Source organism: Micromonospora sp. NPDC049900 (assembly GCF_044461025.1).
GTDB lineage: Bacteria > Actinomycetota > Actinomycetes > Mycobacteriales > Micromonosporaceae > Micromonospora.
In genome coordinates, this window is the sequence record NZ_JBITKM010000003.1 from 169,292 (window position 1) to 225,043 (window position 55,752).

Annotated in this window: 56 protein-coding genes and 1 riboswitch (2 of these 57 only partly in view); of the genes, 42 read left to right on the top strand and 14 right to left on the bottom strand. The window is 70.8% G+C overall.

All coding sequences use genetic code 11. From position 1 onward, the window contains the following. Positions 1-291, top strand: partial view of a cytochrome c biogenesis protein ResB gene (locus ACIBMZ_RS09065; RefSeq protein ID WP_396692052.1) — the 3' end only. The gene continues 1,389 nt to the left of window position 1, outside the view; the window shows 291 of its 1,680 coding nt (coding positions 1,390-1,680); its start codon lies beyond the left edge, outside the window; the stop codon is at positions 289-291. Next, entirely contained in the window at positions 291-1,310 is a 1,020-nt protein-coding gene (ccsB, locus tag ACIBMZ_RS09070) for a c-type cytochrome biogenesis protein CcsB (RefSeq protein ID WP_396692053.1), read from the top strand. Before ACIBMZ_RS09065 ends, ccsB begins: the two co-directional genes overlap by 1 nt. Before the next feature lie 34 nt (positions 1,311-1,344). Here the strand turns inward: ccsB and ACIBMZ_RS09075 are convergent, their stop codons facing one another. Continuing rightward, positions 1,345-1,545 (bottom strand): hypothetical protein, encoded by a 201-nt coding sequence (locus ACIBMZ_RS09075; RefSeq protein WP_396692054.1) that lies wholly within the window; start codon positions 1,543-1,545, stop codon positions 1,345-1,347. A 149-nt stretch (positions 1,546-1,694) separates the two neighbouring features. Further along, entirely contained in the window at positions 1,695-1,979 is a 285-nt protein-coding gene (locus ACIBMZ_RS09080; RefSeq protein WP_396692055.1) for a hypothetical protein, read from the bottom strand. Between the two features lie 353 nt (positions 1,980-2,332). Here ACIBMZ_RS09080 and ACIBMZ_RS09085 point away from each other — a divergent pair, with 353 nt between their 5' ends. Together ACIBMZ_RS09085 and ACIBMZ_RS09090 are read left to right on the top strand one after the other, a co-directional pair. Continuing rightward, entirely contained in the window at positions 2,333-3,124 is a 792-nt protein-coding gene (locus ACIBMZ_RS09085) for a helix-turn-helix transcriptional regulator (protein WP_396692056.1), read from the top strand. Next, entirely contained in the window at positions 3,112-3,303 is a 192-nt protein-coding gene (locus ACIBMZ_RS09090; RefSeq protein ID WP_396692057.1) for a DUF397 domain-containing protein, read from the top strand. The genes ACIBMZ_RS09085 and ACIBMZ_RS09090 overlap by 13 nt, the downstream gene beginning before the upstream one ends. Positions 3,304-3,347: 44 nt before the next feature. On the opposite strand, the gene ACIBMZ_RS09095 is transcribed toward ACIBMZ_RS09090, so the two are convergent. Continuing rightward, complete coding sequence (locus tag ACIBMZ_RS09095) at positions 3,348-4,220, bottom strand: alpha/beta fold hydrolase (protein WP_396692058.1); 873 nt, start codon at positions 4,218-4,220, stop codon at positions 3,348-3,350. A 190-nt stretch (positions 4,221-4,410) separates the two neighbouring features. On the opposite strand from ACIBMZ_RS09095, the gene ACIBMZ_RS09100 reads away from it, so the two are divergent. Further along, entirely contained in the window at positions 4,411-5,871 is a 1,461-nt protein-coding gene (locus ACIBMZ_RS09100) for a menaquinone biosynthesis decarboxylase (protein WP_396692059.1), read from the top strand. Continuing rightward, positions 5,871-6,785 (top strand): menaquinone biosynthesis prenyltransferase MqnP, encoded by a 915-nt coding sequence (mqnP, locus tag ACIBMZ_RS09105; RefSeq protein WP_396692060.1) that lies wholly within the window; start codon positions 5,871-5,873, stop codon positions 6,783-6,785. The genes ACIBMZ_RS09100 and mqnP overlap by 1 nt, the downstream gene beginning before the upstream one ends. An 82-nt stretch (positions 6,786-6,867) precedes the next feature. Here mqnP and ACIBMZ_RS09110 read toward each other — a convergent pair whose 3' ends face one another. Further along, a complete protein-coding gene (locus ACIBMZ_RS09110; protein WP_396692061.1) occupies positions 6,868-7,854 on the bottom strand; it encodes a terpene synthase in 987 nt (328 codons plus the stop codon). A gap of 175 nt (positions 7,855-8,029) precedes the next feature. On the opposite strand from ACIBMZ_RS09110, the gene ACIBMZ_RS09115 reads away from it, so the two are divergent. Continuing rightward, a complete protein-coding gene (locus ACIBMZ_RS09115) occupies positions 8,030-8,659 on the top strand; it encodes a UbiX family flavin prenyltransferase (protein ID WP_396692062.1) in 630 nt (209 codons plus the stop codon). Between the two features lie 29 nt (positions 8,660-8,688). Here ACIBMZ_RS09115 and ACIBMZ_RS09120 read toward each other — a convergent pair whose 3' ends face one another. Then, positions 8,689-8,955, bottom strand: a complete 267-nt coding sequence (locus ACIBMZ_RS09120; RefSeq protein WP_396692063.1) for a BldC family transcriptional regulator — start codon at positions 8,953-8,955, stop codon at positions 8,689-8,691. Between the two features lie 268 nt (positions 8,956-9,223). On the opposite strand from ACIBMZ_RS09120, the gene ACIBMZ_RS09125 reads away from it, so the two are divergent. Both ACIBMZ_RS09125 and ACIBMZ_RS09130 read left to right on the top strand, forming a co-directional pair. Beyond that, positions 9,224-9,682: an Lrp/AsnC family transcriptional regulator gene (locus ACIBMZ_RS09125; RefSeq protein ID WP_387258362.1), complete on the top strand. Its 459-nt coding sequence runs from the start codon at positions 9,224-9,226 to the stop codon at positions 9,680-9,682. A gap of 22 nt (positions 9,683-9,704) precedes the next feature. Beyond that, positions 9,705-10,796 (top strand): PLP-dependent cysteine synthase family protein, encoded by a 1,092-nt coding sequence (locus tag ACIBMZ_RS09130; protein WP_396692064.1) that lies wholly within the window; start codon positions 9,705-9,707, stop codon positions 10,794-10,796. Between the two features lie 13 nt (positions 10,797-10,809). Here ACIBMZ_RS09130 and ACIBMZ_RS09135 read toward each other — a convergent pair whose 3' ends face one another. The 3 genes from ACIBMZ_RS09135 to ACIBMZ_RS09145 all read right to left on the bottom strand — a co-directional run bounded on the left by ACIBMZ_RS09135 (position 10,810) and on the right by ACIBMZ_RS09145 (position 13,688). After that, the gene (locus ACIBMZ_RS09135) at positions 10,810-11,439 is read right to left on the bottom strand and encodes a putative glycolipid-binding domain-containing protein (RefSeq protein WP_396692065.1); all 630 of its coding nucleotides are present in this window, start codon (positions 11,437-11,439) and stop codon (positions 10,810-10,812) included. Between the two features lie 55 nt (positions 11,440-11,494). Further along, entirely contained in the window at positions 11,495-13,084 is a 1,590-nt protein-coding gene (locus tag ACIBMZ_RS09140) for a DEAD/DEAH box helicase (protein WP_396692066.1), read from the bottom strand. 211 nt (positions 13,085-13,295) lie between these two features. After that, positions 13,296-13,688 carry a hypothetical protein gene (locus ACIBMZ_RS09145; RefSeq protein WP_396692067.1) on the bottom strand — a complete coding sequence of 131 codons (393 nt, stop codon included), beginning with the start codon at positions 13,686-13,688 and terminating at the stop codon, positions 13,296-13,298. Between ACIBMZ_RS09145 and ACIBMZ_RS09150 the strand changes: the two genes are divergently transcribed. Then, positions 13,663-14,436, top strand: a complete 774-nt coding sequence (locus tag ACIBMZ_RS09150) for a hypothetical protein (protein ID WP_396692068.1) — start codon at positions 13,663-13,665, stop codon at positions 14,434-14,436. The two genes, ACIBMZ_RS09145 and ACIBMZ_RS09150, sit on opposite strands and share 26 nt — an antisense overlap. 782 nt (positions 14,437-15,218) lie before the next feature. On the opposite strand, the gene ACIBMZ_RS09155 is transcribed toward ACIBMZ_RS09150, so the two are convergent. After that, on the bottom strand, positions 15,219-16,772 hold the full coding sequence (locus tag ACIBMZ_RS09155; RefSeq protein ID WP_396692069.1) for an NlpC/P60 family protein: 1,554 nt from the start codon (positions 16,770-16,772) through the stop codon (positions 15,219-15,221). Positions 16,773-17,061: 289 nt separating this feature from the next. Here ACIBMZ_RS09155 and mqnE point away from each other — a divergent pair, with 289 nt between their 5' ends. The 7 genes from mqnE to ACIBMZ_RS09190 all read left to right on the top strand — a co-directional run bounded on the left by mqnE (position 17,062) and on the right by ACIBMZ_RS09190 (position 24,331). Next, positions 17,062-18,231: an aminofutalosine synthase MqnE gene (gene mqnE, locus ACIBMZ_RS09160; protein WP_396692070.1), complete on the top strand. Its 1,170-nt coding sequence runs from the start codon at positions 17,062-17,064 to the stop codon at positions 18,229-18,231. Between the two features lie 24 nt (positions 18,232-18,255). Beyond that, positions 18,256-18,678: a hypothetical protein gene (locus ACIBMZ_RS09165; protein ID WP_396692071.1), complete on the top strand. Its 423-nt coding sequence runs from the start codon at positions 18,256-18,258 to the stop codon at positions 18,676-18,678. A 76-nt stretch (positions 18,679-18,754) separates the two neighbouring features. Next, complete coding sequence (locus tag ACIBMZ_RS09170) at positions 18,755-19,096, top strand: DUF4229 domain-containing protein (protein ID WP_396692072.1); 342 nt, start codon at positions 18,755-18,757, stop codon at positions 19,094-19,096. Between the two features lie 142 nt (positions 19,097-19,238). Further along, positions 19,239-21,116: a M14 family zinc carboxypeptidase gene (locus ACIBMZ_RS09175; protein ID WP_396692073.1), complete on the top strand. Its 1,878-nt coding sequence runs from the start codon at positions 19,239-19,241 to the stop codon at positions 21,114-21,116. 171 nt (positions 21,117-21,287) lie between these two features. Next, positions 21,288-21,349: riboswitch (cobalamin riboswitch) on the top strand. Between the two features lie 107 nt (positions 21,350-21,456). After that, a complete protein-coding gene (locus tag ACIBMZ_RS09180; RefSeq protein ID WP_396692074.1) occupies positions 21,457-22,392 on the top strand; it encodes an ABC transporter substrate-binding protein in 936 nt (311 codons plus the stop codon). A 35-nt stretch (positions 22,393-22,427) separates the two neighbouring features. Then, positions 22,428-23,516 (top strand): FecCD family ABC transporter permease, encoded by a 1,089-nt coding sequence (locus ACIBMZ_RS09185; protein WP_396692075.1) that lies wholly within the window; start codon positions 22,428-22,430, stop codon positions 23,514-23,516. Next, a complete protein-coding gene (locus ACIBMZ_RS09190; protein ID WP_396692076.1) occupies positions 23,513-24,331 on the top strand; it encodes an ABC transporter ATP-binding protein in 819 nt (272 codons plus the stop codon). Before ACIBMZ_RS09185 ends, ACIBMZ_RS09190 begins: the two co-directional genes overlap by 4 nt. Before the next feature lie 23 nt (positions 24,332-24,354). Here ACIBMZ_RS09190 and ACIBMZ_RS09195 read toward each other — a convergent pair whose 3' ends face one another. The 3 genes from ACIBMZ_RS09195 to ACIBMZ_RS09205 all read right to left on the bottom strand — a co-directional run bounded on the left by ACIBMZ_RS09195 (position 24,355) and on the right by ACIBMZ_RS09205 (position 27,593). After that, the gene (locus ACIBMZ_RS09195) at positions 24,355-25,119 is read right to left on the bottom strand and encodes a VOC family protein (RefSeq protein ID WP_396692077.1); all 765 of its coding nucleotides are present in this window, start codon (positions 25,117-25,119) and stop codon (positions 24,355-24,357) included. A 95-nt stretch (positions 25,120-25,214) separates the two neighbouring features. Beyond that, complete coding sequence (locus ACIBMZ_RS09200; protein WP_396692078.1) at positions 25,215-25,484, bottom strand: hypothetical protein; 270 nt, start codon at positions 25,482-25,484, stop codon at positions 25,215-25,217. Positions 25,485-25,538: 54 nt separating this feature from the next. Further along, positions 25,539-27,593 (bottom strand): HelD family protein, encoded by a 2,055-nt coding sequence (locus ACIBMZ_RS09205; RefSeq protein ID WP_396692079.1) that lies wholly within the window; start codon positions 27,591-27,593, stop codon positions 25,539-25,541. Positions 27,594-27,870: 277 nt separating this feature from the next. Here ACIBMZ_RS09205 and ACIBMZ_RS09210 point away from each other — a divergent pair, with 277 nt between their 5' ends. Next, complete coding sequence (locus ACIBMZ_RS09210) at positions 27,871-28,722, top strand: menaquinone biosynthetic enzyme MqnA/MqnD family protein (RefSeq protein WP_396692080.1); 852 nt, start codon at positions 27,871-27,873, stop codon at positions 28,720-28,722. A gap of 13 nt (positions 28,723-28,735) precedes the next feature. On the opposite strand, the gene ACIBMZ_RS09215 is transcribed toward ACIBMZ_RS09210, so the two are convergent. Both ACIBMZ_RS09215 and ACIBMZ_RS09220 read right to left on the bottom strand, forming a co-directional pair. After that, the gene (locus ACIBMZ_RS09215; RefSeq protein ID WP_396692081.1) at positions 28,736-29,674 is read right to left on the bottom strand and encodes a serine hydrolase; all 939 of its coding nucleotides are present in this window, start codon (positions 29,672-29,674) and stop codon (positions 28,736-28,738) included. Continuing rightward, entirely contained in the window at positions 29,674-30,657 is a 984-nt protein-coding gene (locus ACIBMZ_RS09220; RefSeq protein WP_396692082.1) for a hypothetical protein, read from the bottom strand. Before ACIBMZ_RS09220 ends, ACIBMZ_RS09215 begins: the two co-directional genes overlap by 1 nt. Positions 30,658-31,018: 361 nt before the next feature. Between ACIBMZ_RS09220 and paaA the strand changes: the two genes are divergently transcribed. From paaA to nuoN, 24 genes are all read left to right on the top strand, one after another. Next, positions 31,019-32,068, top strand: coding sequence for a 1,2-phenylacetyl-CoA epoxidase subunit PaaA (gene paaA, locus ACIBMZ_RS09225; RefSeq protein WP_396692083.1), 1,050 nt, complete (start codon positions 31,019-31,021; stop codon positions 32,066-32,068). Between the two features lie 55 nt (positions 32,069-32,123). After that, positions 32,124-32,414 carry a 1,2-phenylacetyl-CoA epoxidase subunit PaaB gene (paaB, locus tag ACIBMZ_RS09230; RefSeq protein WP_350697438.1) on the top strand — a complete coding sequence of 97 codons (291 nt, stop codon included), beginning with the start codon at positions 32,124-32,126 and terminating at the stop codon, positions 32,412-32,414. After that, entirely contained in the window at positions 32,411-33,136 is a 726-nt protein-coding gene (gene paaC / locus ACIBMZ_RS09235) for a 1,2-phenylacetyl-CoA epoxidase subunit PaaC (RefSeq protein WP_396692084.1), read from the top strand. Before paaB ends, paaC begins: the two co-directional genes overlap by 4 nt. A gap of 19 nt (positions 33,137-33,155) precedes the next feature. Next, positions 33,156-33,632, top strand: a complete 477-nt coding sequence (paaD, locus tag ACIBMZ_RS09240; protein WP_396692085.1) for a 1,2-phenylacetyl-CoA epoxidase subunit PaaD — start codon at positions 33,156-33,158, stop codon at positions 33,630-33,632. Next, on the top strand, positions 33,629-34,750 hold the full coding sequence (gene paaE, locus ACIBMZ_RS09245; protein WP_396692086.1) for a 1,2-phenylacetyl-CoA epoxidase subunit PaaE: 1,122 nt from the start codon (positions 33,629-33,631) through the stop codon (positions 34,748-34,750). The genes paaD and paaE overlap by 4 nt, the downstream gene beginning before the upstream one ends. A gap of 215 nt (positions 34,751-34,965) precedes the next feature. Beyond that, positions 34,966-36,156 (top strand): cyclic dehypoxanthinyl futalosine synthase, encoded by a 1,191-nt coding sequence (gene mqnC, locus ACIBMZ_RS09250; protein ID WP_396692087.1) that lies wholly within the window; start codon positions 34,966-34,968, stop codon positions 36,154-36,156. A gap of 294 nt (positions 36,157-36,450) precedes the next feature. Further along, positions 36,451-37,635, top strand: a complete 1,185-nt coding sequence (locus tag ACIBMZ_RS09255) for an LPXTG cell wall anchor domain-containing protein (RefSeq protein ID WP_396692088.1) — start codon at positions 36,451-36,453, stop codon at positions 37,633-37,635. Between the two features lie 151 nt (positions 37,636-37,786). Continuing rightward, positions 37,787-38,494, top strand: coding sequence for a demethylmenaquinone methyltransferase (locus tag ACIBMZ_RS09260; protein WP_396692089.1), 708 nt, complete (start codon positions 37,787-37,789; stop codon positions 38,492-38,494). A gap of 76 nt (positions 38,495-38,570) precedes the next feature. Continuing rightward, a complete protein-coding gene (locus tag ACIBMZ_RS09265) occupies positions 38,571-38,777 on the top strand; it encodes a hypothetical protein (RefSeq protein ID WP_396692090.1) in 207 nt (68 codons plus the stop codon). Positions 38,778-38,945: 168 nt separating this feature from the next. Continuing rightward, the gene (locus ACIBMZ_RS09270; protein ID WP_396692091.1) at positions 38,946-40,220 is read left to right on the top strand and encodes a geranylgeranyl reductase family protein; all 1,275 of its coding nucleotides are present in this window, start codon (positions 38,946-38,948) and stop codon (positions 40,218-40,220) included. A 109-nt stretch (positions 40,221-40,329) separates the two neighbouring features. Beyond that, positions 40,330-40,695 carry an NADH-quinone oxidoreductase subunit A gene (locus tag ACIBMZ_RS09275; protein WP_350697428.1) on the top strand — a complete coding sequence of 122 codons (366 nt, stop codon included), beginning with the start codon at positions 40,330-40,332 and terminating at the stop codon, positions 40,693-40,695. A gap of 13 nt (positions 40,696-40,708) precedes the next feature. Further along, the gene (locus ACIBMZ_RS09280) at positions 40,709-41,386 is read left to right on the top strand and encodes an NADH-quinone oxidoreductase subunit B family protein (protein WP_093404021.1); all 678 of its coding nucleotides are present in this window, start codon (positions 40,709-40,711) and stop codon (positions 41,384-41,386) included. Further along, entirely contained in the window at positions 41,383-42,114 is a 732-nt protein-coding gene (locus tag ACIBMZ_RS09285) for an NADH-quinone oxidoreductase subunit C (protein ID WP_396692092.1), read from the top strand. The genes ACIBMZ_RS09280 and ACIBMZ_RS09285 overlap by 4 nt, the downstream gene beginning before the upstream one ends. Next, positions 42,111-43,436: an NADH-quinone oxidoreductase subunit D gene (locus ACIBMZ_RS09290; RefSeq protein ID WP_396692093.1), complete on the top strand. Its 1,326-nt coding sequence runs from the start codon at positions 42,111-42,113 to the stop codon at positions 43,434-43,436. Before ACIBMZ_RS09285 ends, ACIBMZ_RS09290 begins: the two co-directional genes overlap by 4 nt. Then, the gene (gene nuoE, locus ACIBMZ_RS09295; RefSeq protein ID WP_396692094.1) at positions 43,433-44,479 is read left to right on the top strand and encodes an NADH-quinone oxidoreductase subunit NuoE; all 1,047 of its coding nucleotides are present in this window, start codon (positions 43,433-43,435) and stop codon (positions 44,477-44,479) included. The genes ACIBMZ_RS09290 and nuoE overlap by 4 nt, the downstream gene beginning before the upstream one ends. Next, on the top strand, positions 44,476-45,792 hold the full coding sequence (gene nuoF / locus ACIBMZ_RS09300) for an NADH-quinone oxidoreductase subunit NuoF (RefSeq protein ID WP_396692095.1): 1,317 nt from the start codon (positions 44,476-44,478) through the stop codon (positions 45,790-45,792). The genes nuoE and nuoF overlap by 4 nt, the downstream gene beginning before the upstream one ends. 58 nt (positions 45,793-45,850) lie before the next feature. Beyond that, positions 45,851-48,382 carry an NADH-quinone oxidoreductase subunit G gene (locus tag ACIBMZ_RS09305; protein ID WP_396692096.1) on the top strand — a complete coding sequence of 844 codons (2,532 nt, stop codon included), beginning with the start codon at positions 45,851-45,853 and terminating at the stop codon, positions 48,380-48,382. A 61-nt stretch (positions 48,383-48,443) separates the two neighbouring features. Further along, entirely contained in the window at positions 48,444-49,796 is a 1,353-nt protein-coding gene (gene nuoH, locus ACIBMZ_RS09310; RefSeq protein ID WP_396692097.1) for an NADH-quinone oxidoreductase subunit NuoH, read from the top strand. Position 49,797: 1 nt separating this feature from the next. Next, positions 49,798-50,439, top strand: a complete 642-nt coding sequence (nuoI, locus tag ACIBMZ_RS09315; protein WP_396692098.1) for an NADH-quinone oxidoreductase subunit NuoI — start codon at positions 49,798-49,800, stop codon at positions 50,437-50,439. After that, positions 50,436-51,203 (top strand): NADH-quinone oxidoreductase subunit J, encoded by a 768-nt coding sequence (locus tag ACIBMZ_RS09320; RefSeq protein ID WP_396692099.1) that lies wholly within the window; start codon positions 50,436-50,438, stop codon positions 51,201-51,203. Before nuoI ends, ACIBMZ_RS09320 begins: the two co-directional genes overlap by 4 nt. Next, positions 51,200-51,517 carry an NADH-quinone oxidoreductase subunit NuoK gene (gene nuoK, locus ACIBMZ_RS09325; RefSeq protein WP_013731028.1) on the top strand — a complete coding sequence of 106 codons (318 nt, stop codon included), beginning with the start codon at positions 51,200-51,202 and terminating at the stop codon, positions 51,515-51,517. The genes ACIBMZ_RS09320 and nuoK overlap by 4 nt, the downstream gene beginning before the upstream one ends. Before the next feature lie 12 nt (positions 51,518-51,529). Continuing rightward, positions 51,530-53,488 carry an NADH-quinone oxidoreductase subunit L gene (nuoL, locus tag ACIBMZ_RS09330; protein WP_396692100.1) on the top strand — a complete coding sequence of 653 codons (1,959 nt, stop codon included), beginning with the start codon at positions 51,530-51,532 and terminating at the stop codon, positions 53,486-53,488. A 79-nt stretch (positions 53,489-53,567) separates the two neighbouring features. Beyond that, positions 53,568-55,100, top strand: a complete 1,533-nt coding sequence (locus ACIBMZ_RS09335; RefSeq protein WP_396692101.1) for an NADH-quinone oxidoreductase subunit M — start codon at positions 53,568-53,570, stop codon at positions 55,098-55,100. Between the two features lie 52 nt (positions 55,101-55,152). Then, positions 55,153-55,752 carry the beginning of an NADH-quinone oxidoreductase subunit NuoN gene (nuoN, locus tag ACIBMZ_RS09340; protein ID WP_396692102.1) on the top strand. The gene runs 951 nt beyond the window's last position, so only the first 600 of its 1,551 coding nucleotides appear in the window; the start codon lies at positions 55,153-55,155; the stop codon falls past the right edge of the window.

Below are 55,752 nucleotides of genomic sequence, written 5' to 3' on the forward strand. Positions count from 1 at the left end.
GTGCTCGGGCTGATGGGCTCGCTGTTCGTCCGGCGACGCCGGATCTTCGTCCGGCTGCTGCCCCCCGGTGCCGTGCCCGCCGGTGCCGCGCCCGCCGGTTCCGGCCCCCCCGACAGTGGATCTCCGACGGGCGGTAGTAGCTTGGTCGAGGTGGCTGGCCTGCCCCGGACCGAACATCCGGGGTTCGCCGCCGAGTTCAGCCAACTGGTCGCCGCGATCGGCGACGACCGGCGGACCGGCGAGGCCATCGACCCGGACGAGCGGGCCGGGGCGCGAGAAGGAGCCGAGTGATGTCCGCACTCTCCGACCAGGTGGTGTCGATCGCCACCCTGGTGTACCTGCTGGCCATGATCAGTCACGCGGTCGAGTACGCCCTCGGCAACTCGCGGGTCAAGGTGGCGGCAGCCCCGGCCCGCGAGCTGGTCGGCGCGGCGGTCGGCTCCGGCGCGGCGGGCACGGCCGGGGACGGCGGTACGACGGGCACGGCCGACGCCGAAGGCGCCACCGGGACCGGCGGCGGGGCGGTACGGACTCCGGCCGAACGCACCGCGAAGCGGGCCGCAGTCGCCGGGTGGATCGCGGTGGCCCTCACCGCGCTGGGCGCGGCCCTGCACCTGGTCGGGCTGGTCACCCGGGGCATCGCCGCCGAGCGGATGCCCTGGGGCAACATGTACGAGTTCGTGCTCACGGTCTCGTTCATCGGGGTCACCGCCTGGCTGGTGGTGCTCTGGAAGGTGCCGTCGCTGCGTCGCCTCGGGCTGTTCCTGACCCTGGTCATGGTGCTCCTGGTGGCCACCGCCGAGCTGGTGCTCTACACCCCGATCGTGCCGCTGGTGCCGGCGCTCAACTCGTACTGGTTCATCGTGCACGTGTCGACCGTCGTCTTCGCCTCGGGACTGTTCCTGCTGGGCTCGGTACCGGCCGCGACGTACCTGATGCGGGCCGGTTACGAACGTGGCAAGCGCAGTTTCCCGTACACGCTGGCGAAGAAGCTGCCGGCGGCGGCCAGCCTGGAACGGCTCACCTTCGTCCTGCACGCCTTCGCGTTCCCGCTGTTCACCTTCGCGGTGATCGCCGGGGCGATCTGGGCCGAGGCGGCCTGGGGTCGGCCGTGGGGCTGGGACCCGAAGGAGACCTGGTCGTTCATCTCCTGGGTGATCTACGCCGGTTACCTGCACGCCCGCGCGACGCCGAGCGTGAAGCGCAACGTGGCCGCCTGGCTGGCCATCCTCGGCTTCCTGACGGTGCTGATGAACCTCTTCGGCGTGAACATCTTCTTCGAGGGCCTGCACTCCTACGGCGGTCTGTGAGGACAGAACCCTGCCCGCCCTGGTCGGGCCGTAGTCACCAGTCCCTGCCGAGGCGGCTCAGGGCCTCGTCGACGCGCAACGTGATCTGGTAGGCGATCTCCGGCACGTCGGCTAGGTCGATGCGCTCGGCACGCATCGCCAACTGCGCGTGCAGCTCGCGGGCGATCGCGTCGCGGAGACTGGTGAGCAGCGGCGACAACCCGTCCGGATCGCCGACGACGTACGCGTCCGACATGCGCCAAGCCTGCCGTTTCCGACGCCCGACGCCCCAGCACCTGTGAGATGTCCCGCCCCTGCTCTGCCTCCGCCGAGGAGATCTTGGACAGTTTCCGTTATCTATGAGTGGCAACTGTCCAAGATCTCAAACGTCGACGCGTTCCGGGCTCAAGGGGCTGGGGCCTCGGGTGGACGGGGTGTGCGCGGGGCGGCCCAGCCGAGGAAGCGTTCGTGTAGCGACGCGGGCTTCGGCACGTTGTGTGGATCGAGCCGATACAGGTCGTCCACGGCGTCGTACAGCATCCCGGCCAGGTAGATCGACAGGGCGACGCGGCTCTCCCGGTAGTCGGCCAGCAGGGTGAGCCGGGCGGTCGCGCAGGGCCACGGCATACCGCAGGCCCGGCACAGCCAGAGCGGCCGGAGCGGTACGTGGACGTGCGGCACCGAACTCATCTGCGTCTCCCTTCACGGGTGTCACGTCGGGGGGCGGGCTGCCGCGTTCCGGCTTGCCGGCGGCGGAATGGCAGAAGCGGGACCGGTCCGTGACGGGTGGACGCGGGACCGGCTCCGTCGAGGACGCAGGTCCGCCGGTCGCGGGTGGAATCGGGGCCGTCCGTCGCCGACGTGCCGGACGGCCCCGCCTCGGTTCCGCCCGTCCTTTCGGGTCGGATCCGGACGGTTCCGATGAGGACAGTCTGGTGAGGAGACGACTACTGTCGGAAGGCATCCGGTCGCCCTGTGCGTCGGGCGGGGTCGCCGGTGAGAGGCGTGAGGATCGCGGAACGCGCTGGTGAGGAGACGTGGGGATGGACGAGCGGTCGCGCGTATTGATCGACGAGCTGCGGCACATGCGGGCGGCACGGAAGATGACCCAGGAGGACCTCGCCCGGGCGATCAACTATTCGCCGTCGACGGTGGCCATGGTCGAGACGGAGGCGCGCAAACCGCCGCCGGACTTCTGGGAGCTGGCGGACACCGCCCTCGACACCGGCGGCGCGTTCGCCCGGATGCTGGTCCGGCTCGGGTCGCCGCAGTGGATGCGGGAGTGGGAGGCCAACGAGCGGCAGGCGACCGTGCTGCGCTCGTTCCAGAACACGGTGGTGCCGGGACTGTTGCAGACCTCGGCGTACGCCCGCGCGTTGTTCCGCAGCGTCGGCCTCTACGACGAGGAGGAGGTGGAGCAGCGGGCGTCGGCCCGGCTGGAGCGGCAGGCGGTGCTGACCGGCGAGCGACCGCCGCAGCTCGTCGCGGTGCTGGACGAACACGTGCTGCGTCGCCCGGTCGGTGGCCCGCTGGTGATGCGGGAGCAGTTGGGCCGACTGGTCAAGCTGGCCACCGAACAGCCCCGGGTACGACTGCACGTGGTGCCCGCCTCGGTCGGCGCGTATCCAGGTGTCGCCGGGGCCTTCGTGCTGGCTACCCTTCCCGGTGGGGAGGACGTCGCCTACCTGGATGACCAACTCAAGGGTCAGGTCATCGACGACACCGAGGGCGTACTGGCGATCCGGGCGTCCTGGGAGGCGATCCAGGGCGAGGCGCTGCCGCCCCGGCAGTCGATCGAGTTGTTGACGGAGGTGGCGGAGTCATGGCGGAGCTGACCGGTGCCCGGTGGCGCACCAGTACCCGGAGCAGCACCAACGGTGGTGACTGCGTCGAGGTGGCCGACAACCTGACCGGCGTGGTCGCCGTACGCGACAGCAAGGACCGGGACGGCGACGTGCTGATCTTCGGCCCGGCCGCCTGGCGCGCGTTCGTGGCGCTGGCCGCCCGCCGCTGACCTGCCAGGCAGGCAGTCAGCGCATGCCCCGGGCCGCGAGGCGGTCAGGCTCGGAGGAAGCGCAGCAGCAGGGCGGTGAGTTCCGCCGGCTGTTCCTCGAAGAGCCAGTGGCCGCTGTCCTCGACGACCTCGCCGGTCACCGAACTGGCGTACCGGTGGACCTGCTCGGCCACCTGGCGGCCGAGGCTCGCCTGGGCGCCGATGGCGAGCACCGGCATTGCCAGCATCGACTTCCGGTATTCGGCGTTGTCCGCGATGTCCTGCCCGAAGGCGCGGAAGCACTCGAAGCTCGCGCGTAGGTGGGCCGGGTCACGTAGGTGCCGGGCGTACTCCTCGATGTCCGTCGCGTCCAGGCTGCCCTTGCGCAGCATCAGCGAGTCGGTGAACCGGTCGATCCAGAGCGTCTCCCTACCGGCGACGAGCTGTTCCGGTAGCCCGTTGGTGAGGCTGAAGAAGCCGAAGTTCCACACCCCCGGGCCGGCGGCGGTGAGCGCCGGGAAGGTGTAGATGCCCTCGTCGGGGATCGGTGCCTCGCTGAGTACCAGCCGCTGCACCCGGTCCGGGTGGGCCGCGGCGTACGCGTACGCGACCATGGTCCCGATGTCGTGGCCGACGAGCCGGAGGTCGCGGTTCAGGCCCAGGCTGGTGAGCAGCCCGTGCAGGTCACCAGCGAGGGTCTTCTTGTCGTACCCGCCCGGCGGGGCGTCGCTGCCGCCGAAGCCCCGTAGGTCCGGTGCGATCACCTCGAACGACCGCCCCAACTCCGGCAGGATGTGCCGCCACATGTACCAGGACTGCGGATACCCGTGCAGCAGCACCAGTGTGGGGCCGCTACCGCCTCGGATGTAGTTGACAGCGATGTCGCCGACCTTCGCTCGCTGCTCCGTGAACCCCGCCGGAACCCGTTCGTCAGCCATGATCGACTCCGCTCTCGTCGGGTGCTCGACTACCCCGCCGGCTCCTTTCTATGCCGCGGTGTGCAATTCCGTGCCGCCGTGTGTTAGCAGGGGACCCGTGCTCTACCGGAGGCGTTAACAAGGGGCCCTTCCTTTCACATCACAGCACCCGGCGTGGGCACTTCACAGGTGCGTAGGACAGACTTGCTGCATGGCGGCTCGTGGGTTCCCGTACACCGATCTGAAGGACTTCCTGGCGACGCTGGAGCGCGCGGGCGAACTACGGCGCGTCGGCGTACCGGTCGACCCGACGCTGGAGATCAGCGAAGTCGTCACGCGGACCGTACGGGACGACGGCCCGGCGTTGCTCTTCGAGCGGCCCACCCGGGGCGAGATGCCGGTGGCGATCAACCTGTTCGGCACCGAGAAGCGCACCGCGATGGCGCTCGGTGTCGAGTCGCTGGACGAGATCGGCAACCGGATCGGCGAGATGCTCAAGCCGGAACTGCCGATGGGCTTCTCCGGCATGATGGGCGGCCTGGGCAAGGTGATGCAGCTCAAGTCGATGCCGCCCAAGAAGGTCAAGACCGCGCCGTGTCAGCAGGTGGTCTACCGGGGTGACGACGTCGACCTGAACCGGCTGCCGGGCCTGCAGGTGTGGCCGGGCGACGGCGGGATCTTCCACAACTTCGGGCTGACCCACACCAAGCACCCGGAGTCCGGCAAGCGCAACCTCGGCCTCTACCGACTCCAGCAGCACAGCCACAACACGCTCGGCATGCACTGGCAGATCCACAAGAACTCCACCGCGCACCACGCCGTCGCCGAGCGGCTGGGCCAGCGGCTGCCGGTCGCCATCGCCATCGGCTGCGACCCGGTGGTCAGCTACGCGTCCAGCGCGCCGCTCCCCGCTGACATCGACGAGTACCTGTTCGCCGGGTTCCTGCGCGGCGAGCGGGTGGAGATGGTCGACTGCCTGACCGTGCCGTTGCAGGTGCCGGCGCACGCCCAGGTGGTGCTGGAGGGCTACCTGGAGCCGGGCGAGCGCCTGCCGGAGGGCCCGTTCGGCGACCACACCGGCTTCTACACCCCGGTCGAGCCGTTCCCGGTGCTGCACGTCGAGGCGATGACCATGCAGCGCGACCCGCTCTACCACACGATCGTCACCTCGAAGCCGCCGCAGGAGGACCACGGTCTCGGCAAGGCCACCGAGCGGATCTTCGCGCCGCTGCTGCGCTTCCTCATCCCGGACATCGTCGACTACGACCTGCCCGCCGCCGGGGTCTTCCACAACTGCGCGATCGTGTCGATCCGTAAGCGCTACCCGAAGCACGCCCAGAAGGTGATGAACGCGATCTGGGGCGCGCATATGATGTCGCTGACCAAGCTGATCGTGATCGTCGACGAGGACTGCGACGTGCACGACTACCGCGAGGTGGCGTTCCGCGCCTTCGGCAACGTCGACTACGCCCGTGACCTGCTGCTCACCGAGGGGCCGGTGGACCACCTGGACCACTCCTCCTACCAGCAGTTCTGGGGCGGCAAGGCAGGCATCGACGCCACCCGTAAGCTGCCCACCGAGGGCTACACCCGGGGTTGGCCGGAGGAGATGACCATGTCGCCCGAGGTCGTCTCGCTGGTCGACAAGCGGTGGAAGGAGTACGGCATCTGATGACGACCGCCGCCGTGGAGCCGACCGAACATCCCGGGCGCGTGAAGTCCTTCCTCAAGCTCGTGGCGATCGAGCACTCGGTGTTCGCACTGCCGTTCGCGTACCTGTCGGCGTTGACCGCGATGCAGGTCAACGGTGGTCGGGTGCGCTGGCTCGACCTGCTGCTGATCACCGTGGCGATGGTCGGGGCACGGACGTTCGCGATGGCCGCGAACCGCATCCTGGACCGCCGGATCGACGCGCGGAACCCGCGTACCGCCAACCGGGAACTGGTCACCGGGGCGGTGAGCCTGCGCACGGCCTGGACCGGCGCGGGCGTCGCCCTGGTGGTCTTCCTGGCCGCCGCCGCCCTGCTCAACCCGCTCTGTCTGGTGCTCGCGCCGCTGGCCGTGGTGCCGCTGGTGGTCTACCCGTACGGCAAGCGGTTCACCAACTGGCCGCACGCGATCCTGGCGGTGGCCCAGGCGGTCGGGCCGATCGGCGCCTGGCTGGCGGTCACCGGCACCTTCGCCGGCTCCGGACCGGCCTGGCTGCTCGGTGCGGCCGTCGGCCTGTGGATCGGCGGTTTCGACCTGATCTACGCGTGCCAGGACGCCGAGGTGGACCGTGAGATCGGGGTGCACAGCGTGCCGGCCCGGTACGGCCTGCGCTTCGCGTTGCACGCCTCCACGGTCGCGCACGTGGTGACCTTCGCGCTGTTCGGATGGTTCGGCGTGCTGGTCGGCTTCGGCTGGCTCTGGTGGATCGGTCTGCTGATGACCGCAGTCGCCTTCGGCTACCAGCACCTGGTGGTCACGCCGACCGACCTGAGCCGGGTCAACCGGGCGTTCTTCACCGCCAACGGCTTCGTCGGCATCGCCCTGTTCGCCTTCGCCGTGCTCGACCTGGTCGTCCGGCTCGGCCTGCGCCCCTGAACCCCGTGCGCGTCCGGCGCCCTGCCGTGCGTAGGTGCGGGCTGGGTTCGGGTGCGGGGTTCGGGCGTTAGGAAGGGACCCCTTATCTACCGGAGGCGTTAGGAAGGTGCCCTTCCTTACCCGCGTAGCGGGTGCTCTCCAACGTCCAGTCGATGGTGCCGCGCACGGCCCGGGACACCCCGTCGAGGTGGGCGGTGACGGCCTCGTCCAGCGCCGGACCGAACGACGGCACCCGGGACCGTTGGTCGACGAACTCCCGCATCGTGGTGTGCCAGCGCCGGGTCACCGACTCGATCGCGGCCGTCCGGGACAGCCGGTGTTCGGTGGCGGTCGCCAGCACCAGGTTGTGCCCGCCTGCGGTCGCCTCGTCGCGCTCCAACGAGGCGAGGTCGTTGTACCAGGAGAGCAGGTCGTTGCCGAGGTCCCGGAACCGGCTCAGCACCGGATGGTGGTAGACCGCGTCGGGCAGCGGCCGACCGGTGACGAACTCCACCAGCGGGTACGACACGTACGCGGCCGAGGTGGCGCGGCGCAGTTCGACGTACTCGTCGACGCCGGGCCGGTGACCGTCGGCCTTGTTGGCCGCCTCCCGCCACGTGCCGTCGAGGTGGTGGGCGACCGCGTCGGCGAACCGGGCCCGCCAGGGGGCCGGCATCCGGCGGCGCGGCTCTCGCCACGCGGTCACCAGCAGCCGGCGTATCGGCCCGACCAGCCCGGTCTGCGTTGACCGGGCCCGTCCGAGAAGCAACGCGGGTACGCCGTCGCGCAGCCCACGGATCTCGGCGAGGCCGAACCGGCCGGGCTTGTCACAGGCGTCGTCGACCAGAAAGAACCAGGTGAACAGCGCGGTGAGTACGCGCAGGTCGGGCTCGTCGGCGTCCGGGTAGAGCCGACCGGCGTAGCGGGCGAAGCGGGCACCGGCCAGCAGCCCGACGGTTCCCGTGTCCACCGTCAGCCCGGTCTGCGGCAACCAGTCGATCAACCACTCCTGCACGTCGTCGGCGTACGGCGACAGCCGGGACGGGATCGGACAGGCGTCCCGCAGCGAGGGCAGGACGTCCTGACTCATCCCGATCCCTCCCCCTGAGGTGCCGTACCGCGTGCGGCACCAGGCAGCATGCCAGGTCGCGATGACCCTCGCACGCTGATCGGACATCGATGGCGTAACGACGCACTGCCGCCGGATCGGGGCAGGTCCCGGGGGTGCCGCACCGGTGTCGACGGTGACCAGGCAGGCTTGGGGGATGCGTGAACCATGGGTGGTCGGCGTCTCCGGGGCCTCCGGGACGCCGTACGCGGCCGCAGTCGTCCGCGGACTGCTCGACGCCGGGGAGTCGGTGGATCTGATCGTCTCCCGGGCCGCCCGGCTGACCGTGCTGGACGAGACCGGCAGGTCGTTCCGGGACGCCCACTGGGCGGACGACCTGGGCGCCTGGCTCGGCCGCGACCTGGTCGGCGCCGACGTACGGCACTGGCCGGCGGGTGACCTGGCGGCCGGGCCGAGCAGCGGCTCGTACCCGGTGCGTGGCATGGCGGTGGTACCGGCCAGCACGGCGGCCTGCGCCGGCATCGCCATCGGGCTGTCCAAGGACCTGTTGCAGCGCGCCGCCGAGGTCAACCTCAAGGAGCGTCGACGGGTCGTGGTGGTGCCTCGGGAGACCCCGGTGACCCGTAGCCACCTGGAACACCTGATCGCGTTGCACGACGCGGGTGCGGTGGTGCTGCCGGCCAGTCCCGGCTTCTACGGCGCGGGAGCCGCCGCCTCGGCGGCTCAGCTCGTGGACTTCGTGGCCGGCAAGGTGCTCGACGCTCTCGGCGTACCGCACACCCTGTTCCGCAGGTGGGCGGGGAAGTTGAACGCGGACCGGACCTGACGACCGGTCCGCGTCCCGACCCGCACCACTCAGTACATGCCGGCGTTGGCCGGACCCGGGCCGGTCGAGGCGGCTGGGCCGTTGTTGCGTGGTCTGCCCATCTCGTCCGCCTCTTCCAGCATGCCCTCCCCTTCAAGCAGGGCCCGCACCTCGGATTCCCGAAACCGGCGGTGCCCTCCTGGAGTCCGGATACTGCCGATCCGGCCGGCTGCCGCCCATCGCGTCACAGTCTTCGGGTCAACCCGAAACAGCGCGGCGACCTCACCCGGTGTCAGCAGGCGATCTCCAGTGTCCACAGCCCCCTCCTCGCGTCGACGAAGCCCCCGGCTGAACACACTGCCCCCGGCCGGTGCGAGCCCAGAGCCGTCATGAGGGACGTATGGCAATTACAGCACCAGCGAACTGGCCTGTCCGCCAAACGCGAAAAACGCACTGAGTGAGAAGTTAGTAAATGGTACCGGCGGCGCGCCCTTCCGACCCTGGGTATGCGAACTGTCACCCACTGCCATGCCCAACGGATACCGGAGTCCCGGTGTCACGCGCCGCCGACTAGGGTCACAGTCCGTGGACGCCATCGACCGTAGCCTCGTGGACCTGCTCCGGGGCAACGCCCGCCTGTCGTACGCCGAACTCGCCCGCCAGGTCGGCCTATCCGCGCCGGCAGTGCACGAACGGGTCGGCAAACTGGAGTCCGGCGGGGTCATCCGGGCATACCGGGCCGACGTCGAGCCGGAGGCCGTCGGGCTGGGCGTCACCGCCCTGATCGGCATCGTCGAGGACTCCGGCGCGGACACCGACGACGTGCTGGAGGCGTTCCGGGCGATACCGGAGATCGAGTCCTGCTACTTCATGGCCGGAGTCGAGTCCTTCCTGCTCAAGGCCAGAGTGAGCACCATCGTCGAGTTGGAGCGGCTGATCGTACGGCTGAACCGGACCCCCGGGGTGGCCTCCACCCGCACCGGCATCGCGCTGTCGACCAAGTGGGAGAACCGCCCCCAGCCGGTGGCGCAGACCTCCTCCTGAACGGCTTGCTACCTTTCCGAGCGTGACTCATCTCGACCGCTGCGACGAGGCGGGCCGGCGGTGGGTGACCGAGGCGATCGCCGCCGTCGAGGCGGACGCCAACCGGTCCGCCGACACCCACCTGCTGCCCTTCCCGCTGCCCCGGTCGTGGGGGATCGACCTCTATCTCAAGGACGAGTCGGTGCACCCGACCGGCTCGCTCAAGCACCGGCTGGCCCGCTCGCTGTTCCTGTACGGGCTCTGCAACGGCCGGATCGGGCCGGAGACCACGATCGTCGAGGCGTCGTCGGGCTCCACGGCGGTCTCCGAGGCGTACTTCGCGCGGATGCTGGGGTTGCCGTTCATCGCGGTGATGCCCGCCTCGACATCGCCGGAGAAGATCGCCCAGATCGAGTTCCAGGGCGGCCGGTGCCACCTGGTGCAGGACCCGGCCAAGGTGGTCATCGAGGCACGCTGGCTCGCCGAGGACTCCGGCGGGCACTTCATGGACCAGTTCACCTACGCCGAACGGGCCACCGACTGGCGGGGCAACAACAACATCGCCGAGTCGATCTACGCGCAGCTCGCCCTGGAACGGCATCCCATACCCGCCTGGGTGGTGGTCGGCGCCGGCACCGGCGGCACCAGCGCCACCATCGGCCGGTACGCCCGCTATCGGCGGCTGCCCACCAAGCTCTGCGTGGTGGACCCGGAGAACTCCGCGTTCTATCCGGCCTGGCAGGCGGCCGACTGGTCGGTCCGCACCGGGAGGGGATCGCGCATCGAGGGGATCGGCCGACCCACCGTGGAGGCGTCCTTCCTGCCCGGCGTGGTGGACCGGATGGTGCAGGTGCCGGACGCCGCCTCCCTGGCCGCGATGCGGGCCGGGTCGGCCGTCCTCGGCCGACGGGTCGGCGGGTCGACCGGCACCAACCTGTGGGGCGCCTTCGGGCTGATCGCCGAGATGCGCGCCGCCGGGCGCACCGGCTCGGTGGTCACCCTGATCTGCGACGCCGGTGACCGGTACGCCGACACGTACTACGCCGACGAGTGGGTGGCCGGGCAGGGTCTCGACCTGGCCCCGCACCTGGCGACGGTGGAACGGTTCCTGGCCGACTGTTCCTGGCCGGGCTGAACCGGCCGACGCCTCAGCGGGGCGACGAGCGTTCCGCCAGACCGGGGTAGTGCTGCACGTAGCCGTCCCGGTCCACGTCGACCTCGGCGCTGAAGCCGTCGCTGGCGTACCGGAACCGGTGCGGGCCCAGCCCGGTGTAGACCTGCTCGGCGGGAAGCACGGTCAGGCTCGGCAGCAGCACCCAGGCCACGTCGATCCGGTGCGTGGTGTCGGCGGGCGCGGTGGTCAGGCCGAGTCGCCGCACCGGCAGCGTGTTGAACAGCGGTGAGCCACCCAGGTCGACGTCGAGGGCGTCGACCAGGCGGTCCGGATCCTCCAGGCCGGGCAGCCCGGCAGGGGCCCGCCCGGCGGCGGTCAGGACCGCGTCCAGATCACCCTGCTCGGCCGCGGTCACCCGCCACCGCTCGGTCGCCCGTTCCAGGCGTACGCTCCGCCGCCACCCGGCCCCCTCGACCTCGACCTCCAGGCGGACACTGACCCACTCGGAGTCGGTGGCCACCTGGTAGCGGCAGGTGTAGGGCACCGGGTCGGCGGCGATCTGGGTGCCGTGGGCGGTCAGTCCGGAACCGTCGTCGACCACGGCGTGTTCGGCACCGGCCGTGTCGGACCGGGTCCACAGCAGCGACTTCCGCATGGTCGACATGTTTCGGACGTTACGCCACCGCGCCCGGCCCGGCAGGCCATGCGCCGAAGGACGATCAGTAGGTGTGCGCCCGGGGACGCCCGACCGACCCGCGCCGCTCGTCGCCCCGCACCTCGGAGCGCCCGCCCCGGTCGGCACCGAAGCGGCGCTCCCCGCGCGGCTGGTCACCGTAGGAACGGTCGCCGAAGTGGCGTTCCCCGCGCGGCTGGTCGCCGTAGCTGCGGTCCCCGTAGCGGCGCTCGCCACGCGGCTGGTCCCCGTAGGAGCGGTCCCCGTAGCTGCGGTCGCCGTAGCGGCGCTCCCCGGCGGGGCGGTCACCGAAGCGACGGTCGCCACCGGGCCGGTCGCCGAACCGACGCGGGCCTCCGGTCGGGCGGCCGGGTCGACGCGGCTCGTCCCGCTCCTCGCGCACCGGCACCCCGCTCGGCTCGCGGGCTCCGGTCAGCTCGGCCAATGCGGCGTCACCGACGCGTACCCGGGTCTGCTCCGGCTCCACACCGGCCTTCTCCAGCATCGCCAGCATGGTACGGCGCTGCTTCGGCAGCACCAGGGTGGCCACCGCGCCCGCCTCACCGGCCCGGGCGGTACGTCCGGCCCGGTGCAGGTAGTCCTTCGGATCCTTCGGCGGGTCGACGTGCAGCACCAGCGAGACCCCGTCCACGTGGATGCCCCGGGCCGCCACGTCGGTCGCCACCAACACGTTGGTCCGACCCTCGCGGAACTCGGCCAGGGTGCGGGTACGCATCCGCTGGGTCTTGCCGCCGTGCAGCCCACCCGCGCGTACGCCGACCGCGGCGAGCTGCGTGACCAGCCGGTCCACGCCGAGCTGGGTACGGGCGAAGACGATGGTCCGGCCGGACCGTGCCGCGATCGACGCGGTCACCGGGAACTTCTCCTGCGGCGGGATCAGCAGCAGGTGGTGGTCCATCGTGGAGACCGCAGCGGTCGCGGGCGCGGTGGAGTGCGTCACCGGGTCGGTCATGAACCGCTGGACCAACGCGTCCACGTCGGTGTCCAGAGTGGCCGAGAAGAGCAGCCGCTGGGCGTTCGCGGGCGTCTTCGCCAGCAGCTCGGTGACCTCGGGGAGGAAGCCCATGTCGGCCATCTGGTCCGCCTCGTCGAGCACGGTGACCTCGACGTCGTCCAGGCGGCAGACGCCACGGTCGATCAGGTCGGCGAGCCGACCCGGGGTGGCCACGACCACCTCGACGCCCCGACGCAGGGCGTCGATCTGGCGGTCGTAGGGCACCCCGCCGACGGCGGTCTTCAGGAAGACGCCGACCGCCTTGCCCAACGGCAGGAGCGCGTCGTTGACCTGCATGGCGAGTTCCCGGGTGGGCACCAGGACGAGGGCACGTGGCCGCATCGGGCGGGCCCGGCCCCCCTCGGCCACCCGGGCCAGCAGCGGCAGCCCGAAGGCGAGCGTCTTGCCCGAGCCGGTCTGCCCACGGCCGAGCACGTCGCGGCCGGCGAGGGCGTCCGGCACGGTCGCGCGCTGGATCTCGAAGGGAGCGGTGATGCCCTGCCGGGCGAGGGCGCGTACGAGCGGCTGGGGCAGACCCAGCGCGCCGAAGTCGATCGACTGGTCGGGGCCGGCGGCGTCGGCCGGCAGATCGGTGGGAACGTCGGAGGCGGACAGGGGCATGCCAGAGGCAGCGGAGGTGGTCAAGAAATGCCTTTCGAGCGGGGCGCACCTTCGCGATGTCCCGCCACGGCACTGCGCCGCCGGATCCGTCCGCAAGAACGCCCATGGGCGCGCGGTTCGCGCGCCAGGTCAGTGATCGCCCACAAGTGTACGGCGAGAGTCGTCACCACGCGGGAACCGGATGGGGGTAGTGGGCGGGCTCACCCGTCGTTCAGCCGGTCAGACCGCTCAGCGCGTCGTTCGTCAACAGGACGACGAGCACGCTGAACGCCACCAGCAGGCCCAGCGCGACCGCCAGCACGATCAGCACCCGCAGGGTGTTCCCGGACCGTTCGGCCGGAGTGTCCGTCCAACCCTGCGCCAGGATGTGACCGGTCAGTGACCCGGAGTTCTCCTCGCCGACCGGGAAGGCCACGGTGTTGGCCCCCGAACCGCCCGCGTAGTAGGCGCTCAGATCGGACCCGCCGGGACGGTACGCCGCCGACCCGGCCGACCCGGCGGTGTCCGGCCGAGGTCCGAGACCGGTTGCTGCCGCTGGTCCGGCCGCCGACGGCGGGTGCGGCCGGGAGACCGGCCTGGTGATCTCCGGGTCGTCCAGCGGCACCGGCCGGGTCCGGTCCGGGTCGCTGCCGAGCGGTGCCGTCGGCGGCTCGGACGGCAACAGCCCCGGCCGTACCGAGGGGCGGGCTGCGACCCCCGGCGAGTCGCCGACCGGCTCGTCCCGACGCCCGCTCGCAGTGGTCGTTGGCGGCCAGGTCGGCAGCGCCGGAGCCGGTACCACCGGGGGTGCCGAGAAGGGCGGGGCCGACGCCGCCGTGGTCGAGGCAGCCGCAGCCGATGCCGCCGGGGTCGCTGCTGCCCTGGCCGACCCGACCGTGGCGGACCCGAGGGAAGCCGATCCCATGGCCGACTCGACGGAGGCTGACCCGACTGCGGCCGACCCTGCTGGGGCCGACCCGAACGGGGTCGGGGCGGCGGTGGCCGGCGGCGGCGGGAACGGTGGTGCGGGCATCGGACCGGGCGGCGGCGGTGGCGACGGCACGGGTGGGCCGGGCGGCGGGGCGGGCGGACCCGGCACCGGCGGTGCCGGTCGGGGAGCGGGTGGCGGCGCGGGCACCGGCCCCGGCGGGTACGGCCCGGGCGTGGGTGGTTCCGGCACCGGGACGGGCGGCGTCGGCGAGGGCGGATTGGGTCCCGGCACCGGTGCGGGCGGCGTCGGCGCGGGCTCCACCGGCTCCGGCACGGGCTGCGGTTCCGGCGTCGTCGGCTGCGGTGGCTCGACCGGCCGGTCGGCCTCGGACGACTCCGGGGCGGCCTCGGACGACTTCGGGGCGATCGGCGTCGACCGGTAGACCCCGGCCGCCCGCGAGCCACCACCGGCGGACGCGGCCTCGTCCGCGCTGACCTGGCCCGTCCCGGCGACCCGGACGCTGGCTCGGGCCGACGTCGGCGGCACCGGCTCGCGCTGCCCGGGAACGCCGGCCGTCCCGGCCTTGGCGGCCCCGATCACGCCCGCGCTGCCGACGGCCCGGTTCATGCCCGTGTTGCCGACGATCCCGCTCACGCCCGCGCTGACCGGCGGTCGGTCGGTCTCGGGGGTCACCGGGACGCCGGCCCGGTACGTGGTCCCGCCGCCCGTCGCCGAAGCGCCGGACCCGGGCGCGGCCGGGGCGGCGGGTCCGGCGCCGACGGCCGAGTCCCCGGGTGCGGGTACGCGGGCGACGCCCGCCCGGCCGCGTACCGGTGACCGATCGGCGTCGCCGGGGGTCGTTGACGCCGGAACGGCGGAAGCAGTGCCGGCCGGGTCCGGGTCGGACGGAGCGGGCTCCGGGACGGCCGGACCGGACTGCGAAGTGGGGGACGCAGGCTCAGGTGTGGAGGAGGCGGCCGGAGCGGGTGCTGCGGCGTCGGTCGGCGTGACGGTGGACGCAGGGTCGGCCGGCTTCACCGGAACCTCGTGTTCGGTCATCCTCGTCCTCCGTGCCACGCTCGCACCCGGATCCGTACCACCGGACCGGCAGTGCCTGGATGACACCGTGCCACATCCCGACCGGATGGCACACCCGTAGCCCGCACAGTGTCCCTCGTGTACGCGTGGGACGGGCCGGATCGCCCTCGGCGGGCCCCGCCCGGGTCAGCGACCGCCGGTGGTGGACGGGGTGGCCGAGGCGCTCTCCTCGGCAGCCCTGCTGCTCGTCGCCGTGGTAGGGGTGGAACTGCTGCGCGTCGGGGTGAGGCTGCTGTTCTCCGTGCTCGGGGTGGCCGTGGTCGACGGGCTCTCCGACGGCGAGGTGGTCGGCGACGGCGTCACCGAGGGCGAGGGGGTGCCGGTCGGCGTCGGCGTGGGCGAGCCCGTCGGCGTGGGGGACGGCGACGTCGGTCGCGGCGTCGGCGTCGGCTTCGGGCTGGTGGTGGGCTTCGGGGTCGGCTTCGGCGTGGGCTTGGGCGCCGGTGGCTGCGACGGAGTGGGCGAGGCGGCGGGCGCCGGGACCGCGCCGACCACCCGGGTCGCGGCGTACAACCGGGACCAGCGCACCGTCGAGATCTTCACCACGTCGCCGGTGGTGGGTGCGTGGATCATCTTGCCGCCGCCGACGTACATGCCCATGTGGTGGATCGTCCGCCAGCTACTGCCGGAGGCGAAGAAGACCAGGTCGCCGGGGAGCAGTGCGTTGCGCGGCACGGTACGGGCCCGGGTCGCGTAGTACTGGTCGCGGGAGACCCGGGGCAGTTTGTTGTACCCGGCCGACCGGTACGCCGACCAGACCAGACCGGAGCAGTCGAACGAGTTCGGACCGGTGGCACCCCAGACGTACGGGTCGCCGAGCTGACGGCGGGCGTACGCGAGGGCGGCCAGCGCGGTGGGGTGCGCGACCAGCCCGTCGGCCGACTGGTCGACGTAGTCGGCACCGAGCTGCTGCTCGGCGGCTTCCTGCTGGCGGGCCAGCGTGATCAACTGCGCGGAGTTCTCCTCGCGCAGCTTGACCAGCTTCGCCTCTTCCTCCCGCAGCGACTGCTGCGTGGCGGCGTACTGCTGCTGGACCCCGCGCAGCCGCTGCTCGGCCGCGGTGAACGCCTGCGTGGCCACCTGCTCCTCGGCCCGGGCGCGACTGACCTGGCCGGCGGCCGGGCCGGTGGCGCCCTCGCTGCGCTCGCCCCGGTTTGCCCGGTGCAGCAGTTCCAGGTCGCGCAGGGTGGCCGCCCAGTCGCCGGGCGGTTGGGCGGCGTCGACCTTGATCGCCTCGGCGGCGACCTGGTCGGCGCGCTGCTGGGCCTGCTGGACCGCGGCCCGGGCGAACTCCAGGGTGCGTTGCGCGGCGGTGTGCTGCGACTCGGCCTCGGTGCGCTGCTGTTGCAGGTCGAGCAGTTGGGTGCCGAGTTCGCCGATCCGTGCCTCGACGGCGTTGATCTGGGCTTCGAGCGCGTTGCCGGCGGGGGTGACGGTCGGGGCGACCACGCCGGGGGTGCCGCCGGTCGGTGCACCGGGCAACTGGAGCTGACCGGCGACGGCCGGGCGGGATCCGGTGTCGGGCACCGTGGCCGGGATGCCCGGCTCGGCGTACGCGGGCGCGGCGAGGACGGCGCTCGCGACGGCGCTGAGCAGGGCGGACCAGAGCATCGGCCGCAGCACCGGCGAGACCACCGGACTCCGTCGCCGTCGCCGTCGTCCGTCCGTGCTGTCGACCATCGCGCTCCCGTCCGGACCTGCTACGCCACGCCGGGGGTCGGACGCGGACGTGGGGACGCTACTGCCAGGTGTCGCCGGATCGCGGTCACCGGTGCGAGGTGTGGCGTGCCCCATCCTGTCTTACCTCACCTGGTGCGCGGTGTCGATGTTTGGACGGGTTAAAGAAAACTGTGAGTTCGGGAGACGCTGGTCACCGAAGGACCACGGTGTGAGCAGCCCGGGTGTGCGACGTAGGCTCTGACTGCGGCCGGTAGCGGTCGCGGACGCAGGGGAAAGGGACGGGCTTTCGATGGACGCCGGACTCAAGCGCGAGCTCGAAGCGAAGGTGTACGCCGGGGAGCGGCTGACCCGTGAGGACGGCATCGCGCTCTACTCCAGCGATGACCTGACCTGGTTGGGGCGGCTGGCCCACCACGCGCGCACCGAGCGCAACGGCGACCGGGTGATGTTCAACGTCAACCGGCACCTCAACCTGACCAACGTCTGCTCCGCCTCCTGTGCGTACTGCTCCTTCCAGCGCAAGCCGGGCGAGAAGGACGCGTACACGATGCGCATCGACGAGGCGGTCCGCAAGGCCAAGGAGATGGAGGACGAGCAGCTCACCGAGTTGCACATCGTCAACGGCCTGCACCCGACGCTGCCCTGGCGCTACTACCCGAAGGTGCTGCGCGAGCTGAAGGCGGCGCTGCCGAAGGTCAAGCTCAAGGCGTTCACCGCGACCGAGGTCCAGTGGTTCGAGAAGATCAGCGGGCTGACCGCCGATGCCATCCTCGACGAGCTGATGGAGGCCGGTCTGGAGTCGCTGACCGGTGGCGGCGCGGAGATCTTCGACTGGGAGGTCCGCCAGCACATCGTCGACCACGCCTGCCACTGGGAGGACTGGTCGCGGATCCACCGGCTGGCGCACAGCAAGGGCATGAAGACGCCGTCGACCATGCTCTACGGCCACATCGAGGAGCCACGGCACCGGGTCGACCACGTGCTGCGGCTCCGTGAGCTACAGGACGAGACCGGCGGCTTCGTGGTCTTCATCCCGCTGCGCTACCAGCACGACTTCGTGGACTCGGCGGACGGCAAGGTCCGTAACCGGATCCAGGCACGCACCACGATGGCCTCGCCGGCCGAGTCGTTGAAGACCTTCGCGGTCTCCCGGCTGCTGTTCGACAACGTGCCGCACGTCAAGTGCTTCTGGGTGATGCACGGGCTCTCGGTGGCCCAGCTCTCACTCAACTTCGGCGTGGACGACCTGGACGGCTCGGTCGTCGAATACAAGATCACCCACGACGCGGACTCGTACGGGACGCCGAACACGATGCACCGGGACGACCTGTTGCACCTGATCTGGGACGCCGGCTTCCGCCCGGTCGAGCGGAACACCCGCTACGAGGTGGTCCGCGAGTACGACGCCGCGCCGAGCATGGCGGAACGCCGTTCCGAGCCGCAGCAGGTCTGGGCCTGAGTCGACGCGTACCCTGGCACGACGATGAGCGAGCAGCAGGGCGCGTTCCCGCGCCGGGACGACGACGGGCGCATCCGGTTCCTGGGTGACCTGCTCGGCGTCAGCCTGGCCGGGGTGGTCATCGGGATGCTGGTGTTGGTGCTCTTCGACACCGCTTTCGCCTGGTTCGGCGCCGGAGACTTCGGTCAGGCCAACGGCTGGCTGGCGGTGATCCTGGCCGTCTGGCTGTTCTGGGAGGACTTCCGGGCCTGGGAGTTCGGCGCGCCCCGGGTGGTGGCCGGGTTGGTGGCGCTGGCGATGGCGGTGGTCTCCGGCCTGCTGGTGGCGGGCGTGGTGACCGGGCTGTCGCCGCTGCTCTCCGGTGGCCTGGCGGCGGTGACGTTCACCGTCGTGTACGCGCTGGTCTGGTTCCCCGGCGTCCGCTGGCTGGTCGACCGGACGACCTGAGGTCGCCCTGCGTCGTGCGGCGAGGCCGCACGGAGGAGCGAAGAGAGGCCGCCCTCGGCGGAGAATGGAGTACGACGTGAGCGCGGCGGCCAAGTACACCCTCGGCCGGATCGGCCTGTTCGTGGTCGTGATGCTGGCCCTCTGGCCGGTCGACATGGACATCTTCCTCAAGCTGATCCTGGCCCTGCTGTTCTCCGCCGCGGTCTCCTTCTTCCTCCTCAAGGGCGTACGCGACCAGATGGCCGAGGAGATGGCCGCCGCCGCCGAGCGGCGCCGGTCGGAGAAGGAGCGGCTACGGTCCGCCCTGGCCGGCGAGGACCAGGCCGACACCGACACCGTCTCCGGCGGTCAGGCCGACGGCGGGACGACCGACCAGCCCGGGTCCGCCACCGAGCCGGGGCGCGGCCCGTCCTCCTGACCAGTCGCGACGGGACCATGTCGTCGGCATGAGGATCCGGCTGGGATGGGCCGGACAGCGATCGATGTTGATATGACCATGTGACCGGTGGTGGGCTGTCCGCTACCGGGCGGGGAACCCCCGCGCCTCCAGGAGGTTGTCCATGGCCTTCCGTTCGATCCCCGTCCGCCGTGCCCTGGCGCTCATCGTCGCCGCCGGGCTCGGCCTGCTCACCGTCTCCGCACCACCGGTGTCCGCCGAACCGGCCCCGAACCGGGACGAGCAGCCGGCCGCCGTGCCCTACCGGGTACTGGGCCCGAAGACGCTCGCCGACCGCAACGCGATCGCCGGCACCGGTGCCGCGATCGACTACTCCGAACACGGCGTGCTGCACGTCTCGGCCACCCGCGCCGAGGCCGCCGCGATCACCCGCCTCGGGTTCCGGCTGGAGGCGATCGCCGCCCTGCCCACCGATCGGGGCACCGCAGACGGGCAGGTCGGCGCGTTGGCCTTCCCGCCGGCCGACGCGAACTACCACGACTACGCGGAGATGACCGCCGTGGTCAACCAGGTCGTCGCGGACCATCCGTCGATCGCCCGCAAGATCAGTATCGGCAGCTCGTACGAGGGCCGGGACCTGGTGGCGGTGAAGATCTCCGACAACGTCGCCACCGACGAGAACGAGCCGGAGATCCTGTTCAACGCCCAGCAGCACGCCCGTGAGCACCTGACCGTCGAGATGGCGATCTATCTGCTCAACCTCTTCACCGACAACTACGGCTCCGACTCCCGGATCACCAGCCTGGTCAACAACCGGGAGATCTGGATCGTGCCGACCGTCAACCCCGACGGCAGCGAGTACGACATCGCCACCGGCTCCTACCGGTCCTGGCGGAAGAACCGGCAACCCAACAGCGGCTCGTCGTACGTCGGCACCGACCTGAACCGCAACTGGAGCTACAACTTCGGGTGCTGCGGCGGCTCGTCCGGCTCCACCTCCTCGGACACCTACCGGGGTCCGTCGGCGTTCTCCGCTCCGGAGACGCAGGCGCTGCGTAACTTCGTCAACAGCCGGGTGGTCGGCGGGGTGCAGCAGATCAAGGCCAACATCGACTTCCACACCTACTCCGAGCTGGTGCTCTGGCCGTACGGCTACACGACCAGCAACACCGCCACCGGGATGAACGCCGACCAGTACAACACCTTCGCCACCATCGGCCAGCAGATGGCGGCGACCAACGGCTTCACCCCGCAGCAGTCCAGCGACCTGTACATCACCGACGGCAGCAGCATCGACTGGATGTGGGCGACGCACGGCATCTGGGCGTACACCTTCGAGTTGTATCCGGGCTCGGCCTCCGGCGGCGGCTTCTACCCGCCCGACGAGGTGATCCCGGCGCAGACCTCGCGCAACCGGGAGGCGGTGCTGATCCTCTCCGAGTACGCCGACTGCCCGTACCGGGCCATCGGCAAGCAGGCCCAGTACTGCGGCGGTGGCAGCGGGACCACCGTCTGGTCGGACACCTTCGAGACCGCGACCGGCTGGACGATCAACCCCAACGGCACCGACACCGCGACCTCGGGGCAGTGGGAGCGGGGGGCGGCGCAGGCCACCAACTCCAGCGGCGCCAAGCAGCTCACCCCGTTCGCCGGTAGCAACGACCTGGTCACCGGCCGGTTGGCCGGCAGCGCCGCCGGGGACTACGACGTGGACGGCGGCGTGACCAGCGCCCGGTCCCCGGCGGTCACCCTGCCGTCCAGCGGTACGTTGACCCTGTCGCTGGCCTGGTACCTGGCACACGGATCCAACTCGTCGTCGGCCGACTACCTACGGGTCAGCGTGGTGCACAACGGCGGCACCACGGCCCTGCTGACCCAGGCCGGTGCGGCCACCAACCGCAACGGCGCCTGGACGCAGGCCAACCTCAACCTCACCCCGTACGCGGGACAGTCCGTCCGGATCCTGGTGGAGGCCGCCGACGCGTCGACGGCCAGCCTGGTCGAGGCGGCTGTGGACAACGTCACGATCACCGCCTCCTGAGACCGGCGGGGCCCCGCCACACCCCCTCGCGCGGGGCCCCGTCCCGGGCAACCAACCGGACAAAAGTGAACTCGACGGGCTGCCGGCGGTGGCCCCCGACCGGGACCGCGACCTGCTCAGCGGGTCGCGGTCCCGCCGTGCGCTACCGTCGTACCGACCCGCCGCAGCGAAGCCGGTGCGAAACCGGCGCTGTCCCGCAACTGTGATGCCCCGGATGTCGGGGACGAGTCAGGTCGCCTGGGGCGCGTCGCGATTCGCGCTCTCGAGGAAGGGCGCCTCGCGGACGGGCCGCCCCGGCTCCTGTCGGCGAAGCAGCACTCCTCGACCGACAGGAGGACCGATGTTCAGCCGTACCCCCCGGGTCTTCGCCGCCACTCTCGCGGTGGCCGCGCTCGCCCTCGGCGCCTGTGCCGAGACGAGCAGCGAGACACCCAGCACCGGCGAGCGCCCGAGTGGCGCCGCCTACCCCGTCACCGTCGGGTCGTTGACCCTGGAGCAGCGTCCCGAGAAGATCGTCTCGCTCTCCGCGACGGCCACCGAGATGCTCTTCGCCATCGGTGCCGGCCCGCAGGTCACCGCCGTCGACGACCAGTCGAACCACCCCGCCGACGCGCCCAAGACCGACCTCTCCGGCTACCAGCCGAACGCCGAGGCGGTCGCCGCGAAGAACCCCGACCTGGTGGTGCTCAGCGACGACCGCAACAAGATCGTCGACCAGCTCACCACGCTCAAGATCCCGGTGTACCTGACCCCGGCGGCGCAGACCCTGGACGACTCGTACCGGCAGATCACCGAGCTGGGCACGCTCACCGGCAACGCCGACGCGGCGGCCGACGTGGTGCAGCGGATGAAGGACGACATCACCAAGATCGTCGCCGAGGTGCCGCAGCGGGTCCAGGCGCCGACCTACTTCCACGAGCTGGGGCCGGAGCTGTACACCGCCACCAGCAAGACCTTCATCGGCTCGATCTACGCCCTCGCCGGCCTGGAGAACATCGCCGACGCGGCGGACGCCGACGGCAAGAACGGCGGCTACCCGCAGCTCTCCCAGGAAGTGATCGTCCAGGCCAACCCGGACTTCGTCTTCCTCTCCGATGTGAAGTGCTGCCAGCAGAGCGCCGCCACCGTCAAGGCGCGCAGCGGCTGGTCCGGCATCGAGGCGGTCAAGAGCGACCAGATCGTCGAGCTGGACGACGACATCGCCTCGCGCTGGGGCCCGCGTGTGGTGGACCTGCTCCGCACCATCGTGGACGCCACCAGCAAGGCTGCCGAGTGACCGACGTCGTCAGGCGTTAGCAGGGGACCCTTCCTATGCACCAGGCGTTAGCAAGGGGCCCTTCCTTACCGGCCGTCAGCCGTCCGGCGGGCCTGCGGAAACGCTGGCTCGCCATCGGCGTGCTCGCCGTCTTCGTCGCCCTGGTGGCCGGCGTCTCGCTGGGGCCGGTCAGCCTGCCGCCCGGCAGCGTCGCGATCGAACTGCTCAACCTGCTGACCGGGGTACGCCTGGAGAGCGGGCTGACCGAGCGCGAGATCGCCATCGTCACCGAGCTGCGGCTGCCCCGGGTGGTGCTGGGCCTGCTGGTCGGTGGACTGCTCGCCCTGGCCGGTGGCGCCTACCAGGGCGTGTTCCGCAACCCGTTGGCCGACCCGTACCTGCTCGGCGTGGCCGCCGGGGCGGGCCTGGCGGTCACCGTCGTACTGACCCTCGGCACCGCCACCGGCGGGGCGCTCAGCGGGCTTCCCCTCACCATCCCGCTGGCCGCCTTCGTCGGCTCGCTCGGTGCGGTCGCCATGACGTACCTGCTCGGAGTGGCCGGTGGACGCAGCCGTTCCCCGGCCACGCTGATCCTGGCCGGGGTGGCCGTCTCCGCGTTCCTCTCCGCCGGGCAGACGTACCTGCTGCAACGCAACGCGGACAGCATCCAGGAGGTGTACTCCTGGCTGCTCGGGCGGCTGGCCACCGCCGGTTGGCACGACGTCCGGCTGGTGCTGCCGTACTTCCTGCTCACCAGCCTGGTCATCCTGCTGCACCGGCGGGAGCTGGACGTGCTCTCGGTGGGTGACGACGAGGCGGCCGGGCTGGGCCTGCACCCGCAGCGCTCCCGGTACCTGCTGATCGCCGCCGCCTCGCTGGGCACCGCCGCCGCGGTGTCCGCCTCCGGCCTGATCGGGTTCGTCGGGATCATCGTGCCGCACACCGTGCGACTGCTCGCCGGATCGAGCTACCGCGTCATCCTGCCGCTGTCGCTGCTGTTCGGCGGCGCCTTCCTGGCGTTGACCGACGTGGTGGCCCGGACCGCCGCCGCGCCGCAGGAGATTCCGATCGGGGTGGTCACCGCGCTGCTCGGCGGTCCCTTCTTCGTCCTGGTGCTGCGGACCGCCCGGCGGGTGCTGACATGACCGCGCCCGAGTCGTCAGGTGGCGACCGGGCCGCGTCCGGTGCCGACGCCGTGCAGGTGCGTGATCTGCGGATCAGCCTGGACGGCACGCCGATCCTGGCCGGTGTCGACCTGACCGTCCGGCCCGGCGAGTGGGTCACCGTGATCGGACCCAACGGCGCCGGCAAGTCGACCCTGTTGCGGGCCGTCGGCGGCCTGCTCGCCGCGCCGGGCGCCGTGCACCTCTTCGGTACGCCGTCGAGCGCCCTGCGCCGCCGCGAACGGGCCCGGGTGGTGGCGACCGTGGCCCAGTCCCCGGTCGTACCGCCCGGCATGGCGGTGCTGGACTACGTCCTGCTCGGGCGTACCCCGTACATCCCGCCGCTGGGCCGGGAGTCCGCCGCCGACCTGGCCGTGGTGCACGAGGTGCTCGGCCGGCTGGACCTGGCCGGCTTCCAGGGCCGGGAACTGGCCACCCTCTCCGGCGGGGAGCGGCAGCGGGTCTTCCTGGCCCGCGCGCTGGCCCAGGGCGCGACCCTGCTGTTGCTCGACGAGCCGACCAGCGCGCTGGACATCGGTCACCAGCAGGAGGTGCTCGAACTCGTCGACCAGTTGCGCCGTACGCACGGCCTGACCGTGCTGGCCACCATGCACGACCTCTCCATCGCGGGCGAGTACGCCGACCGCATGGTGCTGCTGGCCGACGGCCGGATCGTCGCCGAGGGCACCCCGACCGAGGTACTCACCGAGGAGATGCTCGCCCGCTACTACCGGGCCCACGTCACGGTCGTCCCCGGCCCGCACGGCCCCCTGGTCCTCCCCACCCGTCCCCGTTGACGGGTGACGACGGGGTGAGGCGGTCAGGAGGTCAGGGCGATGAGGGAGAAGAGTGCGCCGTGCGGGTCGCGTAGAGCGGTGACGCGGCCGGCGGGGATGTCCCGGGGCGGCACGAGGATGGTGCCGCCCAGTTCGGCGGCGCGGGCGGCGGTGGCATCGGCGTCGGCGACCGAGAAGTAGAGCGTCCAGTACGCCGGTGAGTCGGCCGGGAACTCGGCACCCAGTGGCGGCATCATCCCGGCCACCAGGCGGTCACCCAGCCGCCAGCCGGTGTAGGCGACCTGCCCCATCGGCTCCTCCTCGGGCTGCCACCCGAAGACCAGCTCGTAGAAGACCCGTGCCCCGTCCGGGTCGGGAGTGACCAGTTCGGTCCAGCACATCGCGCCGGGTACGTCGAAGACGTCGGCACCGCCGAAGGTCATCGGCTGCCACACGCTGAACGCGGCACCGGCCGGGTCGCTGAACACCGCCATCCGGCCCCGGTCGAACACCTCGAACGGTGGCACCACCACCTGCCCACCGGCCCGTTCCACCCGGCCGGCGACCAGGTCGGCGTCGTCGGTGGCGACGTACGTCGACCAGATCGGCACCTGGTCCGGTACGGCCGGCGGCCCCACTCCGGCCACCGGTCGCCCACCCAGCAGGAAGACCGTGTAACCGCCCGCCTCCGGTTCGGGATCGACCCGGCCGGTCCAGCCGAACAGCTCGGGATAGAACCGTCGCGCCGCGTCCAGCCCCGGGGTGGCCAGATCGGCCCAGCAGGGGGTGCCGGGCGGAATGTCGACCACGGCCACCCCTCTCGGCTCGGGGCGCCCGCCGTTCGACCACCCTCACCGGCATCGTGGCACCGCCCGGCCGCCGCCCGAGGGAAACGGCCGGAACGTCAACTGAACCGGCGACCCTCGTCCCGTCGGTACGCCCATCCGCCGACCGCGGCCAGCGCCACCACCCAGACGCCGAGCATGACCGGCGACAAGAAGACGACCTGGGCCACCACGGTCACCGCCATGCTCGGCAGTGAGCATCCGATGGCGAGCCCCAGCAGGGTGAACGGCACCGCGACCACGGACACGGTGGCCAGCGCCAGCAGGAGCCGGAGCGGGGTGATCTCGGCCGCGGTCAGCCTCGCGGCGATCACCACCAGCGGGATCACGGCTCCTTCCGGGTTGCTCCCTTGACGGTCTGACGCGTCGGCGCGACCGCGCGCTCAGCCGAGCGGGGCGGGAAGCGGCGCGACGTGCACCACCGACAGCCGGGACACCGCCCGGGTGAGCACCACGTACAGGCGGTGCAGGCCGCGTGGTTCGGCGGCCACGATGGCGGCCGGTTCGGCGACGACCACATGGTCGTACTCCAGGCCCTTCACGCTGGTGGCCGGCATGACGGAGACCCGCGTACCCTCCGTCGGCTCGTCCACCGTCGCCGTCTCGATGCCCGCCGCCGCCAGCGCCGCGCGGAGCCCGGGCACCGCGTCGTCGGCGGCGACCACCGCGATCGATCCCTCGTGCGTGAGCGCCGCGCGCACCTCGTCCACCGTCGCCTCGAACAGGTCGGTCACGGTACGCACCGTGAGGGTGCCGTCGTGGCGCAGCGACTCGGCCGGCGGCACGTCGACGGCGAGCGCCGGCAGCAGCCGGTTGGCGAAGGCGAGCACCTCCGCCGGCACCCGGAAGCCGACCGTCAACGGCACCACCGCCGCGTCCGGCTTGCCCAGGTGGCGCAGGGTGTCCCGCCAGTCGGTGGCGGCCCAGGGCGCGGTCGCCTGGGCCAGGTCACCGAGGAGGGTGAGCGAGCCGTGCTCGCTGCGCCGGGCGATCACCCGGCACTGCATCGCGGAGAGGTCCTGGGCCTCGTCGACCACGACGTGCCCGAAGCCGGTCGGCCGCTCGATCAGCCCGGCCGCCTCGTCGATCAGGACGGCGTCGGCGGCGGTCCACCGGGTGGCCTTCGGCGTACGGGCCACCTTCCCGGCGGTGAGCAGGGCCTGCTCGTCGGCGGTGAGCAGGCCCTCAGCCGCCGCCGCGAGCCGGGCGGGGTCGCCGAGCAGGGCGTGCACCAGCCCCTCCGGGGTGAGCGCGGGCCAGACCGCGTCCAGGAACGTGGTGACCGGCGTCGAACGGCCCGTTCGGCGCAGCCAGGCGTCGCTCGGCGACTCCGCCCGCCGGGCCTCGGCCTGCCGTTGCAGCAGCCCGACCACCCGCGCCCGGATCCGTTCCCGGCCGACGGCGTACGGCAGCTCCGCCGCGCGGGTCTCGTGGACCAGCCGGTGCAGCGGCTCCAACCCGATCCGCCAGCGGTACGAGCCGTCGGAGACGGTCATCGCCTCGGTCGGCTCGCCCACGTACGCGTCGAGGGCCCGGCGCAGCACCTCGGCCATCCGGGCGTCGTGCTTGATCCTCGCCACCTCGGACGGTTCCGTCGCCCGCACTGCGACCCGGTCGACCAGGTCCTCGACGGTGGCCTGCGCGACCTCCACCTCACCGAGGGCGGGCAGCACCGCCGCGATGTACCCGAGGAACGCCCGGTTCGGCCCGACGACCAGCACCTTCGACCGACGTAGCCGCTCCCGGTGCAGATAGAGCAGGTATGCGGCGCGGTGCAACCCGACCGCCGTCTTCCCGGTGCCGGGCGCGCCCTGTACGCAGATCGAGTCGGTCAGGTCGGCGCGGACCAGCTCGTCCTGCTCGGGCTGGATGGTGGCGACGATGTCGCGCATCGGCCCGATCCGGGGGCGTTCGATCTCGGCGGTGAGGATCCGGCTGGCGGTGCCGAGTTCCTCGCCACGGTCGAGGCGTTCGTCCTCGAAGCTGGTCAGCACGCCGTCGCCGAAACCGAACCGGCGGCGCACCGCGAGCCCCTGCGGGTCGCGGGCGCTGGCCCGGTAGAACGACCGCGACACCGGTGCCCGCCAGTCCAGCACCAGCGGTTCGCCCTGCTCGTCGGTGACGTGCCGGCGGCCGACGTGGTAGCGCCGCCCGGAGTGCTCGGCGTCGGCGTCGCCGAAGTCGAGGCGGCCGAAGAACAGCGGCGTCCGTGGGTCGTCGGCCAGTTCGGCCACCCGACGGGCGAGGTGTCGCCCGAGCTGCTCGGCGGTGTACGAGTCACCGGCCACCGTGTCGCCGGTGGCGAAGAGTGCCTCGGCGCGTTCGCGCATCCGGTGCAACGCGGCTCGGGACCGGGTCAGGTGGGCCCGCTCGGCGGTCAGCTCGTCGTCGAGGCCGGACGTCGGCGGGTGCGGGGTCTGTGGGGCGTGCAGGCTCATCCACGTGCTCCTTGACGCGGGGAAGAAGGCTGCCGCTCGCGTTTCCGACCACGGGTCGGCGCGGGACGTCCGCTCCGGTGCTACTCACCTCGGCCGTCAGGCGGAAGCGGACAGCCTACTCCCCGCCCGCCGGCCAGCAACCGGTTTATGTAAGGAAGGGTCCCCTGTACGACACCAGGCGATAGCAGGGGGCCCTTCCTTACCGACGGGTGCGGGGTTGGCCACTTCCGGGGCGGCTCGCTGAGCCGATCGGGTCGGGCGGCGATACGGTCGGGGCATGGTCGAGCGCGTCGCCCGCCCCCGGGTCGGGCACATCCAGTTCCTCAACTGCCTCCCCATCTACTGGGGGCTGATGCGTTCGGGAGCGCTGCTCGACGTCGACCTGCACAAGGACTCGCCGGATCGGCTCAGCGCGGCGCTGGTCGCCGGTGACCTGGACATCGGGCCGATCACCCTGGTCGAGTACCTGCGGCACGCCGACGAACTGCTGCTCCTGCCGGACCTGGCGGTCGGCAGCGACGGGCCGGTGCTGTCGGTCAACCTGGTCAGCACCCGCCCGCTGGCCGATCTCGACGGGGCGCGGATCGCGCTCGGGTCCACCTCGCGGACCGGCGTGCTGCTCGCCCGGCTGCTGCTGCGTGAGCGGTACGGCGTCGACCCGGAGTACTTCCGCTGCCCGCCGGACCTGACGCAGATGCTGCTGGAGGCCGACGCCGCAGTGTTGATCGGCGACGTGGCGCTGCGGGCCATGTACGAAGCGCCCCGGCAGGGGCTGACCGTGACCGACCTGGGGTCGGCCTGGCGGGAGTGGACCGGGCTGCCGATGGTGTTCGCCGTCTGGGCGGTCCGTCGTGACTTCGCCGCCGCTCATCCCGGCCTGGTCAAGGAGGTGCACGAGGCGTTCCTGCGCTCGCGTGACCTGTGCCTGGCCGAGCTGGACCAGGTCGCCGAGTCGGCGGCCCGTTGGGAGCCGTTCGACGCGACCACCCTCGCCGAGTACTTCCGGGCCCTGGACTTCTCGCTCGGCGAGCGTCAGGTCGCCGGGCTCCGGGAGTTCGCCCGTCGGGCCGCCGAGATCGGCGAGACGCCCGCGCTGCCGGCCGGTGGACCGGCCTTCTTCACCCGCTGACCGTTCCGCACCATCAGGTACGCGTCAGCAGCGCCTCGGTGATCTCCTGGCAGTTGTCCATGCCGTACTCGTAGCCCCTGCTGATGGGGTAGCGGAGCATCACGCCCATCGTCCAGGTGTCGCCGACCGCCAGGCAGTTGACGTGGATCTCCTGCTCGCGGGTGCGGTCCACCCAGCCGTTCTTGATGGCGATCTGCTTCGCCTCGTCGGCCGGGAACGCCTTGCGGATACCGAAGTCGCCGGCACCGCGTACCAGGCGCATCTCCTTGAGCAGCCACTTGGTCCACTCGGGGCCGGCGGCCCGACCGTCGGCGATGCAGTTGCCCAGCCGTGCGGTGTCGCGGGGGGACAGCTCGGTGCGGCTCCAGCCGAGGTCGCTGGAGACCTTGCTGTCGGTCAGGTCACAGACCGACAGCAGCCGCTTGATCGACGCGGCCCGCCCGATCTGGGTGTAGAGCTGCTCGGTACGGGTGTTGTCGCTGTCCCGGATGATCCTGGTCAGGTCGTCGAGCTTCGCGTCGCTCGGCGTCTGTCCCGCGTTGGCGGTGCGTCGCAGGTAGTCGGCGACGATCCAGGACTTGATCAGCGAGGCGGTGGTGTTGGTCTCGTCCATGTTGTCCGAGCCGATGATCTCGCCGGAGCGGCGGTCCAGCACGCTCCAGCCGTACCAGCCGTCGATGTCCAGGTCGAGCTGCTTGGCAGCGAACGGCAGCGGTTCGGGCTCGGGCGACGGGCTCGGCGAGGGCGACGGCCGCGTGTGACGGTCGGTGAGCGAGCCGGCGCGGGACACCGGCGGCTCGGAGCGGCCCCACTCGGCGGCGGCGCGGGACTCGAAGGGGGAGCCGGGAAGCAGGCGCAGGGAGACCAGGACCAGCCCGAGCAGTACGCAGGCGATGGCGACGAGCCGTAGCGGAGATGTTCCGCCCTCCCGGTCGCGCTTACCGGTGGCCATCAGAGCTTCCCGGCCGGCTGCTGCGGCACCTTGAGCGCACCGCCGGGCTGCGGGGTCACCAGTTGGGCGGCGACGCTGGCGCAGACGTCGGCGCCGTAGTCGAGCTTCTCGGCGAACGAATAGCGAAGCATCACGGCCAGACTCCACTTCTCCGTGACCGCGAGGCAGTTGACGTGCCAACTGCGGTCGTAGAACAGCTTGGTCCAGCCGTTCTTCATGCCGACCGGGCCCTGACTGGTGATCGACTCAGGTAGTCCGTCGATGATGCCCCACCGGCCGCCGCCCCAACCCTCGTCCTCGTGCTGGTCCTTGTCGGCGGTGGTGCCGCGTACCTTGCTCATCTCGGAGAGCAGCCACTCGGTCCATTTCGGGCCGGCCGCCCGGCCGTCGGCGATGCAGTCGCCGAGCCGGACCGCGTCGCGCGGGGACATCCTGGTGAAGCTCCACCAGCCCTCGTACCCCTTGACGTTGCCCCGCTTGGTGTCGGTGAGGTCGCAGATGCTGATCGCGCGCTTGATCACCGGACCGGGCTGACCGCCCGCCGGCACCGCGTACGAGCCGCCGGCCATGCGGTAGATGTAGTTGGTCGACGAGTCGTCGCTGTCCCGGATGGCTTTGCTGGCCGCCTTCTTCGCCGCCGCCGTCAACTCCTCGTCGTCGAGTTGGCGCAGGTAGTCGGCGACGATCCACGCTTTGATCATCGACTCGGTGGAACTGGTCGAGGCCATGTTCTTCGAGCCGGAGATCTCACCCGTCTCGCGGTCCATCAGCGCCCACGAGAAGAAGTCGCCCTTGAAGTTCACCGACACCTTGCCCGCTGCGAGAGTGGGTGGCGGCGGTGGCGCGGGCGGCGGTGCCGCGACGCTCTCCTGTGCGGCGTTCGCCTCGTCGCCGGAGAGTCGGGCGTACGCGGCCGGCACCAGCATGACGCCGCCGAGCAGGACCGCCGTGACGGCGAACACCATGATCACGCGAGATCGCATGAGCGGGTGAGCTCCAGAGGTCAGGGCCGGGGGGACCGGCTTGTTGCCAGGACTGACCGGTGTGGATCGCTCCGGGGGCGGGGGAGGTGCCCCATCGGCGTGCGATCGTCCTGCACCGATCGGTGTGACCTGCGAAGTCTACGTCCGGATTCGGATGACGCCAGGATCCGACACCGGTCAACTCGCCGTGAAGGCGGGATAAGAACCCGCTACGCGGCTGTTGCGAGGATTTGCCGTCCATATGTGACCCGTCTCACAGTGGTGGGCGCTACCCGGGGCGCGTGCCTGGTAACGCTGGGGTATCTCGTATTTCTATGACACCCCTCTGGTGTCACAAGTTGCAAGCTGTAACACTGAGTCCATGTATGGCAATGACTTCCCGGGCGAGGAACCGCCCGGCGGCCTGCTCGGCGAGGTCGAGGCGGCGGAGGCGGCGCTGCGTGCCGCGGCGGAGCGGAGCCGCGTGGACGCCGACTCCGGAACGGACCTGGCGGCCTACTTCACCGCGGTGGTCGACGCCGACCAGAAGATCGAGCCGCGTGACTGGATGCCGGAGGCGTACCGGCGGACGTTGATCCGGCAGATCGCCCAGCACGCGCACTCAGAGATCATCGGCATGCAGCCGGAGGGCAACTGGATCAGCCGGGCCCCCTCGCTCAAGCGCAAGGCGATCCTGCTCGCCAAGGTGCAGGACGAGGCCGGTCACGGGCTCTACCTCTACGCCGCGGCCGAGACCCTCGGGGTGAGCCGGGACGAGCTGGTCCAGCTCCTGCTGGACGGTCGGCAGAAGTACAGCTCGATCTTCAACTACCCGACTCTGACCTGGGCCGACGTCGGTGTCATCGGCTGGCTGGTGGACGGCGCGGCGATCGTCAACCAGGTGCCGCTGTGCCGCTGCTCCTACGGCCCGTACGCCCGCGCCATGATCCGGGTCTGCAAGGAGGAGTCGTTCCACCAGCGCCAGGGCTACGAGATCCTGCACGTGCTGGCACACGGCACCCCGGCCCAGCAGGCGATGGCGCAGGACGCGGTGGACCGCTGGTGGTATCCGTCGCTGGCCATGTTCGGCCCGCCGGACGGTGACTCCACCCACTCCGCCCAGTCGATGGCCTGGAAGATCAAGCGCTTCTCCAACGACGAGTTGCGGCAGCGCTTCGTGGACATGTGCGTCGGCCAGGCGGAGGCGCTCGGGCTCACCATTCCCGATCCGGACCTGCGCTGGAACGAGGAGCGCCAGGCGTACGACTTCACCCAGCCCGACTACGCCGAGCTGATGCGAGTGATCAAGGGCAACGGGCCGTGCAACCGGGAGCGGATGGCACACCGGCGCCAGGCGCACGCCGACGGCGCGTGGGTCCGCGAGGCCGCCGAGGCGTACGCGGCAAAGCGGCGGGAGAAGGTGGCAGCGTGAGCGCGAGGAGTGAGCCGATCTTGCGAGCCCCGCAGTCGCGAACCGAGGTGACGCTGTGAGCGCGAGGGAATCCGCACCGCTCTGGGAGGTCTTCGTCCGGGCCCGGCGGGGTCTGTCGCACACGCACGTGGGCAGCCTGCACGCGCCCGACGCCGAGCTGGCCCTGCGGAACGCCCGGGACCTCTACACCCGTCGCCAGGAGGGGGTGTCGATCTGGGTGGTGCCGGCCGGGGCGATCACCGCTTCCAGCCCGGACGAGAAGGACGCCTTCTTCGACCCGGCGGCCGACAAGGTCTACCGCCACCCCACCTTCTACGAGGTGCCGGACGGGGTGGCGCACCTGTGAACGGTCCGTTCGCCTTCACCCTGGCGCTCGGCGACGACGCGTTGATCGCGGCGCAGCGGCTCGCCGAGTGGACCACCCGTGCCCCCGAGATGGAGGAGGACATCGCGCTGGCCAACATCGCCCTCGACCAGCTCGGCGCGGCGCGGCTGCTGCTGACGTACGCGGGCGAGTTGGAGGGCGCGGGCCGGGACGAGGACGCGCTGGCGTACCTGCGTGACGATCGGGAGTTCCGCAACTGTCTGCTGGTCGAGCTGCCGAACGGCGACTTCGCGGTGACCATGGCGAAGCTGCTCGTGCTGTCGGCGTACCAGCTCCCGCTCTACACCGCGCTGGCCGGTTGCGCCGACGAGCGGCTGGCCGCGATCGGCGGCAAGGCGCGCAAGGAGTCCGCCTACCACCTGGATCACGCCGCGCTCTGGGTGAAGCGGCTGGGTGACGGCACCGCCGAGTCGCACCGGCGGATGCAGGACGGGATCGACCAGGTCTGGCCGTACGCGAACGAGCTGTTCGCCCCCGCGCCGGACGCCCCGGTCGACCCGGCCACCCTGCGGGGCGAGTTCGACCGCACGGTCACCGACGTGCTCGCCGAGGCGACCCTCACCGCGCCGGATTCAGTCTGGGCACCGACCGGCGGACGGGACGGCGTGCACACCGAACACCTGTCGTACCTGCTCGCCGAAGCGCAGGTGGTGCACCGCGCCCACCCCGGGGCGCGCTGGTGAACGCGGTCGGACCGGCACGATGACCGATCCGCGCGTGGCCGTCGCGTCGGTGGTGGACCCCGAGATCCGGGTGGTCACCATCGACGACCTCGGCATCCTGCGTGCGGTGGAGCAGGACGCGGGCACCGGCCGCGTCGTGGTGACCATCACTCCCACGTACACCGGCTGCCCGGCGATGGACGTGATCCGGGCCGACATCCGACGCGCGCTGGCCGCCGCCGGACACCCGGACGCCGAGGTGCGTACGGTGCACAGTCCGGCCTGGAGCACCGACTGGATCAGCGACGCCGGTCGGGCCAAGCTGGCCGCCGCGGGCATCGCCCCACCGCACGCGACATCCCGCGACGGCGTGGTCCCGTTGACCCTCGCCGTGCGGTGCCCGCGCTGTGGGTCGCCGGAGACCGAGCAGCTCAGCCGCTTCGGCTCCACCGCGTGCAAAGCGTTGTGGCGCTGTCGCGCCTGTTCCGAACCCTTCGACCATGTGAAGGCGCTGTGACTGTCACCATCACCCGTCCGGTCCGCCGTCGCCCGGTGTTCCACCCGTTGCCCGTCGTCGCGGTCGACCGGCTCACCTCCGACGCCGTCGCGATCACCTTCGACGTGCCCGAGGAGTTGCGCGAGACCTTCGCCTTCCAGGCAGGGCAGCACCTCACCGTACGGCTCCCCGCCGACGTGGGCGGGAGCGCCGGCCCGGTCGTGCGCCGGTCGTACTCGATCTGCTCCACGCCGCAGGAGCTGGCCCGGCACGGTCGGCTGCGGATCGGGGTGCGGGAGATCCCCGGCGGCGCGTTCTCGGCGTACGCCTGCGGGGTGCTGCGGCGCGGCGACACCGTCGAGGTGCTGCCGCCGCTGGGACACTTCGGCAGCGCGTTCGCCCCGGGCCGGGTCCGCCGCTACGGCGCGGTGGTCGCCGGCTCCGGCATCACGCCGGTGCTGTCGCTGGTCGCCACCGCCCTGGCCGTCGAGCCGGCCAGCACCTTCACCCTGGTGTACGGCAACCGCACGGCCAACTCGGTGATGTTCGCCGAGGAGTTGGCCGACCTGAAGGACCGCTATCCGACGCGGCTGCACCTGGTGCACGTGCTGTCGCGGGAGGAAACCGAGTCGCCGCTGCTCTCCGGGCGGATCGACGCCGCGCGCCTGGGTCGGCTGCTGGACACCGTGGTACCCGCTGACGCGATCGAGGAGTGGTTCCTCTGCGGTCCGTACGGGCTCGTGGTGGACGCCAAGACGGTGCTCGTCGGGCGGGGCGTCGCCGAGTCCGCGGTGCACACCGAGCTGTTCCACGTCGACGCGCCGCCGGTGCCGGTCCGCCGCCCCGGTGACGAGCCGGGCACCGGCACCGAGGTCACCATCCTGCTCGACGGCCGGTCGTCGCGTTTCACCATGCGTCGCGACGAGCGGGTCCTGGACGCGGCGTTGAAGGTCCGCAGCGAGCTGCCGTACGCCTGCAAGGGCGGCGTCTGCTCGACCTGCCGAGCGAAGGTGGTCTCCGGTCGGGTCGAGATGGCCCGCAACTACGCGCTGGAGCCCGACGAGGTGGCGGCCGGTTACGTGCTGACCTGCCAGTCCAGCCCGGTCACCGACACCGTCACCGTCGACTACGACGCCTAGCTTCCATCCGCCCCACCCGCTCGGCGGATCTGGGAACCGCACCGTCCCTCTCGCGGAGGGCGGTTTCGCACCAGGATCTCGAATGGGTCGGGCTGCGGAGGTGGGCGGGTCGGTCGTCGCCGAACGTCTCGGCTGCCTCCGGGTAGCTCCGATCTTGGTCACAGGGTGGCCGGGGCTCGTGGGGGTACGGGTGAGCCCGGCGTAGGCTCGGTGGCGTGACGACGAGCCGGGAGATCGACGACATCCTGCAGCGCGGCGCGGACGGTGGGCGGATCACGCCCGAGGAGGCGCTGCTGCTCTACACCGAGGCGCCCTTCCACGCGCTGGGCGAGGCCGCGGACGCGGTGCGCCGTCGGCGGTACCCGGACAACGTCGTCACGTACCTGATCGACCGCAACATCAACTACACCAACGTCTGCGTGACGGCGTGCAAGTTCTGCGCCTTCTATCGGGCTCCCAAGCACAAGGAGGGGTGGACCCACCCCACCGAGGAGATCCTGCGTCGCTGCGGCGAGGCGGTCGAACTGGGCGCGACCCAGGTCATGCTCCAGGGCGGTCACCACCCGGAATACGGGGTGGAGTACTACGAGGAGCTGTTCTCCTCGGTCAAGAAGGCGTACCCGCAGCTCGCCATCCACTCGATCGGCCCGAGCGAGATCCTGCACATGGCCAAGGTCTCCGGCGTCAGCCTGGACGAGGCCATCGCCCGCATCAAGGCCGCCGGGCTGGACTCGATCGCCGGTGCCGGCGCCGAGATGCTCCCGGAGCGCCCCCGGAAGGCGATCGCGCCGCTCAAGGAGTCGGGTGAGCGCTGGCTGGAGGTCATGGAGTTGGCGCACCGGCAGGGCGTCGAGTCGACCGCGACGATGATGATGGGCACCGGTGAGACGGCCGCCGAGCGGATCGAGCACCTGCGGATGATCCGCGACGTGCAGGACCGCACCCAGGGTTTCCGGTCCTTCATCCCGTGGACGTACCAGCCGGAGAACAACCACCTCAAGGGCCGGACCCAGGCGACCACGCTGGAGTACCTCCGCCTGGTGGCCGTGGCCCGGCTCTTTTTCGAGACCGTGCCGCACCTGCAGGCGTCCTGGTTGACCACGGGCAAGGACGTGGGCCAGCTCGCGCTGCACATGGGCGTGGACGACCTGGGCTCGATCATGCTGGAGGAGAACGTGATCTCCTCGGCGGGCGCCCGGCACCGGTCCAACCTGCACGAGCTGATCGGGATGATCCGCTCCGCCGACCGGATCCCGGCGCAACGGGACACGCTCTACCGGCGGCTGGCCGTGCACCACACCCCCGCCGACGACCCCACCGACGAGCGGGTGGTGTCGCACTTCTCGTCGATCGCGCTGCCCGGCGGCGGTGCCGGTCGTTCCCTGCCGCTGGTCGAGGCGAACTGAGTCTCCCCAAGGTCACGAGTGGTCCCCGGAAAGGTCACGGTTCGCCAACGGTGCCGACGCTCGGCTGATCACCCGAACGGCTCGCCCCGCCCATCCAACCGGCTCGAAGCGTAGTGCCGGACCGGCGCGGGGTCGCGCTCCCTCGGGCAACAAGAGCCATCAATCCGGACAAACCTTAGATGACCATTAGCTGAGCAGCGTGTGGCGGGTGTGATCCGGGGTGGCGTGGGTGGTTCCTGAGCGCTAACGTCCCCGGCCGTACGCTTCTCACCACTCCACGGGGGAGACCCTTCAATGATCTTCCGTACTCGTCGTGCCGCGAGCCTGGCCACGGCCGCGCTGCTCGCCTTGGGCGCGGTCGCCGCGTTCGGCGCGCCGGCCAACGCCGCCGGCACCGAGACCGATCTGGCGATCACCTCGGCTGGCACCAGGGTCGCCGAGGGCTCCTGGGGCAAGCTCGCCTGGGCCAAGATCGCCAATCAGGGCAAGAACACCCCGAGCAAGGTCTCCCTCAAGGTCGACGCCTCCAAGGTGGACGAGAGCAAGCTCTGGTTCGCGATGTACACCGAGGGCGGGTGCACGTTCGACAGCGACCCCGACCCGAATCTGTTCGTCTGTGAGCTGGACAAGACCGAGATCCCCGGCCCCGGCGAGACCGTCGAGCTGCCGCTCCTCCTGATCAAGACCGGTGAGACGGCCACCGGGCCGTACAAGGCCCCGGTCACCATCACCATCGAGTCGCCGGACGACACCGACGACAGCAACAACAGCGTCACCTTCGACGTCGAGGTGACCCCGGAGAGCGGCGTCGACCTGGGCGTTATCGTGCCGGACGTGAAGACCGGCATCGACTTCGAAACCGAGAAGGAGAGCGACAAACTCCTTCCGGGCGATACCTCGATCGTCTTCGGTGCGGTCCTGAACCAGGGTGACCTGATCGCCCAGGGTGTCAAGCTGACCTTCCAGCTTCCGGTGGGTGTGACCTTCGCCTTCCCGGTCGAGGGGTGGGAGATCAGCGCCGACAACCGCAGCGCCGTCTGCGATGACAAGACGCTTGTGATCGGGACCGACGAGGTGCTCATCATCGATATGCCGATCGTCGTGGACGAGGACGTGAAGGCACCGGTGGCCCTCAAGGACGGCTGGTTGAAGGCGGAGGCCCACGGCGCGTTGCCGCCCGGTGCCCGGTTCAGCAAGCAGGCGACCATCCCGGACTTCGACCGGGCCGAGGTCCGGGAGATCGAGGACACCGAGTTCGCCGACATCGACCCGTCGGACAACAGCGACGACTTCGCCGTGATCGTGGCGGCGGCCGGCAACGGTGGCGGCGGCGGTGGCCTGCCGGTCACCGGTGTGCAGGCGGGCGTGATCGGCGCCGTCGGCGCGGGCGTGGTGCTCGCCGGTGCGGCCATGTTCCTGGTGTCCCGCCGTCGCCGGGTGGTCCTGGTGGCTCCGGGCGACGAAAAGACCAATTCCTGAGGCCAGGTCCTCAATCGGCCCGCGCGGGCCGTTCACATAACGCACGGCAGTAGGGGCGGGATGGGCGACCATCCCGCCCCTACTGTCTCTGCGGTGGGCCGCGGCGACCCTGGCGGTGAGCGGTGAGGGGTCGGGCTGGCAGAGTGGAGGGGTGAGCACCCCGCAGGGCCAGCGCGCCAGCCTGGACAAGCAGCCGCACGAGGTCGCCGCGATGTTCGACGGGGTCGCGGCCCGCTACGACCTGACCAACACCGTCCTCTCCTTCGGGCAGGACCGGTTCTGGCGGCGGGCCACCCGGGCCGCCCTGGACCTGCGTCCCGGCGACCGGGTGCTGGACGTGGGTGCGGGCACCGGGGTCTCGACCGAGGAACTGTCCCGCTCCGGGGCGTACGCGGTCGGCGCGGACCTGTCGCTGGGCATGCTGTACGCGGGCAAGCGGGTCCGTCCACAGGTGCCGTTGCTGGCCGGTGACGCGCTCCGGCTGCCCTTCGCCGACGCGAGTTTCGACGCGGTGACCATCTCCTTCGCGCTGCGCAACGTCAGCGACACCGATGCGGCGCTGCGTGAACTGGCGCGGGTCACCCGGCCGGGCGGCCGGTTGGTGGTGTGCGAGTTCAGCACCCCGGTCAACCCGGCCTTCCGCACCGTGTACCTGTCGTACCTGATGCGGTCGCTGCCGGCGGTGGCGCGCACGGTGTCCAGCAACCCGGACGCCTACGTCTACCTGGCCGAGTCGATCCGGGCCTGGCCGGACCAGCCGGCGTTGGCCGCGCGGGTGGGTGCGGCCGGGTGGGGCAAGGTGGCGTGGCGGAATCTGAGCGGCGGCATCGTGGCGCTGCATCGGGCTATCCGGGATTGACCCGGCTTGTCCATTTCTCGTCACCATTTAGGTGAATTGGGCTATTTAGCAATGTCTGCCGTTTAGGCTGGCTCGCATGACGGATGCGAGGCACCTGGCCACCGATGATGCCGCCGAGCTGGTCGACCAGCTCAGGGATCTGGCCGGTGCGGATCCGGCGGACGTGCGTCAGGTGGTGTCCGAGGTGCTGGCCGCGCTGGACCGGGCTGCCGGTGGCGCGTTGCGCGAGCACCTGCCGGAGACGATCCGCGCGGGTCTTGACGCCGCCAGCCCCACCGCATAGGGCTGCTCCGATGCCCGGGACGGCATGACCGCAGCGTCCGGGAGTTCCGTCAGTGTCCTGTTTCCGTGATGTTAGGACGCCCTAACAAACCGAGCTTACGGCGTCGGTCATAGACTCGTCCCGGCTGGCTTGTGAAGCATTTCACGAGCACTCGGGGAGGAGGCGCGGATGACCGCGGTGGAGAACGACGCCGACGTGATCGTCGTGGGCGCCGGTCCCGGTGGGTCGGCGACCGCGTACCACCTGGCTCAGCACGGCGTACGCGTGTTGCTGCTGGAGAAGACCGAGTTCCCTCGGGAGAAGGTCTGCGGCGACGGGCTGACCCCGCGCGCGGTGCGGCAGTTGATCCGGATGGGTGTGGACACCTCACCCGAGGCCGGTTGGCTGCACAACCGGGGTCTGCGGGTGATCGGCGGCGGCGTCCGGCTCGAACTGGACTGGCCCGACCTGGCCAGCTTCCCGAACTACGGCCTGGTCCGCACCCGGCTCGACTTCGACGACCTGCTCGTCCAGCGGGCCGTGTCCGCCGGGGCGACGCTGCGCACCAACGTCACCGTGACCGGCCCGGTGCTCGACGGCAACGGCCGGGTGATCGGGGTGGAGGCCGAGGACGGCCCGGACAAGGCCCCGGCCACCTTCCACGCGCCGCTGGTGGTCGCCGCCGACGGCGTCTCCGGCCGCTTCCCGCTCGCCCTCGGGCTGGCCAAGCGCGAGGACCGCCCGATCGGCGTGGCGGTCCGCCGCTACTACCGTTCCGAGGCCCGGCACGACGACGACTACCTGGAGTCCTGGCTGGAGCTGCGGGCCAAGGGCACCGGTGCCCTACTGCCCGGGTACGGCTGGATCTTCGGTCTCGGCGACGGCCGGGTCAACGTCGGCCTCGGCATCCTCAACTCCTCGTCGGCCTTCGGCAAGACCAACTACCGGCGGTTGCTCACCGACTGGCTGGCGAACACGCCGCCGGAGTGGGGGATGGCCGACGAGACCAACGCCGAGGGTTCGATCCTCGGCGCGGCGCTGCCGATGGGCTTCAACCGGGTGCCGCACTACACCCGGGGAGTCATGCTCGTCGGTGACTCCGGCGGCATGGTGAACCCGTTCAACGGCGAGGGCATCGCGTACGCCATGGAGTCCGGCGAACTGGCCGCGGAGGTCGCGGTGCAGGCGCTGGCCCGCCCGGTCGGAGCCGAGCGGGAGCGGGCACTGATGGCGTACCCGCAGGAGTTGAAGACCCGGTTCGGCGGCTACTACCGCCTGGGCGGGGTCTTCGTGAAGCTGATCGGCCGGCCCGAGATCATGCGCGTGGCGACCAAGCACGGCATGCCCCACCCGACCCTGATGCGCTTCGTGCTCAAGCTGCTGGCCAACCTCACCGACCCCCGTGGCGGTGACGCGATGGACCGGGTGATCAATGCGATGACCCGGGTCGCGCCCGCCGTGTAGGGGCGCGGACCAGGCAGGTCGACCCCCCGCCGACGGTCGCCGGGTGGGATGTGAATAGTGTGAATTTCGCCAACGAACGAGGGCAGGGAAGGACGAGCAGGAGAAGAAGATGTCGCTCTCGCCTTACGTACCCATCATTGGGCTCTTCGCCCTCGCCGCGGCCTTCGCGCTGTTCTCGATAGGCGCCGCCCGCTTCGCCGGACCCCGGCGATACAACAAGGCCAAGCTCGAAGCCTACGAATGTGGGATCGAGCCCAGCCCGCAGCCGATCGGCGGCAGCCGGTTCCCGGTCAAGTTCTATCTGACGGCGATGCTCTTCATCGTCTTCGACGTGGAAATGATCTTCCTTTACCCGTGGGCCGTCTCCTTCGACCTCCTGCCGGTGTTCGGATTCGTCGCCATGTTGATTTTCATCGGTGCGGTCTTCGTCGCGTACGCCTACGAGTGGCGGCGCGGCGGTCTGGACTGGGACTGAGGGAGGAACGGCAATGGGTATCGAGGAGAAACTTCCCGCCGGCGTCCTGCTCACCTCGGTGGAGAAGCTCGTCAACTGGTCGCGCAAGTCGTCGGTCTGGGGTGCCACCTTCGGCCTGGCCTGCTGCGCGATCGAGATGATGGCCGCCGGTGGTCCGCACTACGACATGGGCCGGTGGGGCATGGAGGTCTTCCGGGCCTCGCCCCGGCAGGCCGACCTGATGATCGTCGCCGGTCGGGTCAGCCAGAAGATGGCTCCGGTGCTGCGCCAGATCTACGACCAGATGGCCGAGCCCCGCTGGGTGCTCTCCATGGGCGTCTGCGCCAGCAGCGGCGGCATGTTCAACAACTACGCCATCGTGCAGGGCGTGGACCACGTCGTGCCGGTCGACATGTACCTGCCGGGCTGCCCGCCCCGGCCGGAGATGCTCATCGACGCGATCCTCAAGCTGCGCGAGAAGATCGGCCACGAGCCGCTGGGCCCGAACGGTCGCAAGATGCTGGCGGCCCGCGAGGCGCGCGGTGACGTGCCGGTGGTGCCGTACGGCTCGATGCCGTCGTCGTACCGCAGCGACAAGGCCCGCCGCGCCGAGTGGACGAAGGCCGTCCGCGAGGGCCGCGAGGAGCAGTTGCGGATCGAGAACTGGATGAAGGCCCAGAACCACCTCCACCCGTACGGGGGGATCAAGTGACTGACGACAAGCGGACCGAGGGCGTCGTACCGGTTCCGGTGACGCCGGCCGGGTCGACCAGCGGTGCGCCCGCCGAGTTCCCGCCGGCCGCGCCCGCCGGTCGGGGCATGTTCGGCAACCAGGGCACCGGTGACGTCTCCGGCTTCGGCGGTCTGGTCCGCCCGCGCCCGCAGCTCGCGGACTCGCCCCGGCCGTTCGGTGGCTACTTCGACGAGGTGTACGACGCGCTGGAGGAGGCGTACCCGGCCTTCGGCGACGCGATCGAGAACGTGGTCGTCGACCGGGGTGAACTGACCCTGCACATCCGCCCGGAGCGGATCGCCGAGGTTTGCCAGGTGATGCGGGACGACGCGGGGCTGCGCTTCGAGCTGCTGTCGTCGCTCTCCGGTGTGGACTACCTCGGTGCCGACGAGCGCCGGCTGCACGTGGTCTACCAGCTCACCTCGATGACCTACCGGCGACAGGTGCGGCTGGAGGCGGCCGTCTCCGCCGAGAACCCGCACCTGCCCAGCGTCACCTCGGTCTACCCGACGGCGGACTGGCAGGAGCGGGAGGCGTACGACATGTTCGGCGTCGTCTTCGACGGCCACCCGGCGCTGACCCGGATCCTCATGCCGGACGACTGGGAGGGCCACCCGCAGCGGAAGGACTACCCCCTCGGCGGCGTGCCCGTGGAGTACAAGGGCGCCGAGATCCCGCCGCCCGACAAGCGGAGGTCGTACCAATGAGCGCGTCCAACTACGCCACCGAACGCGAGACCACCGAGGGTCGGGTCTTCACCGTCACCGGCGGGGACTGGGACGATCTCGTCTCGGGAGTCGACCCGATCAACGAGGGTCGGATCGTCGTCAACATGGGTCCGCAGCACCCGTCCACGCACGGCGTGCTGCGGCTGGTCCTGGAGCTGGAGGGCGAGACGGTCCGGGAGGCCCGCTCGGTCGTCGGCTACCTGCACACCGGTATCGAGAAGAACCTGGAATACCGCAACTGGGTCCAGGGCTCGACGTTCGTGACCCGGATGGACTACCTCTCGCCGATCTTCAACGAGACGGCGTACTCGCTCGCGGTGGAGAAGCTGCTCGGCATCACCGACGACGTGACCGAGCGGGCCAACACCATCCGGGTGCTCATGATGGAGCTGAACCGGATCTCCTCGCACCTGGTCTGGGTCGCCACCACGGCGATGGAGCTTGGCGCGATCAACATGATGCTCTACGGCTTCCGCGAGCGCGAGTACATCCTGGAGATCTTCGAGCTCATCACCGGCCTGCGGATGAACCACGCGTACGTCCGGCCGGGCGGTGTCGCCCAGGACGTGCCGGACGAGGCGATCGTCAAGATCCGCGACTTCCTCAAGCTCCTGCCGAAGCGGCTCAAGGAGTACGAGGACCTGCTCTCCGGCCAGCCGATCTGGCTGGAGCGTACGAAGAACATCGCGGTGCTGGACGTGACCGGCTGTGTCGCACTCGGCGTCACCGGGCCGGTGCTGCGCTCCGCCGGGCTGGCCTGGGACCTGCGTAAGACCATGCCGTACTGCGGCTACGAGGACTACGAGTTCGACGTGCCGACGCACCCCGACGGCGACGTCTGGGGCCGGTACCTGGTCCGGATGGCCGAGATGCGCGAGTCGCTCAAGATCGTCGAGCAGGCGCTGGACCGGCTCAAGCCGGGACCGGTGATGGTCGCCGACAAGAAGATCGCGTGGCCGGCGCAACTGGCCATCGGCGTGGACGGCATGGGTAACTCGCTGGAGCACGTCGCCAAGATCATGGGGCAGTCGATGGAGTCCCTGATCCACCACTTCAAGCTGGTGACGGAGGGCTTCCGGGTGCCGCCGGGCCAGGTCTACGTCGGCATCGAGTCGCCGCGCGGAGAGCTGGGCGTGCATGCGGTCTCCGACGGTGGCACCCGGCCGTACCGGGTGCACTACCGGGAGCCGAGCTTCGTCAACCTCCAGGCCCTGCCGGCGATGGCCGAGGGCGGCCTGATCGCCGACGTGATCGCCGGCGGCGCCTCGCTGGACCCCGTCATGGGAGGTTGTGACCGGTGACCACGACTGTTTTCACGGACCAGACGCGGGCTCGGGCGCGGGAGATCATCGCCCGTTACCCGGCCGACCGGTCCCGTTCGGCCCTGCTGCCCCTGCTGCACCTGGTGCAGTCCGAGGAGGGTTACGTCTCCCCGGCCGGAGTGGCGTTCTGCGCCGAGGTGCTCGGCCTGAACAAGGCCCAGGTCGGCGCCGTGGCCAGCTTCTACACCATGTACAAGCGTCGCCCCACCGGTGACTTCCTGGTCAGCGTCTGCACCAACACCATGTGCAACGTGCTCGGCGGCCAGGAGGTCTACGACGCCCTCACCGAGCACCTGGGCGTCGGGCACGACGAGACCACCGAGGACGGCTCCATCACCCTCGAACACGCCGAGTGTCTGGCCGCCTGTGACTACGGCCCGGTGATGACGGTCAACTACGACTTCTTCGACGGTGTCGACCCGCAGAGCGCGGTGGGCCTGGTCGACGAACTGCGCGCCGGTGGGCGGCCCACGCCCAGCCGGGGCGCCCGCCTCTGCACGCTCAAGGAGATGTCGGTGCAGCTCGCCGGCTTCGCCGACGAGCGCGAGGGCGCGGTCGCCGACGGCGTACCGGGCGAGCCGAGCCTGCGCGGCCTGCGGCTGGCCGAGCAGCACGGCATCTCGGTGCCGGGCTTCGACCCGAACACCCCGATCCGCAGCGGCAAGGCCGGTGACAAGCCGGCCCCGGCCACCCCGGCCAAGGTCGCGCCGACCGGCACCACGGCACCCGACGTACCGGCTCCGGACCGCAAGTCGCCGCAGGTGCGTACCGCCGAGACCCGGCAGCCGGACGCCCGGACGGCCGTGCCGGACGCCCCCGGGACCAAGGCGCCGGTCGACGGGGCGGCGCCCACGTCGAGCGACGCCCGGGCGGCCGAGGCCGCCGGTGCGGCGGCCAACCGGCCCGCCGGAGACGGCAAGCCTGCCGGCGACGACGCCGAGGCTCAGGAGCGCAACCTCAGCGAAGCGGAGTCGTCCGGCGGTGGCCAGGGCTCCGCGAACGACAAGGGGGCTCAGAAGTGACCACGCCTCGGCCGGAGATCCTGGCCAAGCTGACGCCGGTACTCACCAAGCGCTGGCTGTCGCCGGACGCCTGGCGGATCGGCACCTACGAGAAGCTCGACGGGTACGCCGCACTGCGCAAGGCGCTCAAGGCGCACCCGGACGACCTGATCCAGCTCATCAAGGACTCCGGGCTGCGCGGTCGCGGCGGCGCCGGCTTCCCGACCGGGCTCAAGTGGGGCTTCATCCCGCAGGGCGACGGCAAGCCGCACTACCTCGTGGTCAACGCCGACGAGGGCGAGCCGGGCACCTGCAAGGACCTGCCGCTGATGACGCACGACCCGCACTCGCTGGTCGAGGGCGTGATCATCGCGTCGTACGCGATCCGGGCCAGCCGGGCCTACATCTACATCCGGGGCGAGGCCGTGCACGCGGCGCGCCGCCTGCGCAACGCGGTGAACGAGGCGTACGCCAAGGGCTACCTCGGGCGCGACATCCTCGGTTCCGGCTTCGACCTGGACCTGGTGGTGCACTCGGGCGCCGGGGCGTACATCTGCGGCGAGGAGACGGCGCTGCTGGACTCGCTGGAGGGCTTCCGGGGTCAGCCCCGGCTGCGCCCGCCGTTCCCGGCGACCCACGGCCTGTACGCCAGCCCCACCGTGGTCAACAACGTCGGCACCATCTCCAGCGTGCCGTACATCGTGCTCGGTGGCGCCGAGTGGTGGAAGACCATGGGCACGGAGAAGTCCTCCGGACCGATGATCTACTCGCTCTCCGGCCGGATCGCCAACCCCGGTCAGTTCGAGTGCTCGATGGGCATCACGCTGCGCGAGCTGCTGGAGCTGGCCGGTGGGATGCAGCCCGGGCACAACCTGAAGTTCTGGACGCCGGGCGGTTCGTCCACCCCGCTGCTCACCGCCGAGCACCTGGACGTGCCGCTGGACTTCGAGGGGGTGGCCGGCGCCGGATCGATTCTCGGCACCACGGCCACGCAGATCTTCTCCGACCAGGACTGCCCGGTCTACGCGACCTACCGCTGGCTGGAGTTCTATCACCACGAGTCGTGCGGCAAGTGCACCCCGTGCCGGGAGGGCAACTACTGGATGGTCCGGGTCTACCGGCGCATCCTGGCCGGCCAGGGCACCCACGACGATCTGGACACCCTGCTGGACACCTGCGACAACATCCTCGGCCGCTCGTTCTGCGGTCTGGGTGACGGTGCCACCAGCTCGGTGACCTCGTCGTTGAAGTACTTCAAGCAGGACTACCTCGACTACATCGAGGGACGGACCGCGCCGAAGTTGTCCGACAAGCAGTTGGTGGGAGCCCACTGATGCGAGTGCGAGGAGTGAGCGGAGCGAGCCCCGCAGCCGCGAGCGAAAGGCAAGCACAGTGACGGACGTAGCCAAGTCGACCGAGACGGTCACGCTGACCATCGACGGCGTCGAGGTCACCGCCCCGAAGGGGGCGCTGCTGATCCGCGTCGCCGAGCAGATCGGCACGGAGATCCCCCGCTTCTGCGACCACCCGCTGCTGGCGCCGGCCGGTGCCTGCCGCCAGTGCCTCGTCGAGGTGGAGGGGCAGCGCAAGCCGGTCGCCTCGTGCACCCAGACGGTGGCCGAGGGCATGGTCGTCCGTACCCAGCTCAGCTCCCCGGTCGCCAAGAAGGCGCAGGAGGGGATCATGGAGCTGCTCCTGGTCAACCACCCCCTCGACTGCCCGATGTGCGACAAGGGCGGCGAGTGCCCGCTGCAGAACCAGGCGATGTCGACCGGGCGTACCGACTCGCGGTTCCACGAGCACAAGCGGGAGTACCCGAAGCCGCTGCCGATCAGCACCCAGGTGCTGCTCGACCGCGAGCGGTGCGTGCTCTGCCAGCGCTGCACCCGGTTCTCCGAGGAGATCGCCGGTGACAAGTTCATCGACCTGATGAACCGGTCGTCCGCCGAGGAGATCAACATCTACCGGGACGAGGAGTACGGCGGTGGAGCGGAAGCGGACAGTGCTGACTCCGCTGGCGCTCCGGCCGGCGCCGGCGATGTGCCGTTCAACTCGTACTTCTCCGGCAACACGGTGCAGATCTGCCCGGTCGGCGCGCTGACCGGCACCCAGTACCGCTTCCGGGCCCGCCCGTTCGACCTGGTCTCCAGCCCGAGCGTCTGCGAGCACTGCTCGGCCGGCTGCGCCCAGCGCACCGACTGGCGGCGCGGCAAGGTGATGCGTCGGCTGGCCGGCGACGACCCGCAGGTCAACGAGGAGTGGAACTGCGACAAGGGCCGGTGGGGCTTCCAGTACGCCCGCGCCACCGACCGGCTGACCACTCCGCTGGTCCGCGACGAGCGGACCGGCGAGCTGCGCGAGGCGTCCTGGAGCGAGGCGCTCAGCGTCGCCGCCGAGGGGCTGCGTGCGGCCCGGGACGGCGGTCAGGGTTCGGCGGTGCTCACCGGCGGCCGGCTGACCGTCGAGGACGCCTACGCGTACGCGAAGTTCGCCCGGATCGCGCTGCACACGAACGACATCGACTTCCGGGCCCGCCCGGCCTCCCGTGAGGAGGCCGAGTTCCTGGCCAGCAACGTCGCCGGCAGCACCGACGTCACGTACACCGACGTCGAGAACGCTCCCGCGGTGGTGCTGGTCGGCCTGGAGCCGGAGGAGGAGTGCCCGATCCTCTTCCTGCGGATGCGCAAGGCGTACCTCAAGAACAGGCTCAAGGTGTACGCGATCGCGCCGTTCGCCACCCGTGGCCTGGAGAAGCTCGGTGCCAAGCTGGCCCGGGTGGTGCCGGGTGAGGAGGCCGGGGTGCTCGCCGAGCACGCCACGGTCACCGAGGCGCTGAGCGCCCCGGGTGCGATCCTGGTCGTCGGCGAGCGACTCGCCTCGGTGCCCGGCGGACTCTCCGCCGCCGCCGAGGTGGCCGCGCGTACCGGTGCGAAGCTGGCCTGGGTGCCGCGTCGCGCCGGTGACCGGGGCGCCGTCGACACCGGCTGCCTGCCCAACCTGCTGCCCGGTGGCCGGCTGGTCACCGAGCCGACCGCGCGGGCCGAACTGGGCGAGGCGTGGGACATCCCGGCCGGGGTGATCCCGAGCCAGGCCGGGCGGGACACCGACGGCATCCTCGCCGCCGCCGCCGCGGGCCAGCTCGGCGCGCTGGTGGTGGCCGGCGTCGACCCGGCCGACCTGGCCGACCCGCGCCTGGCCGAGCAGGCCCTCGACGCGGTGCCGTTCCTGGTCAGCCTGGAGCTGCGGGCCAGCGCGGTGACCCGCCGGGCGAACGTCGTCCTGCCGGTCGCCCCGGTGGTCGAGAAGGCCGGCAGCTTCCTGGACTGGGAGGGCCGCCTGCGCCCGTTCGACGCGGTACTGACCACCGCGGCGATGACCGACGGTCGGGTGCTCGACGCGCTCGCCGCCCAGCTCGACGTGCGGCTGGGCACCGGGGACGTGCTCTCCGTGCGGCGCGAGCTGGGTAGCCTGCCGGCGACCCGGGTGGAGCGTCCGGCCGCCCCGAGCGTCGAGCCGGGCACGGTCCGGGACCTCGCGCCCGGCGAGGCGATCCTGGCGACCTGGCACCAACTGCTCGACCTGGGCAGCCTCATCGACGGTGACGAGCACCTGGGCGGCACCGCCCGCCCGCCGGTGGTCCGGCTGGGCAAGAGCAGCGCGGAGGCGCTCGGCATCGCCGACGGCGACCCGGTGACGGTGGGTACCGACCGGGGTGCGCTGACCCTCCCGGCGGCCATCACCGAGATGCCGGACGGCGTGGTCTGGCTGCCCACCAACTCGCCCGGCGCGACGGTACGGCGCAGCCTGGGCGCGACCTCCGGTTCGGTGGTCCGGGTCTCCGTACCCGGTACGGCCGAGCCGGTCGCCGCCGACGCGGCCGGCCGTTCGGGCCCGCTGCTCAACTCCGTCGGGGGTAACCAGTGAGTGCGAGGAGTGAACGAGCGGAGCGAGTGAGCCCCGCAGTCGGGAACGAAAGGTGGGCCCAGTGAGTCACTCGCTCCTCGCCCAGGCGCCGTCGCTGACCGACTTCGGTCACGACCCGTGGTGGCTGGTGCTCGGCAAGATCGTCTTTGCCTTCCTCGTCGCCCTGCTCGGCACGCTGCTGGGCGTTTGGTTCGAGCGGCGAGTGGTGGGGCGGATGGCGGTCCGGCCCGGCCCGAACCAGCTCGGCCCGTTCGGTCTGTTGCAGACGCTCGCCGACGGCCTGAAGATGGCCTTCAAGGAGGACATCCTCCCCAAGTCGGCGGACAAGGTCATCTACTTCTTCGCGCCGGCCATCTCGGTGATCTGCGCGGTCACCGCGCTGTCGGTGATCCCCTTCGGCCCGATGGTCAGCATCTTCGGCCACCAGACGCCGTTGCAGGTCACCGACGTGCCGGTGGCGGTGCTGGTGGTGCTCGCACTCTCCTCGCTGGCGGTCTACGGCATCGTGCTCGCGGGCTGGGCCTCCGGCTCGACCTACCCGCTGCTCGGTGGTCTGCGCTCCACCGCCCAGCTCATCTCGTACGAGGTGTCGCTGGGGCTGTCCATCGTGGCGGTCTTCATGCTCGCCGGCACGATGTCCACCTCGGAGATCGTGGCCGCGCAGGGTACCGGCACGCAGGTGAACCTCTTCGGCTTCGACGTCTCGGCGCCCGGCTGGTACGCGCTGCTGCTGTTCCCGAGCTTCATCGTCTTCTTCATCTCCATCGTCGGCGAGACGAACCGGCCGCCGTTCGACCTGCCGGAGGCGGAGTCGGAGCTGGTGGCCGGCTTCATGACCGAGTACAGCTCGCTGAAGTTCGCGCTGATCATGCTCAGCGAGTACGTGGCGATGGTGACCATGTCGGCCTTCACCGTCACCCTCTTCCTGGGCGGCTGGTACGCGCCGTGGCCGATCAGCCTCTGGTCGGGGGCCAACTCCGGCTGGTGGCCGCTGCTCTGGTTCTTCGGCAAGGTCATCCTGTTGGTGTTCGTCTTCGTCTGGCTGCGGGGCACGCTGCCCCGGCTGCGTTACGACCAGCTCATGCGACTCGGCTGGAAGGTGCTGATCCCGATCAGCCTGGTCTGGATCGTGGTCCTGGGCTGGTACCGCACCATCGGCGACTGGGACACCACGGGTCGCCTGTGGGCCATCGGCATCCCGGCCGGGATCGTGCTGCTGGCCGCGATGTTCTGGCCGAGCCGTAAGCCGCAGCCGAAGGCGACCGTCGCCGAGCAGGTCGAGAACCGGCCGCAGGGCAGCTTCCCGCTGCCGCCAATGGATCTGCAGGTACCCCCGAGCCCGCGTACCCGGCGCATGGTCGCCGAGCGGGAGCCGGCCAACGTTCCCGCCGGCCAGGACTCTGAGGAGGTGTGACGTGGGCGCGATCACCGGAACGTTCAAGGGCTTCGGGGTCACCTTCTCGCACATGTTCAAGAAGGTCGTCACCACCGACTACCCCTTCACCCCGCCGAAGCCGGCGCCGCGCTACCACGGCCGGCACATCCTCAACCGGCACCCGGACGGCCTGGAGAAGTGCATCGGCTGTGAGCTGTGTGCCTGGGCCTGCCCGGCGGACGCGATCTTCGTCGAGGGTGGCGACAACACCGACGAGCAGCGCTTCTCGCCGGGTGAGCGGTACGCCAGCAACTACCAGATCAACTACGCCCGCTGCATCTTCTGCGGGCTGTGCATCGAGGCGTGCCCGACCCGCTCGTTGACCATGAGCAACGAGTACGAGCTGGCCCGGGACAACCGGCAGGACCTGATCTTCACCAAGGAGCAGCTTCTCGCGCCGCTGCTGCCGGGGATGGAGCAGCCGCCGCACCCGATGCGTCTGGGCGACAGCGAGAAGGACTACTACGTCGGCAGCCTGACCAACCCGGGCACCTCGGCCGGTGCCGAGCGCTCGCCGATGGGACCGGGGCGGTACCAGGTGGACGAGCACCCGGGCGTCACCTTCCCCGGTGCCGAGCAGGCCGCCCAGCGCGCCGCGGCGGACAAGGGAGAGACGGCATGACCACCTCGACGGTGCTCGCCGCGGGTGCGGTCTCCGGCGGCGAGGCGGTGGCCTTCTGGATCCTCGCCCCGCTGGCTCTGGCCGGCGCGATCGGCATGGTGGCGGCGCGCAACGCGGTGCACTCGGCGCTCTGGCTGGTGCTCACCATGCTCAGCCTGGGCGTGTTCTACGTGCTCCAGGCCGGACCGTTTATCGGCATGGTGCAGATCATCGTCTACACCGGCGCGATCATGATGCTCTTCCTGTTCGTGCTGATGCTGGTCGGCCGGGACGCCTCGGACTCACTGATCGAAGTGCTGCGGGGTCAGCGGATCGCCGCGATCGGGCTGGGCGTCGGCTTCGCCGCCCTGCTCGGCAGCGGGGTCTACCGGGCCACCCAGGGCACCGAGGCGGTGGGCCTGGAGGCCGCCAACGCGGGCGGCAACGTGCAGGGCATCGCCCGGTTGCTCTTCACCGACTACATCTTCGCCTTCGAGCTGACCGCCGCGCTGCTGATCACCGCCACCATCGGCGGCATGATCCTGGCGCACATCGAGCGGCGCAAGGAGGACAGGCGCGACCAGGTGGCCACCATGAAGGCCCGCTTCGCGCCGGGCAACTACCCCGGTCCGAAGCCCGGCCCGGGTGTCTTCGCCACCTCCTCGTCGGTGGCCACCCCGGCCCGTCTGCCGGACGGCCGGCTGAGCGACCGGAGCACGCCGGACATCCTTCCGGTGCGTGAGCTGGCCGCCGAGGAGACCACCCTGAAGGGCACTGAGAAGTGAGTGACTTCTTCTCCGTCGAACCGAACTACTACCTCGTCCTCGCCGCGGTGCTGTTCACCATCGGCGCGGCCGGGGTGCTGGTCCGGCGCAACGCGATCGTGCTGTTCATGTGCGTCGAGCTGATGCTCAACGCGGCCAACCTGGCGCTGGTCACCTTCAGCCGGATGAACGGTGACCTGAACGGCCAGATCATGGCGTTCTTCGTGATGGTGGTGGCGGCGGCCGAGGTCGTGGTCGGGTTGGCCATCATCATGGCGATCTTCCGCACCCGGCGCTCCGCCAGCGTCGACGACGCCAACCTGTTGAAGTACTAGAGGGGCCCACCGGTGGACGAAATTGTGACGTACGCCCAGGCTGCTCCGGCCGAGACCGTCTCGTACGCGACGGCCGACGGGCTGCTGAGCAGCGTCTGGCTGCTGGTGGCGATCCCGCTGGTCAGCGCGATGGTCCTGCTGCTGCTCGGCCGGCGCGCCGACCGGTGGGGGCACTGGCTCGGCGTGGCCGCCGTGGGTGCCGCCTTCCTGCTCGGTCTGACCTACTTCTTCAACCTGCGCGGGTTGGAGAACAAGTCCGTCGAACTGAGCCTCTGGGACTTCATCGCGGTCGGCAACCTGAACGTCGACTTCGGCCTGCTGTTCGATCCGCTGGCCGGGGTCTTCGTCCTGCTGATCACCGGCGTGGGCTTCCTGATCCACCTGTACGCGGTCGAGTACATGGCGCACGACCCGGGTCGGCGGCGGTTCTTCGCCTACTTCAACCTGTTCGTCGCGGCCATGCTGCTGCTGGTCCTCGGCAACAACTACGTGATGCTCTACTTCGGCTGGGAGGGCGTCGGTCTGGCGTCGTACCTGCTGATCTCCTTCTGGAACACCAAGCCGGCCGCGGCCACCGCCGGCAAGAAGGCGTTCCTGATGAACCGGGTCGGCGACGCCGGACTGGCCATCGCCATCTTCATCATGTTCGCCACCCTGGGCACCACCCAGTACGACGAGGTGTTCAACGGGGTCGGCGCGCTGGCCGGGAGCACCGTGCTGGTGCTCGGCGTACTCCTGCTGCTCGGCGCGGCCGGCAAGTCCGGTCAGTTCCCGCTCCAGGCGTGGTTGCCGGACGCGATGGAGGGCCCGACCCCGGTGTCGGCGCTCATCCACGCCGCGACGATGGTCACCGCCGGTGTCTACCTGATCGCCCGGTCCAACATCATCTTCTCGGCCAACGCCACGCTGCAACTGGTGGTGGTCAGCGTCGGTGCGCTGACGCTGCTGATCGGCGCGATCATCGGCTGCGCCAAGGACGACATCAAGCGGGTGCTGGCCTGGTCGACGGTGAGCCAGATCGGCTACATGTTCCTCGGTGTCGGCCTGGGTGGCGCGGCGTACGCGCTGGCCATCGTGCACCTGCTGGCGCACGGCTTCTTCAAGGCCAACATGTTCCTCGGCGCCGGTTCGGTCATGCACGGCATGTCCGACCAGGTGGACATCCGCCGCTTCGGCGGCCTGTCGAAGTACATGAAGATCACCTGGATCACCTTCGGCGCGGGCTGGCTGGCGATCATCGGCATGTTCCCGTTCTCCGGCTACTTCTCCAAGGAGCCGATCATCGCCGCCGCCTTCGAGCGGGACGACTGGACGGCCTGGCTGTTCGGCGGGGCGGCGGTGCTCGGTGCCGCGCTGACCGCGTTCTACATGACGCGGCTGTTCGTGCTGACCTTCCACGGCCCCAAGCGCTGGACCACGGACATCGAGCACCCGCACGAGTCCCCGCCGCTGATGACCATCCCGCTGATCCTGCTCGGTATCGGCTCGATCGGTGCGGGTTGGCTGCTGGCCACCTCCGTACCGGACTGGCTGACCGCCACCGCCGGTCTCGGCGCGGCCGAGGCGCACCACGACGCGGTGCTGCCGCACTGGGCGATCGTGGTGCTGTCGCTGGGCGTGACCGTGCTCGGTGCCGGGCTGGCCTGGTTCCTGTTCCGCAACGGCACGGCCAACGAGCCGCAGCCGGCCGGTGTGCTGGTCACCGCCGCCCGCAAGAACCTCTACACCGACGCGGTGAACGAGGCGGTCTTCGAGAAGCCCGGCATCTTCCTCACCCGGGCGCTCGTCTACCTGGACAACCGGGGCATCGACGGTCTGGTCAACGGGCTGGCGGCCGGTGTCGGCGGCGGTTCGGGTCGACTGCGGCGGCTACAGACCGGCTTCGTCCGGTCGTACGCCACCTCGATCCTCACCGGCGCGCTGCTGGTCGTGGCCGCCTTCCTGGCCGTACAGGCGGGGTGGTTCGCGTGATCGACCCCATCCGGGCGACAGCTTCTCAGGCGGCCGTCGCCGGCGGACCGCGCATCGACGACGGAGGTAAGGCCGCATAATGTCCGACTTCCCGTTCCTCTCGGTGCTCACCGTGGCGCCGCTGGTCGGCGCAGTGGTGGTCGCCCTCCTGCCGCGCAGCCGGCCGACGCTGGCCAAGCAGGTCGCACTCGGCTGGTCGCTGCTGGTGCTGGCGCTCTCCGTGGTCATGTGGGTGACCTGGCAGGTCGACGGCGACCGGTTCCAGTTCCGCGAGTCGTACCCGTGGATCCCGAACTGGGGCGTGAACTTCACGTTCGCGGCCGACGGCATCGCGCTGGTCATGCTGATGCTGATCGCGGTGCTGGTGCCGCTGGTGATCCTGGCCTCCTGGCACGACGCCGAGTCCTCGAAGCGCTCGGTGCCGGTCTACTTCGCGCTGCTGCTGGTCCTCGAATGCACGATGCTCGGCGTCTTCGCCGCCGCCGACGTCTTCCTGTTCTACGTGTTCTTCGAGGTCATGCTGGTGCCGATGTACTTCCTGATCGGCAGCTACGGCGGCCACCAGCGGCAGTACGCGGCGGTCAAGTTCTTCCTCTACTCCCTGGTCGGCGGTCTGTTCATGCTGGCCGCGGTGATCGGCCTCTGGGTGGTCGGCGGCAAGACCTTCGACTGGGTGGCGCTGTCGCAGGTGGACATCTCCACCGGTGCCGAGCGCTGGCTGTTCCTCGGCTTCTTCGTCGCGTTCGCGATCAAGGCGCCGTTCTTCCCGTTCCACACCTGGCTGCCCGACGCCGGTGGCGCGGCCCCGGCCGGGGCCGCCGCGCTGCTCGTCGGCGTGCTGGACAAGGTCGGCACGTTCGGCATCATCCGGTACTGTCTGCCGCTGTTCCCGGACGCCGCCCAGTGGTTCGCGCCGTGGGCGCTGGGCCTCGCGGTGATCGGCATCATCTACGCCGCCCTGCTGGCGGTGGGGCAGAACGACCTCAAGCGGCTGGTGTCGTACACGTCGATCGCGCACTTCGGCTTCATCGGCGTGGGTCTGTTCGCCTTCACCACCCAGGCCGGTACCGGTGCCGTGCTGTACATGGTGAACCACGGCCTCGCCACCGGCCTGCTCTTCCTGGTGGTCGGCATGCTGGTCGCGCGCCGGGGCTCGGCGCTGGTCAGCGACTTCGGTGGCGCCGGCAAGCTGGTGCCGGTGCTGGCCGGGGTGCTGTTCTTCGCCGGTCTCGCCTCGCTGGCGCTGCCCGGCACCGCGCCGTTCGTCTCCGAGTTCCTGGTGCTGATCGGCACCTTCACGGTGAACAAGCCGGTCGCGGTGATCGCCACGCTGGGCATCATCCTGGCGGCGGCGTACGTGCTGTGGATGGTGCAGCGGACCACGCAGGGCACGCTCAATCCCGCGCTGACCGAGATCGACGCGATGAAGCGCGACCTCAACCTGCGTGAGAAGGTCGTCGTCGCTCCGCTGATCGCGCTGATCGTGGTGCTCGGCTTCTATCCGAAGCCGGTCACCGACGTGATCAACCCGGCGGTGCAGGCGACCATGGAGGACGTCGGTCGGACCGACCCGGCCCCGACGGCAGGCAACGTCCAGGAGGCCAGCCGGTGAGCGCGAGGAGTGAGCTCGCGAGCCCCGCAGTCGCGAACGAAAGGTTGACTCGGTGAACGAGTTCGTACTGCCGCCGATCGACTACGCGGCACTCGCGCCGATCCTGATCATGATGGGCGCGGCAGTGCTGGGGGTGCTGGTCGAGGCGTTCGTGCCGCGCCGGTTGCGGCACCCCGTCCAGCTTCCGCTGGCCCTGCTGGCGGTGCTCGCCGCGCTGACCATGGTGGTGTTCAACGCCGACAAGCGGGTGATCACCATCGGGGTGATCGCGATCGACGGGCCGACGCTGTTCCTCCAGGGCGCGATCCTGGCCCTGGCCGGCGTGGCGCTGCTGCTGATGGGCGAGCGGTCGGTGGAGCGGGGCGGCGCGTTCGTCGCCCAGGCCGCGATCACCGCCGACTCGCCGGAGGACCGGCGGCAGGCGGCCAACTCCGGTGGTGCCGGTGAGGTCTACCCGCTGACCACGTTCGCCATCGGCGGCATGCTGATCTTTGTGGCGGCGAACGACCTGCTGACCATGTTCATCGCGCTCGAGGTCTTCTCGCTGCCGCTCTACCTGCTCTGCGCGCTGGCCCGTCGGCGACGCATCCTGAGCCAGGAAGCGGCGATGAAGTACTTCCTGCTGGGCGCGTACGCCTCGGCGTTCTTCCTG

Bases quoted from the DNA above. Each gene is read 5' to 3' on its own strand.
- ACIBMZ_RS09115 (WP_396692062.1), top strand. From the start codon at position 8,030: ATGCGTGAACCATGGGTGGTCGGCGTCTCCGGGGCCTCCGGGACGCCG.
- ACIBMZ_RS09175 (WP_396692073.1), top strand. From the start codon at position 19,239: ATGGCCTTCCGTTCGATCCCCGTCCGCCGTGCCCTGGCGCTCATCGTC.
- ACIBMZ_RS09255 (WP_396692088.1), top strand. From the start codon at position 36,451: ATGATCTTCCGTACTCGTCGTGCCGCGAGCCTGGCCACGGCCGCGCTG.
- ACIBMZ_RS09270 (WP_396692091.1), top strand. From the start codon at position 38,946: ATGACCGCGGTGGAGAACGACGCCGACGTGATCGTCGTGGGCGCCGGT.
- ACIBMZ_RS09080 (WP_396692055.1), bottom strand. From the start codon at position 1,979: ATGAGTTCGGTGCCGCACGTCCACGTACCGCTCCGGCCGCTCTGGCTG.
- ACIBMZ_RS09110 (WP_396692061.1), bottom strand. From the start codon at position 7,854: ATGAGTCAGGACGTCCTGCCCTCGCTGCGGGACGCCTGTCCGATCCCG.
- paaD (WP_396692085.1), top strand. From the start codon at position 33,156: ATGACCGATCCGCGCGTGGCCGTCGCGTCGGTGGTGGACCCCGAGATC.
- ACIBMZ_RS09215 (WP_396692081.1), bottom strand. From the start codon at position 29,674: ATGGCCACCGGTAAGCGCGACCGGGAGGGCGGAACATCTCCGCTACGG.
- ACIBMZ_RS09190 (WP_396692076.1), top strand. From the start codon at position 23,513: ATGACCGCGCCCGAGTCGTCAGGTGGCGACCGGGCCGCGTCCGGTGCC.
- ACIBMZ_RS09090 (WP_396692057.1), top strand. From the start codon at position 3,112: ATGGCGGAGCTGACCGGTGCCCGGTGGCGCACCAGTACCCGGAGCAGC.
- ACIBMZ_RS09210 (WP_396692080.1), top strand. From the start codon at position 27,871: ATGGTCGAGCGCGTCGCCCGCCCCCGGGTCGGGCACATCCAGTTCCTC.
- ACIBMZ_RS09320 (WP_396692099.1), top strand. From the start codon at position 50,436: ATGACCACCTCGACGGTGCTCGCCGCGGGTGCGGTCTCCGGCGGCGAG.
- mqnP (WP_396692060.1), top strand. From the start codon at position 5,871: ATGACGACCGCCGCCGTGGAGCCGACCGAACATCCCGGGCGCGTGAAG.
- ACIBMZ_RS09185 (WP_396692075.1), top strand. From the start codon at position 22,428: ATGCACCAGGCGTTAGCAAGGGGCCCTTCCTTACCGGCCGTCAGCCGT.
- mqnE (WP_396692070.1), top strand. From the start codon at position 17,062: ATGGACGCCGGACTCAAGCGCGAGCTCGAAGCGAAGGTGTACGCCGGG.
- ccsB (WP_396692053.1), top strand. From the start codon at position 291: ATGTCCGCACTCTCCGACCAGGTGGTGTCGATCGCCACCCTGGTGTAC.
- ACIBMZ_RS09290 (WP_396692093.1), top strand. From the start codon at position 42,111: ATGAGCGCGTCCAACTACGCCACCGAACGCGAGACCACCGAGGGTCGG.
- ACIBMZ_RS09155 (WP_396692069.1), bottom strand. From the start codon at position 16,772: ATGGTCGACAGCACGGACGGACGACGGCGACGGCGACGGAGTCCGGTG.
- ACIBMZ_RS09180 (WP_396692074.1), top strand. From the start codon at position 21,457: ATGTTCAGCCGTACCCCCCGGGTCTTCGCCGCCACTCTCGCGGTGGCC.
- ACIBMZ_RS09165 (WP_396692071.1), top strand. From the start codon at position 18,256: ATGAGCGAGCAGCAGGGCGCGTTCCCGCGCCGGGACGACGACGGGCGC.
- ACIBMZ_RS09095 (WP_396692058.1), bottom strand. From the start codon at position 4,220: ATGGCTGACGAACGGGTTCCGGCGGGGTTCACGGAGCAGCGAGCGAAG.
- paaA (WP_396692083.1), top strand. From the start codon at position 31,019: ATGTATGGCAATGACTTCCCGGGCGAGGAACCGCCCGGCGGCCTGCTC.
- ACIBMZ_RS09085 (WP_396692056.1), top strand. From the start codon at position 2,333: ATGGACGAGCGGTCGCGCGTATTGATCGACGAGCTGCGGCACATGCGG.
- ACIBMZ_RS09280 (WP_093404021.1), top strand. From the start codon at position 40,709: ATGGGTATCGAGGAGAAACTTCCCGCCGGCGTCCTGCTCACCTCGGTG.
- ACIBMZ_RS09265 (WP_396692090.1), top strand. From the start codon at position 38,571: ATGACGGATGCGAGGCACCTGGCCACCGATGATGCCGCCGAGCTGGTC.
- ACIBMZ_RS09100 (WP_396692059.1), top strand. From the start codon at position 4,411: ATGGCGGCTCGTGGGTTCCCGTACACCGATCTGAAGGACTTCCTGGCG.
- ACIBMZ_RS09220 (WP_396692082.1), bottom strand. From the start codon at position 30,657: ATGCGATCTCGCGTGATCATGGTGTTCGCCGTCACGGCGGTCCTGCTC.
- ACIBMZ_RS09140 (WP_396692066.1), bottom strand. From the start codon at position 13,084: ATGCCCCTGTCCGCCTCCGACGTTCCCACCGATCTGCCGGCCGACGCC.
- ACIBMZ_RS09335 (WP_396692101.1), top strand. From the start codon at position 53,568: ATGTCCGACTTCCCGTTCCTCTCGGTGCTCACCGTGGCGCCGCTGGTC.
- ACIBMZ_RS09075 (WP_396692054.1), bottom strand. From the start codon at position 1,545: ATGTCGGACGCGTACGTCGTCGGCGATCCGGACGGGTTGTCGCCGCTG.
- ACIBMZ_RS09275 (WP_350697428.1), top strand. From the start codon at position 40,330: ATGTCGCTCTCGCCTTACGTACCCATCATTGGGCTCTTCGCCCTCGCC.
- ACIBMZ_RS09205 (WP_396692079.1), bottom strand. From the start codon at position 27,593: ATGAGCCTGCACGCCCCACAGACCCCGCACCCGCCGACGTCCGGCCTC.
- ACIBMZ_RS09135 (WP_396692065.1), bottom strand. From the start codon at position 11,439: ATGTCGACCATGCGGAAGTCGCTGCTGTGGACCCGGTCCGACACGGCC.